Source organism: Mycolicibacterium aurum (genome assembly GCF_900637195.1).
Lineage (GTDB): Bacteria > Actinomycetota > Actinomycetes > Mycobacteriales > Mycobacteriaceae > Mycobacterium > Mycobacterium aurum.
The window spans coordinates 57,672-115,342 of record NZ_LR134356.1 but is presented as its reverse complement, the minus strand read 5'-3'; the positions used below and the strand labels follow the sequence as shown (position 1 = coordinate 115,342).

Genomic DNA, 57,671 nt, shown 5'->3' with positions numbered 1-57,671 from the left:
ACCAGCGCCTCGTTGTCACCGGCGACGTCCAGGACGAACGCGACCTGATAAGGGATGTTCAGCGGCTCGGAGAGCCCGCGGGCGACAGGGCTCGAGCCGATCGCGCCGAAGTCGAGTTCCTTGGCGATGAACGCGGTGTTGATATCGGCGCCGGAGTCGAACTTGATCCACTTGATGTTGTAGTCCGGCAACGCCTCTTCGAGCCACTTGTTGTTCTTGACGATCAGGTCGCCGCTCGGGAACGTCTGGTAGGCGATACGGATCGTGGGCTTCTCTGGGTCATTGGTGGCCTGCCCTCCGTCCACCGCGCAGCCCGCCAGCGCGAGTATGGCCGCGACGAGCGCAACGAGAAGAGCCTTCAATTTCATATCTTTCCTCTCCAGGGAACAGCACGACGTTCGATTGACCTCAGTAGGCCGTCGATGACCAGGCCGGAGAATCCGATGGCGAAGATGCCGACCAGTACCACGGGGGTGTTGTTGTAATTGCTTGCGTCCTTGACCAATCCGCCGATTCCGGGGATCCCGTTGAACAGCTCCGCGGCGACCACCGACGAATACGCCATGCCGACGGCCAGCCGGATACCGGTGAACGTCTCCGGCAGTGCCGACGGGACGACGACGTCGCGGATGACGTCGCGCCGCGTCGCACCCAGCGCCCGTGCCGCTTCCTGCAGTCCCACCGGCGCGGCGACGACCGCCGCGGTGGTCGCGACGGCGGCCGGGGGCAGCGCGGCGAGCGCCAGCAGCGTGATCTTCGGCGCTTCGTCGATGCCGAGCCAGATGACCAACAGGAAGAAGTAGGCCAGCGGGGGAAGTGCGCGCAGGAAAGTCAGCCACGGTTCGAGCACGCTGCGCAACCAGCTGATCGACCCCATGGCCAGACCGAGCAGCACGCCGAACGTGACACCGATGACGACGCCGACCAGGACGCGGCGGAGCGTCATGTAGAGGTGCTCCCACAACAGGTACCCGGCGTAGCCACGGACCCCGTCGTGCGTGGTGGACACGTCGACAAAGGCGTGCCAGACCGTTGACGGAAACGGCACGAAGGTCTGGTTCCAGATGCCCGCCGATGCGGCCAGTTGCCAGACACCACCGAACACGACCACCGACAGCAGCGGCAGCGCGATCCGGGTCAGCGCTGCGCGCCAGCGACGACCGGCGCGTGGATCATCACCCGACGGCAGGCGGCCAGCGGTGCCAAGGTCGGGGTCGGGACTGATGTCGACGAAAACGGACACCGGCAGACATTGACGGATACGTCACGATCGGGGAATAGCTGCGCTCAGCACGAGCAAAAGTCCGGTCACCACGTCAGAACGGGTTTGACGACGTCACCGGCGTGCTGGGCCGAGACGGCGGCGTTGACGTCACCGTGTGGGAAAGCGGCGACCAGTCGCTCGATCGGGAATCGGCCCTGCGCATGCAGCTCGATGAGGTGCGGTATGAAGACCGTGGGAACCGAATCGCCTTCCAGGCAGCCGTGCACGCTCTTGCCTCGCATGACGAGGTCGCGCAGATCGATCTTGGGCACACCTGCTCCCAGACCGACAGCCACGGCGGCACCCCCGACGGCCAGCGCCGACACCGCATCGGCGAGCACGTCCGGCCGTCCGGTGGTGTCCAGCGCGTAGTCCGCTCCCCCTCCGGTCAGATCGCGAATGGCACGCACCGGGTCGTCGGCAGGATCCAGTGCGGCGCGCACGCCCAGGCTTTCGGCCAGTGCCCGGCGCTGCGGTGACGGTTCCACCACGATCACCGCCTCCACCTCGGCGGCCAAGGCCGCCAGCACGCCGGCCAATCCGACTGCGCCCGCTCCGAATACGGCGAGTGTGCGTCCGGGGCGGGGCCGCAGCAGATTGAGGACGGCACCGGCTCCGGTCTGGAAACCGCAGCCGAGCGGGGCGGCCAGCAGCGGATCGACGTCCGCTTCGACGACGACCGTGTTGTCCTCGGTGGTCAGCGCGTACCCGGCGAGGCTGGATTGACCGAAGAAGCCGTCCAGTACCGGCTGCCCGGCAACGACCCGGGGCGTGCCGTCGGCACGCGCACCGAACTGGTTGAGCCGCAACGCATCGCGGCAGTACGCGGGCCGCTGTGCGGTGCAGTTCACGCATCTGCCGCAGTGCCGGAAAGTCAGCACCACGCGGTCACCCGGCGTCACCGTGCCGACGCCGTCCCCCACTGCTTCGACCACCCCGGCGCCCTCGTGGCCGAGGAGCACCGGGCGATCCGAGGTCCCTGCAACGCGATTCACCAGGTCGGTGTGACAGATGCCGGCTGCCTCGATGCGCACCAGAATTTCACCGCCGCGCGGTTCGTCGACCTCGACGTCGGCAACGACGAACGGGTCCTCGTCGGCGTAGGACAGCGTCGCGGTGGTGGTCGGCATGCGCGTAACCGTAACCCGCACTTGACGCCCGTCAACCAGCACGCTGCGACCGACGGGTGGCCAACTCTTACACTGACCCTTTCCACCCGTCCCATGACGGCCAGAGGTGGGGATGTCCGAGCAGCAGGGCACCTCCGCCGCACCGTGAGCAAAGCCTAGATCGGATCGACATCGATGATCATCGGGATACCGCGAGAGTCCCAGCCCGGCGAGACACGCGTTGCCGCCACCCCGCAGACGGTCGGGCAGCTCATCAAGCTCGGTTACCAGGTACTCGTGGAGGCGGGTGCGGGTGCCGCGTCCAGCTTCTCCGATGACGCCTTCACCCAGGCCGGTGCCGGTATCGGCACGACCGAGCAGGTCTGGTCTGCCGACGTGGTGTTCAAGGTCAATGCCCCCGACAGCGCCGAGATCGCGGCGCTGCGCGACGGTGCCACGCTGATCGGCCTGATCTCTCCGGCGCTGAAACCCGAGCTCGTCGAGGAGCTGTCCTCGCGACGGATCACCGTGCTGGCCATGGACGCGGTGCCCCGCATCTCGCGGGCGCAGTCGATGGACGTGCTGTCGTCGATGGCGAACATCGCCGGCTACCGCGCCGTGGTCGAGGCCGCACACCGGTTCGGCCGGTTCTTCACCGGCCAGGTGACCGCCGCGGGCAAGGTGCCCCCGGCCAAGGTCCTGGTGGTCGGCGCGGGTGTCGCAGGGCTGGCCGCCATCGGCGCCGCGGGCAGCATGGGTGCCATCGTGCGCGCCACCGACCCGCGCCCCGAGGTCGCCGACCAGGTGAAGTCGCTCGGCGGCGAGTACCTGTATGTCGACAAGGAGGCCGCCGAGGTATCGGCCACGGGCTACGCCAAGGAGATGGGCGACGACTATAAGGCCCGTGAGGCGGCGCTGTACGCCGAGCAGGCAGGCGACGTCGACATCATCGTCACCACCGCGCTGATCCCGGGCCGGCCCGCGCCGCGCATCATCACCGCCGAGATGGTCGCGTCGATGAAGCCCGGCAGCGTGATCGTCGACATGGCCGCGGCCAACGGCGGCAACGTCGAGGGCACCGTCAAGGACCAGGCGATCGTCACCGACAACGGCGTGACGATCATCGGCTACACCGACCTTGCCGGCCGGTTGCCCGCCACCGCCTCACAGCTGTACGGCACCAACCTGGTCAACCTGCTCAAGCTGCTGACACCCGAGAAGGACGGCAATCTCACGCTGGACTTCGAGGACGTGGTGCAGCGCTCGGTGACGGTGGTCCGCGACGGTGAGGTGACCTGGCCGCCTCCACCGGTGCAGGTGTCCGCCGCTCCGGCGGCGGCCGCCGCGACCGCACCGGTCGAGGCGAAGCCCGTGAAGCCGCCGATGACCATGGCACGCCGCCTCGGGGTGACGTTTGGCATCGCGGCGGCACTGCTGGTGCTGATCGCGCTGTCGCCGGTCGCGCTGCAGGTCCACCTCACGGTGTTCGCGCTCGCGATCGTCATCGGCTACTACGTGATCGGCAATGTGCACCACGCTCTGCACACGCCGCTGATGTCGGTGACCAACGCGATCTCCGGGATCATCGTCGTCGGCGCACTGCTGCAGATCGGGCACGGGAACGTCCCCATCACCGTTCTGGCATTCCTGGCGATCCTGCTCGCCAGCATCAACATCTTCGGCGGCTTCGCGGTGACGCGTCGCATGCTCGCCATGTTCTCGAGGAGCTAGAAGCCATGTTCACTTTGGAAACCGCAGCGACTGCGGCCTACGTCGTCGCCGCCCTGCTGTTCATCCTCGCGCTCGCCGGGCTGTCCAAGCACGAAACATCCCGGGCCGGAAACAGTTACGGCATGGCCGGGATGGCCGTCGCGCTGATCGCGACCGTCGCGCTGGCCCTGGCCCGCCACATCGAGCCGCTGGGCCTGGTGCTGCTGGCCGTCGCCATGGTCATCGGCGCGGCAATCGGGTTGTGGCGCGCAAAGATCGTCGAGATGACGGGCATGCCCGAGCTGATCGCGCTGCTGCACAGCTTCGTCGGCCTGGCCGCGGTGCTCGTCGGCTGGAACGGCTACCTACACGTCGAAGGTGACGCCGCTGGTGCGGAGGCCGTGTATCTGGCAGGTGAGGGAATGCTCGGCATCCATTCGGCCGAGGTGGTGATCGGGGTCTTCATCGGCGCGGTGACGTTCACCGGTTCGATCGTGGCCAACCTCAAGCTGTCAGCGAAAATCAGCTCCTCGCCGATGATGCTGCCCGGCAAGAACTTCCTCAACATCGGGGCGCTGGTGGTGTTCTTCGCGCTGACCGTGTGGTTCGTCATCGACCCGCAGCTGTGGCTGTTGATCGTCGTCACGCTGCTCGCGCTGCTGCTGGGCTGGCACCTGGTGGCCTCGATCGGCGGCGGCGACATGCCGGTCGTGGTGTCCATGCTCAACAGCTACTCCGGCTGGGCCGCAGCAGCGTCGGGCTTCCTGCTGGGCAACGACCTGCTGATCATCACCGGCGCGCTGGTCGGCTCCTCCGGCGCCTACCTGTCCTACATCATGTGCAAGGCGATGAACCGCTCGTTCATCTCCGTCATCGCAGGCGGTTTCGGGATCGAGGCCGGCCCGGCCGAGGACAAGGACTACGGCGAGCACCGCGAGATCAACGCCGAGGGCGCTGCCGAGTTGCTCGCGTCGGCCAGTTCCGTGATCATCACCCCGGGCTACGGCATGGCCGTCGCCCAGGCGCAGTACGGCGTCGCGGACCTGACCCGCAAGCTGCGTGAACGCGGGGTCGAGGTCCGATTCGGCATCCATCCCGTCGCGGGACGACTGCCCGGCCACATGAACGTGCTGCTGGCCGAGGCCAAGGTGCCCTACGACATCGTCCTGGAGATGGACGAGATCAACGACGACTTCGCAGGCACCTCCGTCGTCCTGGTCATCGGCGCCAACGACACCGTCAACCCGGCCGCATCCGAGGACCCCGGCAGCCCGATCGCCGGGATGCCGGTGCTGACGGTGTGGAACGCCGACAACGTCATCGTGTTCAAGCGGTCCATGGCCTCGGGCTACGCCGGCGTGCAGAATCCGCTGTTCTTCCGGGAGAACACCCAGATGCTGTTCGGCGATGCCAAAGATCGGGTGGACGCGATCAACGCGGCGCTGTCGGTGGGCGAGAAGGTCTAGCGCACACGCCGCGGCTCACCGCGGCGAGGTGACGGTCACCTGGGTCCCACGGCCGGGGTCCGAGTCGATGCGCATGGAGCCACCCATCGCGTCGAATCGCGCCAGCAGGGATCCCAGCCCGATGTGGCCCTGCTCGAGTGCGGCCCCGACGATGTCGGGATCGAACCCCGAGCCGTCGTCAAAGATCGTCAGGATCACGTCCTCGCCGCGCTCGACCAGGCCCACCCGCACCGTGGTCGCGCCGGCGTGCTTGCCGACGTTGGTGAGCAGTTCCCGGGCAGCCCGGTACACCAGCGCCTGCGTCTGCGGCGTGCCGACGTCCTCCAGATCGGCGACGACGTCGACGTCGTAGCGGCACTGGAACTGCCGCAACAACTCCCGGATCCCCGCGGTGAGGCCGAGTTGCGCCAGCACCTGCGGGTGCAGTTCGGTGACCGTCGAGCGCAGCCCCGACGCGGTCTCCTGCAATGCCGCGTAGACCGCGTCGAGGGACGGATCCGGGTTGCGTTCACGGGCCTCATCGAGTTCCAGTCGCGCCGCCAGCAGGGTCTGCAGCGCACCGTCATGCAGGTGCTCGGCCACGGCACGGTTGTGCCGCTCGTCGGATTGCATTGCCTCCGAGACCAATTGCCGCCGAATAGCCTGGAGCGCGGTGAGGCGGGCGGCGCGGCGGGCCAGCACGAAGCTCAACGCCGTCGTCGCCACGGCCATCCACACCAGAAACCCGAAGTGGGTGTAGACCATGTTCGGCAAGCCCACCGTGTCGTCGCGTTTCGAGTAGAAGATCCACACCCCGAGATAGCCGAGCGCCGTGATGGCCCCGATGATCGCGGTCAGGCCCGGCCGGTCCTGGAACGCGACCGAGATCGGCAGCAGGAAGAACACCGGCAGCAGCGCCGAGGTGGCGCCGCCGGACACCAGGCACAGCGACACGATGACCGCCAGATCCACTGCGGTGGAGGCCCAGTCGGCCCAGCCGGGCACCGGGCCGCGCAGGACGGCCACCAGCCAGGCCACCGCCGCGACGGCGTACGCGCCGAGGATCCCTGCGTACAGCATGGGCAGCCAGTGCTGCACCTCCCAGATCCACACCAGCACCGCGATCAGTGCGATCAGCGGCAGGCGGAGAATCGCCGACACCCGCACCGGCTCGCTGACCAGGAAGTCGCGCACGGCACTCAGACGTTGCACCAGACCGGACACGCTAATCCAGCAGCTTGCGCCGCATCGCCTCGGCGACGGCGGCGCCCCGGTCACTGACTCCGAGCTTCTCGTACAGGCGTTGCACGTGCGTCTTGACCGTCGACGGTGCCAGGAACAGTTGCTTGGCCATCGCCGGTATGGTGCTGCCGGCCGCGATCATGACCAGTACCTCGCGCTCCCGTGGACTCAGCACAGGCCCCTCGGGTTCGGCTCGCCTGCGGATCTCACCGACCAGCCCCGCCGCCAGGCTCGGGGCCACGACGTCTCGGCCGCGCGCACAGTCCAGCACCGCGCTGACGAGTTCGCTGCGCGACGACTCCTTGGACAGGAAACCCGCGGCGCCCTCCTGGAGTGCGCGGTAGACGATCGCGGATTCGTCGTGCGCCGAGATCAACAGAACCCGGGTGGGTAGCTCCTCGCGCTGCACGGCGGCCGCCACCTGCGCACCGTCCATGCCCGGCATCCGGTAGTCCAGCAGCGCCACCCGGGGACGGTGCTCACGGATGGCCGCCAGCGCCGTCGTCCCGTCGTCGGCTTCGGCCACCACATCGATGGATCCATTCGACTGCAGAGCCCGCACCACACCATCGCGGAACATCGGATGGTCGTCTCCCACCACCACCCGTACCCGCTCGTCACCGGTCATCGGCCCACCATGCGGTCAGCTTCCCACAGCGATGACGTCGTCATCCTCAGATTGTGGCGCGGACCGCCTGCCGGTAGGCCGACTCCACATCCACGGCGATCTGGTCCCACGAGTACCGGGAGCGGGCACGGGTGCGGCCGGCCGCGCCCATCCCCTCCCGCCGGAAGGTCTCGGACTGAAGCCTTTTCAGCGCCACGGTCAGCTCACGGACATCGTGGGGCGGCACCAGAAAGCCGGTGACGTCGTGGATGACCACATCGGCCAGGGCGTCGACGTCGTGAGCGACGACCGCGACGCCGCCGGCCATCGCCGCCAGGACGACGCCCGGATCCGGCGCCGCCGTCGGGGTGCTGACGAGCACGTCGACGCCGCGCAGCGCCTTCGCAACGTCGTCGGTACGCAGATGCCCGAGGCAGGTCACCCGGTGGGCCACACCGAGTTCGGCGGCCAACTGCTGCAACGCCTTCCGGTCCGCACCGTCCGGGCGACCGGCGGGGCCGGTCGTTCCGACCACCAGCCGGCTGTCGCCGAGAGCGGGCAGCACCCGGAGCACGCGGGAGACATCCTCGTACAGCCGGTCATTCGGCGCCAGGCACCCGATACGACAGTGCGGGTCGACGGCGCGTTCCGCGGTGGCGGCGAAGCGCTCGGCATCCACTCCCGCGGGCACCAGCGAGACGCTCGACCGGTTGTGCCGCACCCGGGACAGCACCTCAAGGTCGGCGGAGCTGGCCACGGTCACCCACGCCGCGCCGCGAGCCAGCGCTGTCTCCAGCCGAGCGCGGTCCGCGGTCGGACCGGCCGGGGCCGCGACGCCGTGAAAGCTCTGTACCGTCGGCAGCCGGTGTCGGCGTGCCGCCAGCTGAGCCGCCACGCCGGGCAGCCACCCGTAGGCGTGCACGACATCGGGGACCGCGTGGCGCCAGGCATCCTCCAGCGCTGCGGCGAGTTCGCCCGACGCCGCGAGGGCGTCCCCGGCCGGAACCGGGGCCGCCCGGCCCAGGCCGATCGCGTGCACCTGATAGCCGGCTGCGCTCAGCGTCTGCTCACCCTGGTGCCGGATGTAGGCGGTCACCGCGTGCCCACGCTTGCCGAGTGCGGCGGCGAGTGCGCCCAGATCGTCGGCCTGGTGCGCGTCGTCGACGCAGCCTACGAGCGCGACACTCAACGGCGCCTCGGTGTCGAGCGGCGATCCCGCGTAGCGAACTGATGTCATCGTCCGGGCGCGATACCCGGGCCCGGACGGGGCTTAACGGCTCAGTGCAGGGCCCTTCGCGTGCTGGCCCGCCCGATTCGCCTCCCGGACAGATGCCCGCCGCGGCCTCCGGTCGCACACCTGCGGAGCAGTACTTCTTTACACGTGTCATATCGTGACGGTCATGGACTTCGCGATGTCAGCCAAGGGGCAGGATTACCACAAGCGGTTGACCGATTTCATGATCGAGTACGTCTTCCCCGCCGAAGAGTCCTACGAGGCGTACCGCCACGAGAAGGGACCGAACGATCACACGGTGCCGCCGGTGGTCGAGGAGCTCAAAAAGAAGGCCAAGGAGCAGGGATTGTGGAACCTGTTCCTGCCGTCGGAGTCCGGGTTGACCAACCTGGAGTACGCACCGCTGGCCGAGCTCAGCGGCTGGAGCATGGAGATCGGTCCGGAGGTCCTCAATTGCGCGGCTCCCGACACCGGCAACATGGAGACGCTGCATCTGTTCGCCAACGAGGAGCAGAGCAAGCAGTGGCTGGAACCGCTGCTCAACGGTGAGATCCGCAGTGCGTTCGCGATGACCGAGCCCGCGGTGGCCTCCAGCGACGCCCGCAACATCGAGACGACGATGCTGCGCGACGGCGACGACTACGTCATCAACGGCCGCAAGTGGTGGATCTCCGGGGCGGCCGATCCGCGCTGCAAGCTTCTGATCGTCATGGGCCGCACCAACCCGGATGCGGCCAGCCATCAGCAGCAGTCGATGATCCTGGTTCCCGTCGACACACCCGGCGTCTCGATCGAGCGCTCGCTGCCGGTGTTCGGGTACCAGGATCAGCACGGCCACTGCGAGATCTCGTTCGACAACGTGCGGGTGCCGGTGGCCAACCTGCTCGACGAGGAGGGCAGCGGTTTCGCGATCGCTCAGGCCCGCCTCGGGCCGGGCCGCATCCACCACTGCATGCGCGCGATCGGCGTGGCCGAGCGGGCGATGGCGTTGATGATCGACCGGGTGCAGACGCGCATCGCGTTCGGCAAGCCGCTGGCCGAGCAGGGTGTGGTGCAGCAGCAGATCGCGTTGTCGCGCAACGAGATCGACCAGACCCGGCTGCTGTGCCACAAGGCTGCCTGGACCATCGACCAGCACGGCAACAAGAGCAAGGAAGCCCGGTTGCAGGTGGCGCAGATCAAGGCCGTGGCACCGCAGATGGCGTGCAACGTGCTCGATCGGGCGATCCAGGTGCACGGCGCGGCGGGCATCTGCGATGACGTGCCGCTGGCCCGGCTGTACGGCTGGCACCGGGCGATGCGGTTGTTCGACGGGCCCGACGAGGTGCACATGCGCACCATCGCGCGTGCCGAGCTCGGCGCGGAGAAGTCGGCGTTCGCGGCGGCGGTGACGAAGTAGTGGTTGCCGTCGGCACCTCACGCGGCGGAGAGCTGTCGGGGGCATGGAACTTTCGTGACGTCTCCGAACAGACCGGTATCGCACCGGGCCGGTTCTACCGGGCCAGCGAACTGTCGAAGCTCGACGACGCGGGGCGCCAGACGCTGGCCGGCTACGGCGTCACCGACGTCGCCGACCTGCGCACCCTGCGCGAACTCGAGCGCCACGGGCCGGGGCTGGTGCCCACAGGCGTGGACATCCACCACCTGCCGTTCATCGAGACCACCGCCTCCGACGACGAAGCGCCGCACGAGCAGGCGTTCCAGCGGATGATGACCGACAAGCCCGACGGGGAGTCCGTCTCCGACGCCGCCGCGCGGTACATGACCGAGGAGTACCAGCGGATCGCCGCCGCCCCACTGGCACGCCAGGCGGTGAACCGGGTGGTGACGCTACTCGGATCGGACCGCACGGTACTGGCGCACTGCTTCGCCGGCAAGGACCGCACCGGCTTCACCATCGCCGTCGTTTTGGAAGCCGCCGGGGTCGATCGGGACGCGATCATGGCCGACTATCTGCGCAGCAACGTCGCCGTACCGCAGCTGCGCGAGACCATCCTGACCACGATCCGGGACCGGGCCGCGGAGATGCCCGAGGTGATGGAGATGGCGGAGGCGCGGCTGACCGATGCGGTGCTGGGGGTGCGTGAGGAGTACCTCGACACTGCGCGCCGGACCGTGGACTCCGAGTTCGGTTCGCTGACCGGTTATCTGGAGGCCGCCGGGCTCACCGACGACGACATCGGCAGGCTGCGCACGGCACTCAACGGCTGAGCTGCGTCGAATGCTTCCAACAGCTGAACTTGCGTAACGCCACGGCGACCGTGGGGCCCGAATTCCGCCGTGGCGTTACGCAAGTTCTGATGTCGGTACGGTCGCGCAGACTGCCGACATGCGGAGCCCTTTCTCGGCAGCGCCGCCCTTGCCGCGGGCGTGGTCACCCGCCATGCCCTGCGTTCGCAGTTTGTCGCACTCCACCGCGATGTCTACCTCCCCCGGGATGTCGAGCCGACCGCTCTCATCAGGGCCAAGGCATGCTGGCTACGTTCCCGGGGGCACGGTGTCCTGGCAGGCTTCTCGGCTGCGGCAGTGCATCGCTCGAAGTGGATCGACCCCAAGCTGCCGGCAACGGTGATCGACGACAACCGCCGGCGGACACCTGGGGTCGTCGTGTGGGCCGGCGTCCTCGACGCAGGCGAGATCTGCACAGTCGACGGGATGCGCGTGACGACACCGGTGCGCACTGCCATCGATCTTGCTCGCAAGTACCCGCTGGATACGGCTATCGCAGCGGTGGACGCCCTTGCGCGCGCGACTCGACTGAAGGTCGACACCATTGAGGACGCGGTTCGTCGATATCCCGGACGCCACGGTCGAAGCCGAGTCCTGGAGGTACTGTCCCTCGTCGACGCGGGAGCTGAGTCGCCGCAGGAGACGAAACTGCGGCTGACCGTCGTTCGCGCCGGGTACCCGCGACCCGAGACTCAGATCCCGGTCTACAACGAGTACGGGGCGCTCATCGGCAACGTCGATCTCGGATGGTCTGAGCACAAGATCGCGCTCGAATACGAAGGGCGGCATCATCGGTTGAGCCGCTACCAGTTCGACAAAGACATCCGCCGATTCGACGAAATGATCGAGCAGCGATGGATCATCATGCGGGTGACCGCAGCCGATAACGAACGCACCATCTTGCTCAGGCTCGCCGAGGCGTGGGCACGCCGAGTCAGAGAGGCACGCTAGACCGTCAAGGCGACGCCGACCGCCCAGGCCAGGGTCGCCAGCAGTGCGCCGGTGAGCTCGATGCCCACCGACAACGCGACCCCTTTGAGGGCGTGCACCGTGGACGCCCACGCGCGCGTCGTGTCCCGGCGGATGCCCAGCTCGGCGACGAAGACGCCCAGCACGAACCCGATGAGCAGGCCGACAACGGGGATGACGAAGAAGCCGACCACACCGGCGACACCGCCGACCACCAGCACCGATGTGCGGACCTCGGCCTGACGCATCCGCTTGACCGGCCACGTGTACTTGATCACCTGGAAGACTACGAACAGCGCCGCCGCGATACCGAACACCACCCACGAGACGAGTGTGTTCTCGACGTAGGCCCAGACGCCGATGGCTCCGATCACCAGGATGCCGCCCGGCAGCACCGGCACGATGATGCCGACGAGGCCGACGGCGATCGCCAGCGCAACGAGGACGAGGCCGGCGGTGCTCACGACCGCGACACTACGGGGTCACGCCTTCTTGCCGCGCACCCACTGGATGGTGCCGATGCTCTTGGTCCGGACGCTCACCAGGCCGAGACGCTCGAACGCATCACCGAGTTCGTCGTCGTCGAAGACGTGGGCACCGGCGTTCGGCAGGTAGCGCAACGGAGCCGCCACCGGTCCGGCGGTCGGCACCATGACCGCGATGCGCCGACCGGGCCGCAGTACCCGCACCATCTCCGCCACTGCCACCGACGGGTCCGGGATCAGCTGCAGCATCGCGATCGAGACCACCGCATCGAACGATTCGTCGCGGAACGGCAGGCGCTGCGCATCGGCCCGAAGGAAACCCACATTGGGACCGCCCTCGGCGTGCACGGCGCGCGCCAGCATGGGCTCGGAGATGTCCACTCCCAGCGCAAGGCCGGCCGGACCGACGGCACGGCCGAGCGCGGCGGTGACGTTGCCGGGCCCGCTGCCGACGTCGAGGGCGGTACCGCCGACCGGCAGGTTGAGCCATTCGGTGGGCTCCTGCCACGCCGTCAGCAGGCGACGGGCGACGGTCTGCGCGTTGTCGTAGAACAGCGAACCCAGCCGCGACGCCCACAGCGCCTGGATCGCGCCGGTGTTGCGGGCGTCGGCGCCGGCGGGCCGGTCACCCAGCAGGTCGAGGTATCCCCTGCTGACATCGGGATTCGCCGGCGGGTCGACGAGCAACTTCTCCGCCATCCGGAGCGCAGGTGACAGTGTCGTGGTGGTACTCATGCCGTCCACGGTACGCCGACGTTCACGCACCCAACTGGTCGGCGAGATCGAGGAAATCGTTTGCGATGAACTCGAATTCGCCATCGGCGGGTCTGTTCAGTGTGCGATCGGGGCCATACTCGGCAGGCCGGAAGACGAACGCCGTGCGTAGCCCTGCCTCTCGCGCCGCGCGCAGATCGGAGGGGTGCGCGGCCACCATCATCAACTCTTCGGGTGCCACGTCGAGGATGTCCGCGGTGCCGAGATAGGTCTCGCGGTCGGGTTTGTAGTGGTGGAAGATCTCTGCCGAGAGCACGCAGTCCCACGGCAGTCCGGCACGCTTGGCCATGTTGGTCAGCAGCGAGACGTTGCCGTTGGACAGCGTGGTGATGGTGAACCGGCGCTTGAGCCGGGTGAGTCCCTCGACGCTGTCGGGCCAGGGGTCCAGCCGGTGCCAGGCGCGGTTCAGGTGGTCGATCTCGGGGTCGGCGGCGGTGACACCGGCGCCGGCGAGCAACTCGACGAGGCGAGCGCGATGCAGGTCGTCCAGGCGCGTCCACGGCAGCTCGCCGCTGCGTACCCGCTCCATCGACGGGACGTAGCCGGCGCGCCAGTCGTCGGCCATGCGTGCCCAGTCTGCTGTGACGTTGCTGATGCGGCCGAACGCTTCCAGTTGCGCGATGACGCTGGCGCGCCAATCAACGACGGTGCCGAACACGTCGAAGGCCAGCGCGCGGATGCTCATCTACTGCTCTCTGTTCTTCGCGCGAGCGCTCATCTACGGCTCTCTGTTCTTCGCGCGAGCGCTCATCTACGGCTCCAGCACGAGCTTGCCGTTGATCTCGCCATCGGCGAACCTCTGCAACGCAGCCACCCCGTCCGAGAGCGGGAAGCGTACCGGCGCAGGCGGTCTGAGGCCGCCGTCGACGAGGGTGGCCAGCGCGGCGCCGACTTGGGCCTGCGCGCCTGGGGTGCGGTTGACGAACTCCCCCCACCCCACACCGACGACACTGACGTTGCGGAGCAGCAGCCGATTCACCTTTACGGTGGGAATGCCACCCGCGGCGAAGCCGATGACCAGCAGCCTGCCCTCGGTGGCCATGGCGCGGATCGCGTCGTCGAAGGCGGACCCGCCGATCGGGTCCACCACGAGGTCGACTCCACGGCCGCCGGTGTGCTCCTTGACCGCGTCCAGCCAACCGTCTGTCAGTGGCAACACCACGTCGGCGCCGAGGGACTGGACGAACTCGACAGCCGACCGGCGGTGGACCATCGCGATGACCCTGGCGCCCAGTGCTTTCGCGATCTGGACCGCAGCGGTGCCGACCCCGCCACCGGACCCGAGCACCAGCACCGTCTCGCCGGCCTGGAGCGCCCCGCGGTGCTGCAGCGCGAAGTACATCGTGTAGTAGTTGCCCAGCAGGCAGACCGCCGAGCCGTCATCGAGCCCGTCGTGCGTCGGGACCACGCTGTCGACCGGCACCGCGACCCGCTCAGCCCAGGCTCCCAGCAGGCTGAAGCCCGAAACCCGCTGCCCGGCAACAAAGCCGGAACCATCGGGGGCGGACCGAACGGTGCCAGCCACCTCGAGGCCGGGGATGAACGGCGCGGGCATCTTCATCTGATACTCGCCGCGCAGCATCAGCAGATCGGGAAAGCAGACACCGGCCGCACCGACGTCGATGACGACGCTGTCGTTGCCGACAGGGTCATCGACGTCGGTGTAGACCAGCCCGGCAGGTCCGGATAGCTCTTGCGCGACAAGCGCTTTCATGTCAGCCGAGGCTGAAGGTGGCCCGCTCGGCCGCCGACAGGTCGGTGATCTCGCCCCATTTGCCCGCGATGTCGTCGACCGAGGGCACCTCGGTGAACGTCACGCCGCTGTTCTGGAACAGCGCCACCCGCTGCACCTTGCCGCCACCGACGATGAACACCGATGCGGTGTCCGGGTTCTCCTCGGTGCACAGGTACGCCACCACCGGCGCCACGTATTCGGGGGTCAGCTTCTCGAAGACCTCGGGCGGCAGGATGTCCTGCGTCATCCGGGTGGCGGCGATCGGCGCGACGGCGTTGGCCTTGATGTTGTACTTCGCGCCCTCCTGGGACAGCGTGTTGATCAACCCGACGAGGCCGAGCTTGGCCGCTCCGTAGTTGGCCTGGCCGAAGTTGCCGAACAGACCGCTGGTCGACGTGGCGACCACGACGCGGCCGAAGCCGTTCTCGCGGAAGTGCGGCCACGCGGCGCGGATCACGTTGTACCCGCCGTAGAGGTGCACCTTGAGCACGGCGTCCCAGTTGCCGAACTCCATCTTGTGGAAGGTGCCGTCGCGCAGGATGCCAGCGTTGCTGACGACGCCGTCGACCTTACCGAACTCGTCGACGGCGGTCTTGATGATGTTGGCAGCGCCCTCGGGCTCGGCGACGGAATCGTAGTTGGCGACGGCGCGGCCGCCGGCGTCCTTGATCTCCTTGACCACGTCGTCGGCCATGGCAGACCCGGCACCGGTACCGTCGCGCGCTCCGCCGAGGTCGTTGACGACGACGCTGGCACCCTCCCGGGCAAGCGTCAGCGCGTACTCGCGCCCAAGTCCGCCTCCGGCGCCCGTGACGACGATGACACGATCCTGCACTCCTGGCACTGGTGTTCCTCTCTCGATCGGATGGGGTGTGGGCCGGCTAGAACAGCTTGCGGGCCAGCTTCCACGCCTTCTCTGTATACGGCGGGTAGATCAGGGCCGTGAGGTCGGGTCGGGTTGGCTTGGCCATCACCGACTTGCGGTGGCTGAATGTCTCGAAGCCGAACTTGCCGTGGTACGCCCCCATGCCGGACGGCCCGACGCCGCCGAAGGGCAGCTTGTGCGTGGCGAAGTGGAACAGCAGGTGGTTGATGAGCATGCCGCCCGCGGGCACTTCCTTGACAACCCGTTCCTGCACCGCCTTGGCCTTGGCGAACAGGTAGGCAGCCAGCGGCTTGGGCCGCGAGTTGACGAAAGTGATTGCCTCATCCAGGTTTTGGACGGTGACGACGGGCAGGATGGGCCCGAAGATCTCGTCGGTCATCAGCGGCTCGGCCGGGTCGGGATCCACGACGACCGTCGGCTGGATCTTGAGGCTCACCGCGTCGGTGCCGCCACCCACGGCGACGGTGCCCTTGGTGGCGGCCAGCGCATTGGCCAGCCGGTTGAAGTGGCGTTCGTTGACGATCTGCTTGCCGCCGGAATTCCCGGCCTCGAACGTGTCGATGGTCTTGCGCAGTTCGTCGACGAGCCGGTCGCGGATGGACGCGTCGGCGAGCACGTAGTCCGGGGCGATGCAGATCTGGCCGGAGTTGATCAGCTTGGTCCAGGCGATGCGCTTCGCGGCCACCTCGACATCGGCGTCGGCGGCGACGATCACCGGGCTCTTGCCGCCCAGCTCGAGGGTCACCGGGGTCAGGTGCGCCGCGGCGCCTTCGTAGACGCGGCGGCCGATCTCGGTTCCACCGGTGAAGATCAGGTGGTCGAAGCCCTGGGCGATGAGCTCCTGGCTGACCGCGCCGTCGCCTTCGATGACGGCGATGGCATCGTTGTCCAAGTAGCGCGGAACCAGCTCGGCCATCAGGGCCGAGGACGCGGGGGCGACTTCAGAAGGCTTGAGCACCACGGTGTTTCCCGCGGCGATGGCGCCGACGGCAGGCCCGAGAGTCAGCGCGAACGGGAAGTTCCACGCGCCGATCACCAGCACCGTGCCGAAGGGCTCGTACTCCACCCACCCGCGGCCGGGCAGCTGCGACATCTCCAGCAGACGGTGGCGGCGCTTCATCCACTTGCCGACGTTCTTCGCCGCGAACGCGGCCTCTCCGGCGGTGCTGGCGACGTCGGCCAACCACGCCTCGAACGGCGACCGGCCCAGATCTTTCTCCAGCGCATCGGCGATGGCGCCTTCGTTCTCGGACATCAGCCGCTCGAGCGCGTGCAGTTGCTGCTTGCGCCATTCGACGCTGCGGGTGCGGCCGGTGGCAAAGGTGTCCCGGAGCTTGCGGACGACGGCGGGAATGTCGGCGCCGCCGGCGCTGCTGTCGGCGTGGAGGCCTACGACGGATTCGGTGGTCATGATGGGGTCCCTTCTGACCTTGGCGTGCCCCGAATCCTAACCAACCACCCGGTTGGTGCATAGGCGCCTGTCAGCTCAGAGCTTCACACCCGTGGTGAAGGTGGAGAACGACGGCTCGTCGCTGTCGGTGATCTCGACGAAACGGCCCAACCGGTCCATCTCCTCCTGCGAGTCGACAGCCGCGGCGCGCCACCCGTTGGCGGTCAACCAGTCGGCGACTTCGGCCCGGTCGGGATCCTCATAGGTCAGCTCGGTGATGTCCATGGGCTCCACCCCGGCCTTGTCGGCGATCGATGCGAGCCGTTCCCGCATGCGTTCACGGCGGTCCGGCGCATGCACGCCCATCGACTCGGCTGCGAGCCGGCTTTCGGGTGCGCTCAGCTCGGTGATCTGGGTGAACAGCCGGTCCTGGGCGTCGGCTGGCAGGTACATCAGCAGGCCCTCGGCGAGCCACGCCGTAGGGCGGGAGGCGTCGAACCCGGCGGCCGTGAGCGCGGCAGGCCAGTCCTGTCGCAGGTCGATCGCCACCTCGCGGCGCTCGGCGGTCGGCTGCACTCCGTGCTCGGCCAACGTCGCCGACTTGTACTCGAGCACCTTGGGCTGGTCGATCTCGAACACCGTGGTGCCTGCGGGCCAGGGCAACCGAAACGCGCGGGAATCGAGGCCGGAAGCGAGGATGACGACCTGGCGGATGCCTGCGTCCACCGCCGCGGCGAAGAACGCATCGAAGAAGTGGGTGCGCACGGCCTGGTAGTTGCCCATGTGCTCGAACAACTTGCCGGCCTCGGGATCGGACTCGGTCACCTGCGCCACGAACGCCTCGTCGGCGATGTAGTCCCAGCTGCCCGCGCCGGCACCTTCCACGAGGATCCTGGCGTAGGGGTCGTTGATCAGTCGGTCCGCGCGCCCGGTTTCCGCAGCGCGCGCCGCTGCGACCATGACGGCGGTGGCCCCGACGCTGGACGCGATGTCCCAGGTGTCGTCGTGGGTGCGAAGTGAACTCATGACCGGCTCCGTATGTCGGCGAGGACGCAATTACTTCGCCAGGCTATCTATAACGAGGGGCGCACTGCCGTTGCTGTGGGCCAGGACACAGGCCTGAGGCCCAAACTCACAGAAAACGCGCAGCTAGCGGTGCCGGCCGACCTTATTCGCTCAGGTTCCAGAGTTTGTTGGCCAGCAACAGCTCAAGCTTGTGCACCACCGCGCCGAGATCGGTGCGGTCCGAGACGAATCCCGAGTAGAAGCCCATGCCCCAGACGACCGCGACCAGCATCTCCACCAGGTGGTCGATATCGGTGTCGGTACTCAGTTCACCGCGGGTGATGGCGTCGTTGACCGCCCAGGAGACGAACGCCCGCGAGTTCTTCAGGGAGTCGTGTGCGTCGTTGTTGAGTTCGGGATGCCGCTGCGACTCGAGCACCGACGTCACCAGAAAGGCGGCCGCCGAGCGGTCCTCGGAGTCCGCCTGCGTCGCCACCGACAGGAAGGCCGACAACCGATCGATCAGCGTCGTCTGCTCCTGCGCCCTGGCGATGCCCGCGCTAACAATCGTGGTGTTGGTCTGCTCGACCACCTCAGCCCACAGAACGCGTTTGCTGGCGAAGTAGTGATTGATGGCGGGACGGGTCAGATCTGCACGAATGGCGATTGCCTGAAACGTCGCGGCATCGTATCCGAGTTCGCTGAACACCTCGCGAGCGGCATGCAGAATGCGCTCCCGTGTTTCAGCTGCCTTCGCTGCGGGAGGACGTCCTGGACCTCGACTAGCCGTATACGGCACGGTCAAATTGTGCCACAGCTCACCTGGCACTTGTTCACGCGGCATCGACCCGTTACCCGAGAGAGACCGTGCAGCAAACACAGTTGCGCCAGCGGCGGGCTCGGCGCAGCGCCGGCCCCGAGATAGCTCACGTCCCATCGGGCGCTCGCGAACTAGGGTTTTGTCGTATGGGGGCGGTTGAATCGCGGGAGGCGTTCTTCGACGCGGGCCTCGAAGTCCTCTCCGACCTGGGGTACGGCGGCCTGAAGCTGGCCGAGGTATGTCACCGGCTCGGCGTCACCACCGGCTCGTTCTACCACTACTTCACCAACTGGTCGGCGTACACACGGCAGCTGGTGGCGCACTGGCAGCAGGGCATGACGGTGCGGGTGGTCGACGCGGTCCAGGACGAGCCCGACCCCCGCCGACGGATCGGCAGGTTCCTCGAGGCCGGGCTGACGCTGCCCCACGGCGCGGAGGCCGCTATCCGGGTGTGGGGCGCCATCGACCCCGAGGTCCGCGCCGTGCAGGCCGCGGTCGACCGACAACGCTTCGACGCGATGCACGACTCGGCACTGCATATCCTGCAGAACAATCGTCAGGCGGACCTGTTCGCGGCGTGGGCGGTATACCTGCTGGTCGGCTACGAACAGGCGATCCTGCCGTCGGATACGCCGGGATTGCGCTGGCTCGCCGAACAGCTGCTGGAGGCACTCGACTCCGGCCGCTTCAGCACGGTGCCCGACGATGAGTGAGACCACCGAGGCCGAGGCCTCCACCGAGCACGTCGTCGCGATGCTGCGCGAGCGCCTCTACGGCGCGATCTCCTGTCTGGCGACCCTCGTGGTCCTGACGCGCTACACCGGCGACGACACCAGCGCCTGGGCCCGGGTGCTCGACGTCGCAGTCACCATGGGCGGGCTCTGGGCGGCCAGCCTGCTCGCCGACTGGGTTGCCCACACGGCCGTGCACGAGCGGGCGCCACGGGGTCTCGAGGCGTTGCGCATGCTGCAAGCGTCCGGCCAGATCCTGCTGGCGGGTGTGCTCCCGCTGCTGGCACTCGGCGCGGCGGGCATCGGCCTGCTCCAGACTCATTCGGCGATGTGGGTCGCCAAGTGGATCCTGGTCGGCGAACTCGCGCTGATAGCCCTGCTGGCCGTCCGCCGGACGCGACTGCGGTGGTGGCAGCAAATTGTGACGGTTCTCTTACTCACGGGCGTGGGACTTCTCGTGATCGGTATCAAGGTGCTCGCACACTGATGCCCAAATGGCTGCATGAGCTGCGTTTTCGCGTGATACGCCGCGTCGCGCAACGCGATCCGGACAACGACGCGCTGCGTCGCGCGGTGCGCGCCGCGACGGTGGTGCCCCTGGCCGCCGCGGTGAGCTTCGCCGTCGCCGGTGGCAACGCCCAGACACCGCTGTTCACGATCTTCGGGTCGGTGGCGCTGCTCGTCTTCTCCGATTTCCCTGGCAACCGGCAGAACCGGGCGGTCGCCTACGCCGGGCTCGGTATCAACGGGTCCATCCTGATCACCCTCGGAACGCTCGTCGCCCCCCTTCCGTGGGCCGCGGTGCTGGGCATGTTCGTGATCGGGGTGGCGGTGACCTTCTCCGGTGTGCTCAGCGAGACGATCGCCGCCGGCCAGCGCGCCACGCTGCTGACATTCGTGCTGCCCGCCTGCACACCACCCGGTCCGATCGGGGAGCGGCTCCTCGGGTGGGCGATCGCCCTGGCGGTCTGCGTTCCCGCCGCGCTGTTCGTGCTGGCACCTCGCCACCACGGCCAGTTGCGCCGCCGGGCGGCGCGGGCCTGCAGCACCCTCGCCGACCGGCTGGACGGCGAGGCGACGGCCGCCGACGTGGGCCGGGCGATGGACGCACTGCGAGAGACGTTCCTGGGCGCCGACTTCCGGCCGGTCGGGCTGACGGCGGGCAGCCGGGCCCTGGTTCGCGTGGTCGACGATCTGGAGTGGGTGGCCGACAGAACGGGTCAACCCGGCGGTGTGACGCTGCGCGACAAGCCTGCCGTGGTGCGGGTGCTCCGCTGCTCCGCGGCCGTGCTGCGCATTGCCAAGGGTGCCGACCGCGACCTTGCCAGGGCCGACCTGGAGGCGGCGCTGATGACGCTGCGCACGCTGGCTCGCGGACGGTGGCGTGAGGACCTCGACGCGATCCTCGGGGTCGCCGATGACGACGACGCCGTCGAGCTGGGGCGCGATCTGTTGCGGCGGCGAACCATCGCGGCAACCGTCAGCGCCACCGGGCGCGTCATCGCGGCGGCAGCCGCTGCAGACGCTCGACCCGTGTGGGCGCGCGCCCTGGGACGCCGGCTCCCGCCGACCGGCGCATCGGACCGCCTACTGCCCGAAACCGTTGCGGCCGCCCAGATCACGTCGGGTTTCGTCGAGAATCGATCGGTGGCGGTCCGGAACAGCCTGCGCACCGGCCTCGGCCTCGCGCTGGCCGTGGCGGTCACGCACCTGTTCCCCGTCGAGCACGGCTTCTGGGTGGTTCTCGGGGCACTGTCGGTGCTGCGCAGCAGCGCGCTGACCACAGGTACCCGGGTGTGGCGCGCGGTGATCGGCACCGGCATCGGCTTCCTGCTCGGCGCGGTGCTGATCAGCCTGGTGGGCGTCGACCCGGTCGTGTTGTGGATGCTGATGCCGCTGGTGGTCTTCGGGTCGGCGTACGTGCCGGAGATCGCGTCGTTCACCGCGGCCCAGGCCGCGTTCACGATGATGGTGCTGATCTTCTTCAACCTGATCGTGCCCACCGGATGGGCGGTCGGGCTGATCCGCGTGGAGGACGTCCTTGTGGGAGCCGCTGTGGGCGTGGTGGTTTCACTGCTGTTGTGGCCGCGCGGCGCGACCGCCTCGGTGACACGAGCGATCGATTCGTCCCGCGCGCTGTCCGCCAGGTACCTGCGCGCCGCGGTCCTGCGGATCACCCGGGGCGCCTACGAGGAGCGCAACGACGAGGTCTGGACGTTGAGCCACGATGCGTTGGCGGCTTCGCGTGTCGCTGATGACGCTGTGCGGCAATATCTTTCAGAGAGCAGCGGGGAGACGGACTTCCGCGCCCCCATCGTGCGCTCGTTCAACCGGGCGATCCGGTTGCGCATGGCGGCCGATCTGATCGCCGACATCCCCACTCCCCCACCTCTCGGCGCGTATCCGGGGGTGCGCGCCGTGGTGGAGGAGCACGTCGAGGCGATCTACGAACGGGTCACCGGCACCTTCGATCCCGCCGACCCGGTGGCGCCGATCAGCGAGGACTTCGTGCGGGCGTTGCGGTCCGAGGCTCGCGTCGACGACCTGGGGGTGTCGGCGGCCCTGCCTTTGCTGACGGCGGCGGCGGCGATCGGCGAGCTGGAGCTGATCTATCCGCTCCAGCCCGCGACCTCCTGACCCGTCAGCGCAGCGGCCGGTGCGGCATCAGCGCGTTCGGCGGAATGGTGCCGAACTTGCCTGCATTGAAGTCCTCCATCGCCTGGACGAGTTCGGACTTCGAGTTCATCACGAACGGTCCGTACTGGAAGACAGGCTCGCGAATCGGCCTGCCGCCCAACAGGAGAACCTCAAGAGCAGGACGATTCGAGTCCTGCGCACCATCGGCGGCCACCGTGATGCGGTCGCCCGGGCCGAACACCGCGAGCTGACCCTGCTGGATCGGGTGACCGATGGGGCCGACAGCCCCTCGGCCCGACAGCACGTACACCAGCGCATTGAAATCGCGGTTCCACGGCAGATTCAGTCGCGCGCCCGGCTCGACGGTGGCGTGCGCCAGCGTGATCGGTGTGTGCGTGTCTCCGGGCCCGCCCCTGCCGTCGATCTCACCGGCGATGACGCGCACCAGCGCGCCCCCGTCATCGGATGCCAGCAGCGTGACCTGGTTGCCTTCGATGGACTGATACCGCGGCGCGGCGAATTTGTCCTTCTTGGGCAGATTCACCCACAGCTGGATCCCGTGGAACAAGCCGCCGCTCTCCACGAGTTCGGCGGGCGGGGTCTCGATGTGCAGGATTCCCGAGCCGGCGGTCATCCACTGGGTGGCGCCGTCGGCGATCAGTCCGCCGCCGCCATGGGAGTCCTGGTGTGCGAAGCGGCCGTCGATCATGTACGTGACCGTCTCGAAGCCGCGATGCGGATGCCAGTCGGTGCCGCGGGGTTCGCCCGGTTGGTACTCGACCTCCCCCATCTGGTCCATGTGCACGAACGGGTCCAGGTCACGTGCGCTGACGCCCGCGAAGGCACGGACGACGGGAAAACCCTCGCCCTCGTACCCCCGCGGACCGCTGGTGACCGACCGCACGGGGCGTTCGGTATCGGTGGGAGCCGACCCGGAAATGCGCGGCAGGGTCAGCGTATCGGCTGTGATTGCAGGCATGGTCGAAGTAACCGGACTATAGTCCGATTAATTCCCGGGCTTCAGCCACCGCCACTGCGCGGTCAGCCAGCCGTGCGCATCGGGCATCCTGTCCCGCACCGCGCCGACGACACCGGGCCACAATCGGTCGTCGTAGTCGTCGCCGGAGAGCCAGCCGCCCGGCATCACCTTCGGCGCCCACGCGTCGATGTCGGCGGCGACGCTGTCGTAGTCGTGTCGGGCGTCCAGGTGTACCCATGCCAGCGAACCGTCGCTGAAGAAGTCGGCCGCCCGGGGCGAGGAGCTGATCAACACGTCCACGGTGTCGGCGAACCCACAGGCGATGATGTTGCGGTGCAACAGGCCTGCGAACGTTCCGCCACCGAACTCGACCGCGGGACCGTGCGCATTCTTGTTGGCCGGACCCTCGTGCCCGCTGCCGCGGCAGGTGTCGACGCCGACCACCGTGTAGTCGCGGCCCGAGCTGCGTACGACGTCGGCCAGCGAGCACAGACTGCGGCCGAGGTAGGACCCGACTTCCAGGAACGTGCTTCCTTCCGGGAAGGTGGCAACGGCTTCCTCCTGACCTTCGCGCCAGTGGAACCAGCCGGGTATGTCCCACCACTCGGTGACCTCGGACGCGAACTCGTCCTGCGACGGATATCTCACGGCCCGTGGATTCACCGGCGGACGGGATCGGAAACCACCGGCCGGCTGCCGGCGCCGTTGTCTCCGAGGAAGTCCAGGAGCACGCGGGTCAGTTCCTCCGGATGCTCTTCGTAGATCCAGTGTCCGGAACCGGCGACGACGACGGCGGTGACATCGTCGGCGTACTTCTCGGCGTTGGTGGCGACGAAATCACCGAGGCTGCCGTCGGCGCCGATGGCCAGGACCGGCATGGCGAGCCTGGTCTGCCGCCGAGTGGCGTTGTCGACCATGTCGGCCGGCCACGCGCGAAACCACTCGATCGTGGCCGCGAGGTGTCCGGGACCGCGCAGGAAGCTTGCGTAGACCTCGATCTCCTCAGGCGTGATCGAGCCCTTCACCACCATCAAGCTGTCAATGAACCTGTCGACCCACACGGTCTCGTTGCCTGCGATCAGCTGTTCGGGAAATCCGTTGGTCAACAGGAAGAAACCGAAGTGCCACGGCCCGGGCCCGTCGGCAGACAGCGCCGGGAATTCGTAGATACTCGGATGGGGGATGAACGCCTCACTGAGAACGAGTTTGACGACATCATCGGGATGTTCGGCTGCGTAGGCGTACGCGACCATCAAGCCGATGTCATGGCCGACGAGTCGTATATCGCGATGTCGATCGATCGCGACGAGTAGCGCGTGGATGTCCGCGGCCATCGTCGTCTTGTCGTAGCCGCTCCCCGGTGCGTCACTGAGCCCTGCGCCACGCAGACTCGGAGCAATGACGGTGTAGTGCTCGGCCAGCGCGGGCATGACGTGTCGCCATTCGTACCACGACTGCGGATAGCCATGGAGCAGAACAAGAGTCGGTCCATGCCCACCGATCACGTAATCGATGGTGACCGAGTTGGCCGTCTCGGTGTGCCGGGTGAAGCCGGGCGGCACCTCGTCCGCGATCGGGGCGCTGGGAAGCGTTGTCATGGCGGCTCCAGACGGACGTGCACCCCGTGACGGGAGGCGGAGGAATGGGCGACTACACGCAGAAGCTGGTCTCTGGCTGGGGGACCACTCGTCGGGACGCTACGCCCACCGCACCCGGTGCGCGACCTATTGCGTGTTCACGGCGGCTCAGCCGAGCGCTGACATGGCCGCGGCGCGCGCGTCGGCGGCAGTGGAGGTGGTCAAGACCGCCTCGGCCGCGTCGCGGCACTGCTGCAGCGTGACCTGGGCCAGCTTGGCACCCACACCCTGCACCGCCGCAGCGGCCGCCGACAGCGACGTCACGCCGAAGCCGGTCAGCACGCACGCCAGCACCGGGTCGGCCGCGGCCTCACCACAGACACCGACCGGCTTACCCACGGCGACACCGGCTTTCACCGTCATCGCGACGAGTGCCAGCACGGCGGGTTGCCACGGATCGGTGAGGGTGGCCAGATCGGCCGACATGCGGTCGGCGGCCATCGTGTACTGCGCCAGGTCGTTGGTGCCGATCGACAGGAAGTCGACGTGCTCCAGGATCCGGTCGGCCAACAGCGCCGCGGCGGGCACCTCGATCATCACGCCCGGGGTGAGACCGTACGAACGAGCTTTGTCGGCAAAGTTTTTCGCTTCCTCGGCGGTCGCGATCATCGGCGCCATCACCCACGGCGGGTTGCCGGAGCGCTCGGCCGCCTTGGCGATCCCTTCGAGCTGGTGGTCCAGGATCGCCGGGTTGTTGAACGAGATCCGGATGCCACGCACGCCCAACGCAGGGTTCGCCTCGTCGGGATGGCCTGCGAATTTCAACGGCTTGTCGGAACCGGCGTCGAGCGTGCGGACGACGACCTTCTTGCCGGCGAACGCTTCGAGCACCTCGGTGTAGATGGTGGCCTGCTCGTCGACCGTCGGCTCGGTCTCGGTGTTGAGGAAACACAATTCGGTGCGGAACAGCCCGATACCCTCGGCCGGGGTCTGACTGGCCGAGCGGGCTGCAGCCCCGTCCTGGACGTTGGCGAGGACGGCGACGGCGTGCCCATCGGCAGTGGCACCCGGGCCGGACCAGTTCGCCGCCGACGCCGCGGCACGTTGCGCTTCGGCGACGGCGTCACGGGCGGCGGCTTCATCGGGCCCGATCGTGATGGTGCCCAGCGTTCCGTCGACCAGCGCCATCGCGCCCGCAGGCACGTCGTCGAGTCCGGTCACCGCGACGATGCACGGTATGCCCAACTGCCGGGCGATGATCGCGGTGTGGCTGGTCGGACCGCCGAGCGTGGTGGCGAGCGCCACGATGAGCGTCGGGTCGAGGCCCGCGGTGTCGGCGGGCGCGAGATCCTCGGCGCACAGGATCGACGGCTCGTCGGGCACGGGCACACCGGGCTCCGGCAGCCCCTTCAACTCGGCGACCACGCGGTTGCGGATGTCGCGCAGATCGGTGACACGTTCGGCCATCAGCCCACCCAGCTTGGTGAACATCTCGACGAACTGCTCGATCGCGGCGTTGACCGCGCGGACCGCAGGCGCGCCGTCTTTGATGCGCTTTTCGGCGACGCCGAGCCAGCCCCGGTCCTGAGCCAGCGTCGCGGTGGCCGCCAGCACCTCCGACGCCGAACCGGTGGCGTGCGCGGCGCGCTCGCGTAGCCGCTCCGCGACCGTGGCCGCCGCGGCGCTGAACCGTTCACCTTCGGCTGCCCTGTCGGCCTCGTCGAGATCGGCGTCGGCACCGGGATCGATCTGGGGTGGCTTCCCGGGACGGATGACGGGCGCGTATTGGACGCCGGCCACGACGGGCACACCATGCAGAACGGTGCCGATCGCCGGGGGTGAGGTAAGCGAGGACGAGGCGGTCATGTGAACTAGGTTACAAGAAACCGTTGACAAGTCAACACGTTCAGGGGTAAAACCAAACATATCAACATTGAATTGGGTCCAACCCCACATAAGTCCTCATCCTCACGGAGTCCCATGTACCCGGAAGAACGGCAGCAAGCCATCGCGTCGCTGGTGATGACACGGGGCAGGGCGTCGGTGGCCGAACTGGCGCAGGCCTACGACGTCACCACCGAGACCGTGCGGCGCGACCTGGCCGTGCTGGACAAGGCGGGCATCGTCCGACGCGTCCACGGCGGGGCGGTGCCCGTACGGGCTCTGCACCTCGTCGAACCGGGCGTCGGCGAACGGGACGTGACCCGCACCGAACACAAGGACGCGATCGCCGCCGCGGCCGCGGAGTTCTTTCCTCTCAGCGGGGCCAGCGTGCTGCTGGACGCCGGCACCACCACGATGCGGATCGCCTCGCAGATCCCAACGGACCGCGAGCTCGTCGTCGTGACCAACTCGGTGCCGATCGCCGCCCGACTCGCCACGATGCCGTCGGTCTCACTGCAGCTGCTGGGTGGACGGGTGCGCGGAATCACCCAGGCCGCCGTCGGCGAGCAGGCGCTGCGGGTACTGGACACCTTGCGCGTGGACATCGCCTTCATCGGCACCAACGCGATCAGCGTGCGCCATGGGCTGTCGACCCCCGACAGCGAAGAGGCGGCAGTCAAGCGGGCGATGGTCCGGTCCGCCAATTACGTTGTCGTCGCCGCTGATTCGTCGAAGGTCGGCCGCGAGGACTTCGTCAGCTTCGCCCCCATCTCCAGTGTCGACACCCTCATCACCGACCCCGAGATCTCCGCCGCCGACAGCGCCGTACTGGGCGAGAACGGCGTCGAGGTCATCTGCGCAGGAGGCCAACCGTGATCGTCACCGTCACCCCCAACCCGAGCATCGACCGCACCGTCACGCTGTCCTCACCGCTGACGCGAGGCGCGGTGCACCGAGTCACCTCGGTCACCAGCCAGGCCGGCGGCAAGGGCGTCAACGTGGCGAAGGTACTGACGATGGCCGGCGTCGACGCGCTCGCCGTGCTTCCCGCGGCCACCAACGATCCGCTGGTGAGCGCACTGCAGGCGGCCGCGGTGCCCTACCGGGTGGTGCCCACCCACGAGGCGGCCCGGACCAACCTGACCATCACCGAGCAGGACGGCACCACCACCAAGATCAACGAGCCGGGCGCCGTACTGGACGAGTCGGCACTGCGGGCGTTCACCGATGCGGTGCTGGATGCGGCGAGGGACGCCGCGTGGGTGGTGATGTCCGGTTCGCTGCCGCCGGGAGTTCCCGCCTCCTGGTACGCGGACGTCGTCGCACTGCTCGCGTCACATCCCTGCCGCATCGCCGTCGACACGTCCGACGCGCCGCTGGCCGCCCTGATCGGCTCGCTCGACCGCGGCGCTCCCGATCTGATCAAGCCGAACGCCGAGGAGCTCGCCGGCGTCCTCGGCTACTCCCCGCAGGCTCTGGAAGCGGCCGTCGTCCAGGGAGATCCGGCACCCGTCGTCGCGGCGGCGAGGCAACTGATCGACAGGGGAATCGGTGCCGTGCTGGCCACGCTCGGTGCGGCCGGTGCCGTGCTGGTCGACCAGAACGGCGCCTGGATGGCGACACCCCCACCGATCGTGCCCCGCAGCACCGTCGGCGCCGGCGACTCGTCGCTGGCCGGGTACGTGCGCGCCGAAGTCGGGGGCGCCGAGCCACCCCAGCGACTCCAGATGGCCGTCGCCTACGGCAGCGCCGCCGCCGCCCTGCCCGGAACGACACTGCCCGCACCGTCCGAGATCGACCTGAACGCGGTTCAGGTTTCGCCGATCTCACCCATTCCCGCCAACCAGTAAGACCGAGAGACGAAGGTAGTCCCATGACCAGCTCCACCAGCTCCCCGCCGATCATCTCGCGTGACCTCGTGCTGCTCGACGCCGCCGTGGACGGCGGCAAGCAGGCCGTCATCGCCCGCCTGGTCGACGTCCTCGCCCAGGCGGGACGCACCACCGACCCCCAGGGACTCGTCAGCGCCGCGATGGCGCGCGAAGAACAGTCCGCCACCGGTCTTCCCGGCGGGATCGCGATCCCGCACTGCCGCTCGCCCTACGTCGACACCCCGACCATCGGATTCGCCCGGCTCAAGCCCGGCGTCGACTTCGGTGCGCCCGACGGCCCGGCCGACCTGGCATTCCTGATCGCCGCACCCGACTCCGGCGGCCAGGAGCACATGAAGCTGCTGTCCAGCCTGGCAAGGGCGTTGGTACGCAAGGATTTCGTCGAGTCGCTGCGCAATGCCGCCACCGTCGACGAGGTGGTCTCTCTCGTCGACGGGGTGGTGAACCCCGCACCGGCCGCACCGGCCGCCGCCCCGACGCCCGCCGCTCCCGCGGCTGCCGCGGCTACCGCGGAGAAGCCCACCGCCAGGTCCATCGTCGCCATCACCGCCTGCCCGACCGGCATCGCCCACACCTATATGGCCGCCGACTCGCTGACCGCCGCAGCCAAGGAGGCCGGCGTCACTCTCGTCGTCGAGACGCAGGGTTCCTCGGGCAGCACACCGCTACCGCCGGAGACGATCGCCAAGGCGGACGCGGTCATCTTCGCCACCGACGTCGGGGTGAAGGACAAGGGCCGCTTCGCGGGCAAGCCCGTCGTGGCCTCCGGAGTCAAACGCGCGATCAACGAACCCGGCAAGATGATCGCCGAAGCCCTTGCCGCAGCAGACAATCCGAACGCGGCGCGGGTGGAGGGCTCCGGCGCCGACGCGAGCTCGTCCGGCGCACCGTCCGGCAATGTCGGCTGGGGGACGCGCACCCGGCAGATCCTGCTGACCGGCGTGAGCTACATGATCCCGTTCGTCGCTGCCGGCGGCCTGCTGATCGCGCTGGGCTTCCTGTTCGGTGGCTACGAGATCGCCGACACCGGTAACGACATCGCGCTGAACAACTCGCTGCAGAACCTGCCGCCCGGCGGATTCCTCGAATACCTCGGCGCGATCCTGTTCACCCTCGGCGGCCTGGCATTCGGCTTCCTGGTACCGGCCCTCGCCGGCTACATCTCCTTCGCGATCGCCGACCGGCCGGGTATCGCGCCGGGCTTCACCGCGGGTGCGTTGGCCGTCTTCGTCGGCGGCGGCTTCATCGGCGGCATCGCCGGCGGCGTGATCGCCGGCTTCACCGCGCTGTGGATCAGCAAAATCGATGTGCCGCGATGGTTGCGCGGCCTCATGCCGGTGGTCATCATCCCGCTGGTCGCGTCCCTGGCCGTCGGTCTGATCATGTTCTTCCTGATCGGCCGCCCCTTGGCGTGGGTCAACACCAGCCTCACCGAATGGCTGACCGGGATGTCCGGTACCTCGGCGGTCTTCCTCGGGATCATCCTGGGCCTGATGATGTGCTTCGACCTCGGCGGTCCGGTCAACAAGGCGGCCTACGCATTCGCCACCGCCGGACTGGCCGCGGCCACCACCGCGTCGTTCGAGATCATGGCGACAGTGATGGCGGCAGGCATGGTGCCGCCGCTGGCCATGGCGCTGGCGACCACGATCCGGCCGGGCCTGTTCAGCGAGCCCGAACGGGAGAACGGCCGCGCCGCATGGCTTCTCGGGGCCTCGTTCATCTCGGAAGGCGCGATCCCGTTCGCGGCCGCCGATCCACTGCGTGTCATCCCGTCGATGATGGCCGGTGGCGCCGTCACCGGGGCTCTGTGCATGGCGTTCGGCGTGACCCTGCGGGCACCGCACGGTGGCATCTTCGTGTTCTTCGCGATCGGCAACCTGGCGATGTTCCTCGTCGCTCTCGTGGTCGGAACAGTCATCTCCGCGCTCGCGGTCGTCGCCGCCAAGCAGTTCATCAAGCCCGGCGCCAAGGCCGAGCCTGAGCTCGTCACCGCCTGATCGTCCATCCCCCACCAACAAAAGGAGAACTCCATGCCCAGCAAGACCGTCATCGTCGGCTCGTCCATCGGACTGCACGCACGGCCCGCGGCCATCATCGCCGAGGCCGCCGTCAACGCCGGTGTCCCTGTCACGCTCTCGGTCGACGGCGGTGAGCCCGTCGATGCCGGCTCGGCGCTGATGATCATGACCCTGGGTGCAGGCAACGGCGCCGAGGTCACCGTCGCCTCCGACGACGAGGCAGCGCTGGCCACCATCGCCGAGCTGGTGCAGAAGGACCTCGACGCCTGAGATTCCCGTCGGGAAAGAAAGCGGAACGACCCCTCACTGAACCCCCTTAGCATTGCCGTGTGCCTTCCACGCGTAGCCTGGACCCGACTATTTGTGCCACGCCGACGCGGTCGGTGGGTTTGCTGTCGGGTTACCAGCACACTGTGCGCTGGTCGGGGTTCTCGGGGGGTGACATCGCGTGCGCCGCATTGGTGCGCTGATTGCCGCACTGTTCCTGGTGCTGCTGACTGCTCCTCCCGTCGGAGCGATAGAGCCGCCGATCATTGATCCGGCCGCCATTCCCCCTGATGAGACCGGTCCGGACCAGCCGATGGAACAGCGGCGCATCTGCGCCACGCCGACGGCGTTCCCGAACGCGAACTTCGCGGACCGCCCGTGGGCCAGTGATTATCTGCGGCTGGCAGAGGCGCAGAAGTTCGCAACGGGTGCGGGCGTAACTGTGGCGGTCATCGACACGGGCGTCAACGGGTCACCCCGGGTACCGGCCGAGCCCGGCGGCGACTTCGTCGATCAGGCCGGCAACGGCATGTCGGACTGCGATGCGCACGGCACCCTGACCGCTGCCGTCATCGCGGGCCGTCCCGCACCCACCGACGCCTTCGTCGGCGTCGCGCCGGAGGCTCGGATTCTGTCGCTGCGCCAGACCTCGGACAGCTTCTCCCCGGTCGGCGCCCGCACCGACCCCAACGATCCCAACGCCACCCAGACCGCAGGCTCGCTGCGGAGCCTGGCGCGCGCCATCGTGCACGCCGCCAACATCGGAGCGCAGATCATCAACATCAGCGAGGCCGCCTGCTACAAGGTGACCCGCCCCATCAACGAAGCCGTGGTCGGTGCCGCGATCAACTACGCCGTCAACGTCAAGGGGGTGGTGATCGTCGTCGCGGCGGGCAACACCGGCGAGAACTGCAACCAGAATCCGCCGCCCGACGCCGCCCTGCCCGCCGACCCGCGGGGATGGCAGCAGGTGCAGACCATCGTCTCGCCGGCCTGGTATTCGCCGCTGGTCCTGACGGTCGGCAGCATCGCACCGAACGGCCAGCCCAGCGGATTCTCGATGCAGGGGCCGTGGGTCGGCGCCGCCGCACCCGGCGAGAATCTGGTGGCGCTCGGTTATGACGGCAACCCCGTCAACGCGCTGCAGGGCGAGGACGGCCCGATTCCGATCAGCGGCACATCGTTCTCGGCGGCGTATGTGTCGGGGTTGGCGGCGCTGATCAAACAGCGCTTCCCCGCGCTGACACCGGCGCAGATCATCAACCGGATCACCGCCACCGCGCGGCATCCCGGCGGTGGTGTGGACAACGTCGTCGGCGCCGGGGTGATCGATCCGGTCGCCGCGTTGACGTGGGAGGTTCCCCCCGGTCCCGCCGAGATCCCCTACAACGTCAAGGAGATCCCGCCGCCGGTCTACGTGCCGCCACCGGATCGCGCCCCGATGACGGGCGTCGTGATCGTCGCAGTCAGCGTCGCGGCGCTGCTCGGTATCGGAGCGTTGGCGCGCCGCGCCATGAGGCGCCGATGAGCAGGTTCCTGTCGATCTTCGGGCTGCGCTTCAGCACCGGTCACGCACTGGTGGCGGCGGCGCTGATCCCCGCGTGCATCCTGCTGCTCGCCCCGCTGGACCTGATGTGGCTGGGCATCACGCTGGGAGTGCTGATCGCGCTGTCGGCGCTGGTGACGTTCCGCGGACGACGCGTCACCGGCTGGGGGGCGGCGCTGTTCGCCTGGCGCCGGCGGCACCGGCAACCGCCGACCGCGCCGTCCGCGCCCGCGGTGGGTGCCACCGTCCTGCCCGGCGACCATGTCGCGCTGCGCTGGCAGGACAACTACCTGGTGTCAGTGATCGAGCTGATCCCAAGGCCTTTCACCCCGACGGTGATCGTCAACGGCGCAGCCTTCACCGACGACGTCATCGACACCAAGATCGTCGACGACCTGCTGACCGCGTACTGCCCCGATCTGGAAGCCGACATCGTCTCGGCGGGTTACCGGGTGGGCAAGACGGCACCGGCCGCACTCGTCGGACTCTACGAGCAGGTCGTGGGCCCGTACCCGGCACCGGCCAGCAGGCGCACCTGGGTCGTGCTGCGGGCCGATCCGGACAAGACCCGCAAGTCGGCGCTGCGCCGCGATGCCGGAGTCGCCGGTCTGGCGCAGTACCTGGTGGCCTCGACCACCCGGATCGCCGACCACATGGCCAGCAAGGGAATCGACGCACAGCCGGCCCGTAGCTTCGACGACTTCGACACGGCCACCGAGATCAGCTTCGAGCACGAGACCTGGTCGATGATCAAGGGCCGCAGCACATTCACCGCCGCCTACAGCGCGCCAGGTGGCCCCGACGTGTGGTGGTCGGCGCGCGCCGACCACACCCTGACCCGGGTGCGAATCGTCCCCGGGTCCGCACCGACGAGCACCGTGCTGCTGACCACACTGGCCAATCCGTCGACCCCGCGCGGGTTTTCGTGCCTGTACGGCGGTCAGCGGGCCGCGCTGTTCGGCGAAACCCCGGTGACAGACCGGCACTACGAACTACCCATCGGGTCCGCGGGCGTGCTGGTCGGCGAGACCGCCGACCGCTACCCGGTGTACATGCCGTTCGACGACGTCGATGTCAGCATCAACCTGGGCAATGCGCGGCTGTTCACGCAGTTCGTCGTGCGGTCCGCGGCGGCGGGGGCGGTCGTCACTCTGCAGCCACAGTTCCGCGAGTTCGCCGGCTTCGTCAACGCAAGGACCGGCGAGGTGGCGAAGGTGGCGTGGCCCAATGCGACGACCTATCTGCGGCCCCACCCTGGCGTCGGCCAAGTCATGTTGCGGGACAACTACATCGCGACTCCACGGCACAAGCAACTCCCGATCAGGCTGATCAACCCGCGCGAAGAGAGCCGCTACCAGATGGTGCTGGAGCCATGATCGGTCCTACACACGGTGGGGAGAGGTAGATGGCGGGCGACGAACTCAAGGTCGATCCGAGCGACCTCGAAACCAAGGCCGGCACGATCGAGGCAATCCCGTGGGGAGCCAACCCCGCATCGGCGACCCTCGCTGATCCCGACAAGCTCACCGCCACCACAGCCGCGGTCCGCAATCTCGGCAAGAACGCCGAAGCCCTTGGCGCTGAGCAGCAATGGGGCATGGCCGAGAGCCGGCGGTTGGCCGAGACCCTGCGCCTCGTGGGCCGCGCCTATCAAGCGGTGGACGAGGCGTCGGCGACCACCATCGACAGCACGATCCCTGGCGGCAGCGGTGGTGCGCCAGCACCCGCGCCGGTACCGATCGGGGCCAACACCCTGCCCGCGCCTCCGCCGCCGCCCGCGATGCCCGGGTTCGAGAACGTCGCCTCCGACGGCGACATCCTCGATCCGATCGAGACGGACAACAAGCTGGCCGAGGGCGACCACGCGGCGGCGCTGCGGACCGCCGCGGCGGAGTGGACCGCCAACGCCGCCCGGCTCACCGAAGCAGCCATCCCGTTCGAGGTGAAGATCCAGAACTGGGAAGGCGTGGCAGCAGAAGCCGCGTACGTGAAGTTCAAGTCGTTCGGGGGCTGGCTGCAGGCGCTCGCCGGCAAGTGGACGCAACTGGCGGCAGAGGCCGAGAAGCTGGCGATCGCGCACGACCAGGCCGCTGCGGCCAACGCGCCGGTGCGTGCTCAATACGAGGCGCTCAGAACACAATTGATGTCCACGCCGATGGACGGCGGCGCGCGGCGAGCCCTTCAGCTGCGGATGGAGCAGCTGTACCAGGAGTCCGAAACGATCCGCGAAGGCTATGCCAACGCGGCGCGGCCGACGCCGGTGCAACCTCCGCAGCCACGTCCTGACTCCGCGGCGCCGACGTCACCGGTGACAGGCAACGGTGATCCCCGGGCGCGAGGCGTTCCGGCACAGGCCGAGGGCGAACGGCAGGCCGCTGCCGGAGGAGGCGGATCTCAGCCGCAGGCGGGTGGCGGCGGCGGACAGGGCGGGCAGCCGCCTCTACCGCAGGAGGCGCCGGTGTCGCCGATGTCAGCGGCCGACCAGGCACAGCAGGCCGCTCAGCAGGGATCGCAGCAGGGGGGGGCACCGGGCGGTGGATCGCCGGGCGGAGGATCCGAAGGTGGCGGGTCGAAAGGCGGCGGCGCGCCCGGTGGTGGCATGCCCAGTCCCACCAAGGGCGAGCCGCAGCTGCCGAAGCTTCCCACGGATCCGAGCCTGAGGCCCGCAGCCGCCGGGGGTGGCGGCGGCGGCTCGGGAGGCGGGGGCGGCGGCGGTGTTCCGGCGTCGCCGCTTCAACCTGCGGTCGGCGCCGAGACGGTGGCGCCCGCACCTGTGGTGGGACCCGCCGTCCCGGTTGCCGCAGCGGGTGCCACCTCCGGTTCCGGCGGCGCCATGGGTGGCGGCATGGGCGGCGGTATGGCCCCGATGATGCACGGGGCGCAGGGGGGCAGCGGTGAGAAGAAGCGCAACCCGCAGTTGTCCGAAGATGTGCCGCTCTACGTCGAGGATCGGCCGCACACTGAGCAGGTGATCGGAGTTCGGCCGCGACGACGGGGTGGGCCGGACGACGCGAAGAAGGGGGAGACGCAGTGACCGACGATATGCATCCCGAGGTGGCCGCGGTCCTCAAGCAGGCGCGGCGGCTGCAGTCGTTGATGGATGAGCAGCTGGACAAAATGGCGACCGAATCGTTCACCGGCTCCGACGAGGGCGAGACGGTCGAGGTGACGCTCAACGGGCACCACTGGCTCAAGGACGTCTACATCCAGGACGGCTTGTTGCGGTTGGGCGCCGAGGCGGTCGAGCAGCGGGTCAACGAGGCGCTGCAGAACGCCAGTGCCGAAGCCAGCGCGTCGATCGACGCCGATCGGGAGCGACTGGATGCCGTGGTCGCGGAGATCACGGCGGAAGTCTCGGACAAGCAGGACGAATAAATCAGCGACATGGCGTCCTATCAACATCTCCTAAACTGATTGAGCTGACGGATCCAAGCGAAGGGTTGCCGTTTAACCCGGGAGGGATTGGAGATGATCAGGCATGAACGGGGGCGGCGCGCATGAATATTCCGCCGCACGGACAGCGGCCTCCGCCTCCGTTGCCCCCACCGCCTGGCGAGCCACCTTGGCCGGCGCAACAGCCATCGGGTGAGCCACCACAGCACTCGCGGAAGAGCGGTGTCAGCGCCAAATGGATCCTCGGCGGTCTGGGGCTACTCACTGTCATTGTGGTCACGGTCGTTGCGACCTTGCTGGTGACGCGGGACGGCGGGTACGCACTCAGTCCCCCGCCTGATGCTGATTCTGACCAAACGACCACCGGCATCGCGCCCAACAACGCGGTATCGGTCGGAATCATCACCAACGAACCCACGTGCAGCGCATGGGGCCCTATCAACGATGCGCTAGCTGCAGCTCAAGAAAACGGTTGGCAATTAAGGGACCCCGCTCTACCAGCCAGCGCATGGACCGCTGCGCAACGCCAACAACACCGTCAGGTCGCGGACGCCATGCGCGGAGCGGCTGACCAAACAGAGCACTTAGCAAGCGCTACTAAGAACACAGTCGTCCGCGATATCTACCAGCAGTTCATTGCCTATGCCCGCGAATATGCCGACAAGGTTCCTCTCTACCAACCGCCAGATGACCATCTAGCGCGTGTAACAGTAGGGACTTCGCTGGCTTTGACGTCAATCTGCGCTGCGATAAAGACTGGTGCAGCCTCATCCAGCGCTCCGTTTGTCGAACCTTCCACGCTCCCAAATCGGGGTGACGGTGCTGCGCCGTTTTTGGAGCAGCCGGCCCCCGTCTGCCCGCGATGGGAGGAACACGTCCTTCGATACTCGATGGACACGAGCGCCTGGCGTCAAATTGATCCAAACCTTGCGGCACAACAATGGAGCCCAGAGCAGAAGTCAATCAACGAAGCCGTCGTCCCATTGATGCTCGCCAGCGCTGATCGAATTGAAGACTTAGCTGAAGAAAGCCAGAACATCGTGATTGAGCGGTTCGGCGCTTTAGCGACTGAGTATCAGCGAGCATTCGCTGCGACACTGCCAAACTATGTCCCGGAGAATAACTATCTAAATGAGGTTGTCACGGGTCTCATCGGTTCGGTCAGCGACGCCTGCCGGGCAGTCGACGGTAGTTGAGAGATGGGAATCCCAAAGCCAACCGGGGAGCATGTAGCTCCTATGGTCGCGTTTCCTGCGTGGCCGGAAATTGACGAGAATTCATTGTATTCTCGCAGCGAAGAATTAACAGGGGTTCTTCAGCAGCTCCATACGATTCTGACAGGGTGGATTACACACAAGTCGGCGATCTTTGACGAGCAATTATGGACTGGGGCTGCCGCCGACGCTGGAAATGGCGCGATATCGAGCCGTATTTCGAGCATGGATTCATTGCAGACAGATCTTGTCTCTGCGATCACCTGGCACGCTAATGCCGCGGGAATCGTAGAATCCGCGAAGAGCGAGATCATAGGGATTGTCGATGCAGCGAAGGCCGCGATAGACATCATCAACAGTGTCCCCTTCACCACCGAGGCCGATCGCAAGCAGGCGATCGATGACGTCGTCCAAGCCGCGTATGAAGCGAATGTGGCTGTCGTTAGCAGCCACCAAACTGCGGTGACAGCATTCAACCTTTGGACGGCTCCACCGAACGCCCTAAACAACCTCCTCGAGAAACAGCTTCCCCACCTGCCCACTGGGACAGACACTCCGCCGCCGCCCGTCAACACTCGTGTTGACCCGTCCTCGATTCCAAGCTCCGCTTCCAGAGCTCCGTTCGCCACAGCCGTAAACCAGAGTCGCGCACCAAGCCCGCAGCAGCCGTCTGCACCGTTGCCAGGACGAGCCGATCCCGCCAAACTTGCGGGGAGCACCCAGCCGACGGATGTTACGGGTCCTGCTCCCCCAGCTGCCAGCGCGGGTCCAGGTGGTTCGGGCGGTTCGGCTGGCCTGGGATCAACGAGCCCTTCCTCACCATCCAGCCCAATGAGCGCCTCAAGTACATCCGGTCCCTCTTCGGGCGGCGCCAGTTCACCGTCAGCCTCCTCGGCATCCGGCACCTCCTCGCCGGCGAGCGGCACAGGGTCACCCGGCACGCCTGCTACCGGCGCAGCCACCGGACAGCCCGCCTCTGCAGCAAGCCCAGCGGATGCGGCCAAGTCCGCCAAACCCACTCCGCTGCAACAGTTTGCAAATCAAGCGCCGCCGCCGCTGGCATCGTCGGCGCCCGCTTCATCACCAACACCACCGCCCAGCAGCCAAGCTGCGGCGACGTCTCCGGCCGCCGGGAGCGCGTCCTCCGGCGGCGCCGGCATGGGCAGTGGCGGTGGCGTCGCCGGCGGCGGCGCTGCCGGACCCGCCCCCCTGGGCGCACCCACCACCGCAGGCGCACCGGCGTCCCCTCCGCCGGTACCGCTCGGCCCGCCCACCACGCCCGCTCCACCGGGCCCCCCACCCCCGACCGGCGCACCCGGTGCCGCCGCATCCGCCGTCGGCCCCGGCGTGGCACCGATGTCGACCGCCAACTCCAGCGGCGCGGCGGCCGCACCCGTCCCGGTGTCGGCGGCCCGCGCTGAGCGCGACGCCATCGTGTCCGCAGCGACCGCCGGCGCGCTGCGCCGCAAGACCAACGGCAACGATCCGATGCAGCGTGCTCGCCACATCGCCGCCGCCCTCAACGTCGGCGTCATGGACTTCGGCTTCTTCTGGGTCACCGGTGTCACGGCCGACGGCGCGATAGTGGTCGCCAACAGCTTCGGCCTCGCCTACATCCCCGAGGGCGTCCATCTTCCCGACCATGTCCATATGGCCTCCGCCGACGAGTCCATCCCGGCCGGTGAGCGGGCCAAGTGGGCCACCTATCCGATCCTGGCCGTGCAGGGTTGGGCGCAGCACCACAACCATCAGCTGCGTGCCGTCGTGGCCACCGAGGACCAGTTCGCCAGTTTCGATCCAGGCGTCCCGAAAATCATTCTGACCGAAGAGGACATTCCCGAGAACGGCACGATGCAGGGTCGCACCCGACTCGAAGTCATCGCTCCCGCTGCCGCCCAACAGCTTTCGGCTGTCAGCGACTTCGGTCTCAACGAGTTGCTCCCGCCGGCACCCGCGGCCCTCGAGCCGCCCGCAGACGAAACCGCCGCGCTGTGGTTCGACGTGGCCAAGCCGCTGATGAGCACCAACCCTCAGCGTTCCGGCCCCCATCTGGCGGCATTCATCAAGTACGCCGAGCACGCGCAGGGCCTGGCCCTGCATCGCGCGCAGACGGCTCTCGAACCCGGCGACCAGCGCCGCGCGATCGCCGACTGGGTGTACTGGCAGCACGTCGCGGTGCTCATCACCGATGCCACCAACGCTGAGGCCTCCGTCTAGACTTCGGTTTCTTCTATGACAACACCACCCGACGGACTCCGGCCCCCGGCGGTGTCGTCTCCGCTCACGCACCGCCAGGAACGTCGCCGGTGGATTCTTGGCACTCTCGCCGTGCTGGCGGTCGTCGTAGTCGGACTGGCAACCCTGCTGGTCACAGACAGCGACCCACAATCGGCGTCGCCGTCTACCGCCGCGGCACCACCACCCGCCGGTCCGCCCGTTGACCTCACCGCCATTGCCAGTGCCGAGGACATGGGTCCGGTCCGGTTCATCACCGACGACGCCACCTGCACCGACTGGGCCTCGATCAACAGCACACTCGCGGCGACGCAGCGCAACGGCTGGGACCGGCGCAACGCTGACCTGCCTGCCGACCGATGGACTCCGCAGCAGCGCGATCAGCATCGCGCGGTGGCTGCAGCAATGCTGGTCGCGGCGGACGACACCGTCGCACTGGCCAAGGCCACACCTCACCGTGTGATGCGCGAACTCTACGAGCAGGCCATCGCCTACTGGCGTGCCTACGCCGACGCCGTCCCGCGCTATCTGCCTGCCGACAACAAGCTCGCCACCGTTGGCGGGAGCGCCGCCGGAGCAATCGTGTCCATTTGTGACTCAATCGATTTCGGGGCCGCGTCAGGTCGCAGCCCGATCATCGTCCCCGGGTCACCGCCGGCGCCGCTACCGCCGGTCGGCGACCCGGCCCGGCCCGAGCGGTTCATCACCGCGCCGTCGCCGTTCTGCCAGGAGTGGATCTCGATGGTGTCCCGTTTCGAGGACGAGATCCGCCCATGGCGCGAGCAAGCCGATCCGACGGTGCCGGCAGTCGGATGGTCTCCCCAGCAGCGCACGTTGTTCAACGACGTGATTCCCGCCATGGGGCGCAACGCCGACCAGGCGCAGTTGCTCGGACTGGTCAGCGGCAACGTCGTCGCGGCCGACTTCGCCGCGCTCTCAGCGCAATACCGCAGGGCATACCTCGACGCACTCGCGACCTACGGTCCGTCCGATGCGTATCTCGACGCTGCCGCGTCTCGGCTGCTTGCGGTCGTCGACCAGGCCTGTCGAGCTGCGGCCACCTGACCCCTAGGATCCCGGGGCCGGAATGTCGACAGCAGCGACCCGTCCCCCGGACGCCTGATCGGTCGAATCATAGTTGTCGGCAGCACTTCTGAGGTTTGACCCGTACGTTCGAGCGGCGTCGGCGATGGTCGTCATCTCCGTCGCCACCGTACTTTGCGCGGAGCGGCACGCGCCGGCCGTCTGCAGCTGCGGTACCGCGGATGCTGCGTCTCCGAGCGGGGCCTCGGCCCGTAACCCGGCCAGCCTGTCGCCGGCAGCAGTGAAGTTGGACCCCGCCCTGCGCAACTCGTCGGTGTCGACCTGCAACGGCCCGGTCACAGGTTGGTCTCCGCATCAGAATAGTCAGCGCGATGCCGCCCCGGAGCTGTTGCAGACGAGCCGGTTTCGTCGCTGTCGCCTTTCGCGTCCGGCGCGCGCTCTTCCTCCGGTCGACCGGCGGCGGCCCCGTCGTCCTCCCCCGGGGCGTCCGAGCTCTGTGCCTGCGGCACCTCGACCGCAGGTACCGCCGCGCCGTCGGCGCCACTTCCCTGGCTCCCCGTCCCGCCCTGGCCGATCTGCCCCACCATCTGCTGAACCTGCTGCCCAGCCTGTTGGGCGCCCTGCATGACGCCTTGCGGCACAGCGGCCATGGCGCCCATCACCTGCATCGGCATCTGCGTCATCTGGCCGGCCATCTGCGCGGGCATGCTCATCATCTGGCCCATCGAGGCCGCACCACCGCCCCCCGCCGACGATGGGGGTCCGCCTGATCCCGGGCTGCCCGGCACAGTGGGCGGGGTCTGCAACATCTCGTTGATGGCCGCGCCGCTGCGCTGATCGGTGGCCTGGTACGCCATCGCGGAGTCGATGACATTCTGCGCGGTGGTGGTCGCCTGAGTCTGGATCAGCGGCAATTGCGTCATCACCGGCGTCTCGACGGCGGGGATCTGCCCGATGATCGCCGCCGACAGGGGGTCCGCCCCGACCGGCAGGAAGGGCGGGGGCGGCTCCGGCAGATTCTCTGCCGAACTCCGTAACGCTCCGCCGGCAGCGCTCAGCTGTTCGGGGTCGACTGTCAGCGGACGCGGGTTGCCGGTCACCATCGGAGCCTCCTAGAACCGGATGTTGCGCAGGACGTCGTATACGCCGGATATCCACAGCAGCAACGGGATCACCGCGGCGATCGCCGCGCCGTCGAACAGCTCGAGGATCCGCTTGGTGACGGGCGAGATCCGCCGCACTCCCTCCGACGCACCGATGATGATCACCGCGATCAACGCCAACGCCGTATAGATGGCCAGCACCAGCCATGCCCGCTCCGGGAACCACAGGCACAGCCGCACCATGATCCCCGTCGGTATCGCCACAGCCGCCGCCATCAGCGCCCACGCACACCACCGCTCGGCGTACAGCCGCGATCGGAAGCCACACACGACCGTCACCAGGCCGGCGACGATCATGCTGTGCACGAAGAAGTGCCCCTGCACCACCACGGAAATCGAGCCGACAGCCAGGATCGTCGAACCCGCCGTCAGGAACCCGATCAGCAGCCGCTTGGCGAGCCGGCTGCGCTCGGTCAGCCTGGCCGCAGAATCCGGCACCGACGCGATGATCGCCTGCCAGGTCTCGGATTCCTCCGACGTGTCCGTCGTGGTCACGGGGTCGAGTAGCTCGTCGTTGGAGACCGTCTCGCCCGGTGCCGGAATCGGGGGCAACGCGATCCGGGCCACGGCGACAGTGAGTTTCGCGGCATTGGTGACGACGAACAGCCCGAAGGCGATGGCGCCGGCCGGCACCCACTGATGCCATCCATACCCGTACGCGACGGCGGCGATGGTCAACGCCAGTGCCATCACCGCGAGGAAGGCGGCGATCTCCGCGCGACGACGTGGCCCGCCGCGCGTCGCCAACACCATCAGCAGCACCAACGCTCCGGCACCCGCGATCTGCGGGGCGCCCAGGGAGTCCACGCCTTCCGGCAGCGGCACCGCCAGGATGACTGCGCCGGTCAGGGCCACCGCCGATGACACCACCAGGCTTTCAGCCATCTGCAGGTTGTGGAACCTGTTCTGGGCCAGCATGCTGCCGCCCACCAGTCCGATCCCCAACACGCCCAGGGCGACAGCCCACCACCAGTCGCGCCCGGTCGACCCCCAGGACAACACCGCGACGGTGGTGATCAACAAGGCAGCCAGCGGCAAAACGAGTCCGACGAACCGGTACAGCGCCCTGCGGTCGAACTCCGGCGTCTCGTCGAGCACCGCGATGGCGTCGATCACGTCCTCGACCAGTGGGCGGTACCGTTCGGTCCGGCTCACCGACACCACGGTCAACAGCGAGCCGTCCACCACACCGGCGTCGTCGAGCGAATCGCTCAGCTTGATCGGTGGTGCTCCGGGCCGGGCGAACGCCCACACTCCCTGCGCCTTGAAATCAAAGCCGGCCAACACATCTGCGGGTGTGTCGGCGAGGATGTCGCCCAGTACCGACACCGTCTCGTCGACGTAGGTCTCGATGGGCGCCGCCGAGGGCAGCACGAGATCGGTCATGCGCCGACCGGTGAGGATGGTGACCCGCGTGGTCGCGGGGCGACCACCTGGTGCGACGCCCGACGACGAAGGGGGTGCGGCCGTCGCGGTCAACGACGCTCAAGCCTGTCGAAGTCGTCGGACAGCGCCGCGGCGAGCTCGACGATCCTGCGCTCGAAAGTCCTTCCCAGCAGGTCGAGTTGAATATCGGTGCCCGCGGCGATGTGCTTGTCCCACGGCAGCACGATCACACGCCCGGGCGACACGTGCCGCTCGAACTGCTGCACCAGATCCTCGACGTCGATGTTCGGCTTGCCCGGGGTCACATGGTTGATCACCACGCACGAGCGTCCCAGCAGGTCCTGATAGCCGTTCTGCCGCAGCCAATCCATCGTGACCGCGGCCTGTCGCGCGCCGTCGATCGACGCACTCGCAACGATCACCAGGCCCGACACGGTCGAGAGCACACCGCGGGCTCCGGGCTGGAACAGACCCGCGCCGCAGTCGGCGAGTACCAGGTTGTAGTACCTCGACACGATCTCGGTCGCAGACCGCCAGTCGTCGTCGTTGAACTCCCGCCGCGCTGCGCTGTACTCCTCCGAGGACAGCACCTCCAGGTTGGAGGAGTTCATGCTTGTGTAGGCGCGGATGTCGTTGTAGCGGTGGAGCTCTTTGTCGGTCAGCAGATCGGCAATGGTGGCCGCTGATTGCCGTCCGGCACGGTCGGCGAGGTTGCCGCCGTCGGGATCCGCGTCGATCGCCAGGATCCGATCGCCGCGGACGTTGGACAGTGCCGACCCCAGGGCCACCGTGACCGCTGTCTTGCCGACGCCGCCCTTCAGACCCAACACGCCGATGTGATAGGAGTCGCGGGCATTTCGGCGGATGCGACCGTGCAGATCCAGCTCATAGAGCTCATCGGGCGACAGCCCGAGGTTGATCCGGGTCATCACGTAGAGCCAATGCCGCCAGCCACGCTGCGGCGGCATCTTCACCGCGGACCGGACGCCCACATGGGACAGCGCGTCGATGGCGCGGTGGTTGCCCATCGTGGCCGCCGACGTGGGCGGGGCCGCCTGCCGTTGATCGGTGTTCTCGCCGTAGTACTGCGACGGCGGCGGCGGAGGTACGGGGCGGGGCGCTGGGGCCGGAGCGGGACGCGGTTGCTCGTGGCGGGCGCCCACTGACGGTGCCGACTGCGGCGTCCGCATCATCCCGTTGTTGGGAAGTCGCTGGTGCATCGGCTGGTGCGCAGGCGCATTGGTGACCTGGCTCATGACCTCGGTCTGCCAGGACTGTGGTGCTTGCGCGGCGGTCTGAGTGCGCGGCGGCGCCGCCGGCATCGGCGGCGGCGTGGCGTCATTGGTCGGCGGGACCGTGGCGTCCCGGTCGGTGGAGGGCGGTGCGTCGCGCTCCGGCTCCTCGTCGGCCGTCCGGACGGCGTCCGGGGAGTGGAAGAGCCGGTCATAGTCGGCCGACATGATTACCTCTCAGATGTGTGCGGAACGAATGATGCACACCGTGGGCGACTCTCGCATGGTGTATCGCCCACGGTGTGCTTGGTGAGTCAGGCGAACTTTCCCTGGTTCCTCAGTTCGGTCGAGCCCATGTCCTGGCCGGCCTGGCTGATCGCGTTGGCCAGGCTCTTCAGTGCCATGTTCAGCTCCGCAGAGCTGTTGTCCCAACGGTTCTGGACCTGCATGTAGGCGTCCGAGGCGCCGCCGCCCCACACAGCTGCCAGCCGCGCGAGCGAGCCTTTGCCTTCTTCGAGCAGTCCCTCGGTGCGGCCGACCGCACCCATGATCTCGCCGGCACCGGCCTCGATACCGCCGAAGTTGTATACAAGTGGCATTTCTGTCTCAGCTTTCTCGTGGAGGTTTGTTGGTGCGTATCAGAGGTTTTGGATCATGTTGGCGGCCATGCCGACAGCATCGGCGTTCTGCGCATCGGCGGAGTCGTAGTCGATACCGCTGGAGTGGATGTTCTCCGAGATCTGGTCGAGCAGCGTGATCTGCTGGCGCGACGCTTCGGAGAAGCGCTGCAGCGCCGCCTGCACCGCGGGCCCGGCGGCTTCGCCCTGCAGGTCCATCGACAAGGCCGAAGCCGTTCCTTCGACCGCTCCGAGGATGGAGGTCAAATCGCCGGAGATCCGGTCGAAGTTACCTGCCTCGACGGCCAACTGCGGGGTATCCGCTTCCATACCACCTGGTGAACCCATGTTTTCGACCTTTCGTTCGATAAATCTGTGCTTCGGTTACCTGTGCTCTCGCGCTCAGCGCGAGTCCTCCCGACCCAGGTGGCCGGCAAGTCTGTTGTGGATCATCACCATTCGTCGTCCTCGTCTTCGCTGAGGTCGTGCTCCAGCGGCGCCGGCACATTCAGTCCCTGCTTGTTGCCGCCGCTCTTCCCCCGCGCGCCGTGCATGCCCATCGGCCCCCCGGCGCCTGTGCCACTGCCGGATCCGACCGGTGCCAGGCCGGCTCCGGCGCCCGGGCCTGCTCCGGCACCGACGGCCACCGGGCTGGTGGGCTGCAGTCCGGAGCCCACCAAGTTGGACATCAACGGTGTCCGTGCCGCCGAACCACCGGCACCGGGTAGCGACGCCGCGCGGACCAGTCCCGAACCGGTGGCCGCGCCCGTCCCGCCGATGGCGGGGTGGTTGGAAAACGGTGTGGCACCGAGCATTCCCACCTGAGCACCCTTGTCGCCGCCCATCATCTGCCCGAACAGCGACGACACCTGCTGCAGTGGCTGGGTGAGCTGTTGGAACGGCTGGGTGACCCCCTGCATCATCTGCTGTGGCAGCTGACCCAGGGTGGAGCCCAGCTGAGAAGCCATCTGCATGCCCATTTGCATGCCCTGCTGGGGCGCCTGCTGCATCATCTGGCCGTTGTCGGCCTGGGAACGACCCTGATCGGCGGCTCCCCGCGCCATCCCCTCCAGCTGGCCGGCCGCTTGATTCGCGCTCTCCAGTTTTCCGGTGGTGCTCACCTTCGTGATGATGGCGTTGCGGATCAGTGCCTCACCCATCCCGGGGCCCTTGCCCGCCATGGCTGCCGCAAGCGCCGCCTCCGACCCGGCAGGTACGGTGATCGGTTTCGGCGGCGCGACAGGCTCGAACGTGGTGTTCAAGACTGTCTCGGTCTCGTAGGCGGTCATCACGGCGGCCGCCTGGTTCCACATCCGGACGTAGTCAGCCTCGTTGATGGCGATCGGAACGCCGTTGACACCAAGGAAATTGGTCGCGTTGAGCACCGCGTTGGTGACGTGGTTGAGTTCGATCTCGGGCAGCTGCGGGGTGCCGGTGGCCGCGGTGGCCCACGAGCTGGCCTGCGCTGAGGCTTGCAGTGCTCGCTTGTGCGCCTGCAGCGACAGCATGCGCAGCCACAGAACCATCGGCATCGCCGCCATGACGGCCCGCTCGCTGGCCGTGCCCTGCCATGTCTGAGCGAGCGAGGCCAGGCTGGACGCCAGCTCGTCGGCCTGCGTCTCCAACGAGATGGCAAACGCTTCCCAACCGGCTGCGGCCTGCAGCATCGGCACCGCCCCCGCGCCTGCCTGCAGGCGCGAGGTGTTGATCTCGGGCGGTAACGCCACCCAGGACGGTGGTACCGGGATACCGATGTTGGCCATGGTTCACCCGACTCGAATCAGGTCTGTCCGACCTAGATGAGGGTGGCGGCGTTCGCGGCGTCGGTGGCCTCGTAGGCGACCGCAGCTTCGATGACCGTCGCGCCGGCGCGGGCGATCTCCTGCTGCGCCAGGGCGTTGATACCGAGGGTCTGCACGCCCTCCGAAATGAAGCTCACCGCGGCGATCGCCGACACCTCGTCGACGCCCGCCGGGGCCAGTGCGCTGACCTCGGCCGTGGCTGCCGTGCCTGTCGCCAGGCCGCGTGCTCCGTTGGCCGTGACCTGACCACCGATTCCGGCGGCTGCGGGGTTATGGCTCAGTGGTTGCATTTGCTGACTCCTGTTCGCCCGAAATACATGAGTGTCTTTTATCGTTGCCCGTAGGACACCAATACCCGGTGGGACCTGCTTTTAACCCCCGCGGCAATTTTGGCTCCTGCGCCATTCCTCCATTTGCTGGAGGAGTACGGATTCAATATTAACCGGCGTTTGGGGGTGGTCCGAACACTTCTTCTGCGGGTGGGTCCACATACGCCGCTTGGATCACTTCTTTACCATCGGGCGTCACGTAAAAGGCCTGTCCAGGTGGCCTTTTCTTGACGATGATCTCCCGCGACGGAAAGTCCTGCTTCTCCCCGGACAGGAACATCGTCGGACTACCGGAGCCGTAGGCGGCGCCGACGAATTTGTCCATCGTGGCGCGGCTCGCCTGGCTCATCTGACACGTCACCACCAGGTGCAGGCCGATGTCGGCAGCTGCGGGCAGGAGGGGCGCGAGCGGAGCCATCGGCGGGAGCAGTCCGCCTGCTGCGGTGATCATGTGCCAGTCGTCGACCAGCAGCACGATGTCGGGGCCCTCCCACCACGACCGTGCGCGCAATTGGGCGGGCGTCAGGTCAGCGGGCGGCAACCGTTTGGACAGCACGATCACCAGCGCCTTGATCGCTTCCTCAAGCGCGCCTTGGTTGCGGTTGATGGCCCCCGCCGGGAGGAGATGCGACTCCGGGACGGCCTCGAGCAGACCGGACCGATAGTCGGCGATCATGAAGCGCACCTGTTTTGGGCTGTTGCGGGCGCAGATTGCCCGCGCCACCGCGTGCGCGATCGTCGTTTTGCCCGACTTCGGCGCACCGAAGATCAGCTGGTGCGGAGTGCTGTACATGTGGTTGTGCGCGACCGTCAGATCGGATTCGCGCACGCCCACCGGAATCGTCCACCGTGTGCGGTAATCCGAGTCCACACTCGGCGGCGTCGGATCCAGCTCGTGCAGGTGGATCCGGCTGGGCAGCACGCGCACCGGCGGTGCCTCGTCGGTGTGCCGCGCCGAAATCTCTTGGACCGCGGCCGCCATGGCAGGCACCAGCCCTGCGGCACTGTGCACCCCGTCCAGCCGCGGCACACCGATCATCAGATGGTGCTTCTCGGTGGACACCGCGCGACCGGGACGGTTGATCGGTATCTCACGGGTGATCCGGTCGATCTGGGTTTCGTTGACGTCGCCCAGCCGGAACTCGATCTTGGTCCCGAGGTAGTCCCGGATACGGGCGCGCAGCTCTGTCCACCTCGGCGTCGAGATCATGGTGTGCACGCCGTAGGCGAGGCCCTGCCCGGCGATGTCCTGCACGATCGGCTCCAGGTCGGGAAACTCCGCCGCGAAGGCGGGCCAACCGTCGATCACCAGGAAGACATCGCCGAACGGATCGGCAGACGCCGGATGGCCGGGGTCCTCGCGCATCTGCCGATAGTCGGCAACGGACCCGACGCGATACTGCTTGAACACCTGCTCCCGTTGCCGCAGAACAGCTTTGACCTCGGCGACCACCCTGTTCACCCGGTCGGGTTCAGCCCGGGTCGCGACGCCGCCGACGTGCGGCAGATCTTCCACGTACATCAAACCGCCGCCGCCCATGTCGACGCAGTAGAACTGGATCTGCCGCGGCGTGTGCGATGCCGCCGCCGAGAGCATGAACGTCTGCAGCAGAGTCGACTTCCCGGTCTGGGGGGCCCCACCGATCGCGATGTTGCCCGCCGCGGTGGTGAGGTCGATACCCCACACCTCTTGGCGATGCCTGCGCGGCTCGTCCATGATGCCCAGCCCGATCCGCAGAGGGCGGCGGTCGTAGTCGCGTGCCACCAGCTCGTTGACGGGCGTCGGATCGGCCAACGGCGGCAACCACATCCGGTATGCATGGTTCTCACCGGTGGCCAGTTGCTCGAGGACGACCTCGCGCAGCACCTTCTGTCCCGAGTCGATGGTCATCAGCCCACCCTCGCGTCCAGGATCGGTGCCGCCGTGAACTTGTGGATCCGGATGCTCTTATCGGCGTGTGTCCGGGGCGTCTCGTCGTCACCAGCGCTGGTCACCGTGGGCACGTAGGGATTTCCGGTGTAGACACTCTGGAACTTCACCGGATCCTCCATCCCCACCCGGAGGAAGCCGACGCCGCTCTCCTTGTTGGTGATGTACTGCGCCTCGGGCGTGCCGATCACTGCTTTCGACTCCGCAGAGCTGGTGGTCCGCAACGCGATCCGGTACGTGAGGTTGGGTTCCAGTTTGTCGATGCGGGTACCGCCGGTGTTGAGCGACTGGGTGGCCAGTAGCAGGTGCACGCGCAGCGACCGCCCGACCCGGCAGATCCGGTCGAACAGCTGGATGAAGTCGGGGTGATTCTGCAGAAGCTCTGCGAACTCGTCGACGACGACGAAGAGGGTGGGTAGCGGCGGTAGATCAGCCCCGCGCTCGCGGTGCTTCTCGTATTCGGCGACGCCGGACAGTGCGCCCGCCGCGCCGACCTGGATGCCTGCCTGGCGCAGGATCGACTGTCGGCGGTCGAGTTCACCGGTGAGCACCTCACCCATCCGGCTGACCAGCTCGGCCTCCTCTTCCATGTTCGTGACGACGGCGGCGGTGTGCGGCAACTTCTCCATGCCGAGAAACGTCGAACCACCCTTGAAGTCGGTGAGGAGGAGGTTGATCTGGTCGGGATGGTGGGTGGCGGCCAGCGACAGGATCAGGGTGCGTAGGAACTCCGACTTGCCCGACCCGGTGGTGCCGATGAGCATGCCGTGCGGGCCGGCGCCGAACTCCGCACCCTCCTTGATGTCGAGATGCATGATGTCGCCGGTCTTGAGTTCATGGCCGAATGGAATTCGGAGCCGGTCGCGGTCGGTGTCGGTGAACATCCGCCAGCGGGCGGGAGTCACCTCCTCCACGGTCTGCGCTCCGACGATCTCGTGCCACTCGGTGGCGACCTTCTTCTGGACGCGGGTGCCCTTGTCGATGATCGTTCCGGTGATCGACCAGCCCGCCAGCTTGCGTGCCACCCGCTCGGCTTGGCGGGGCGTCATCCTGTCCACCTGACTGGCGACGAGGCGGAACGACTGGTTGGGCAGCTTGTCGTCAGCGGTCCCGTCGCCGGCATCGACCCGGATCCGGTATGCCGACCGGTGGTTGCCCAGCGTGATGACGGTGACCCCGGCCCGGCCATCCATCGGGAAACCTGCTCTGCCACCGGTCAAGTCGATGACGACGACGTACGCTCCGGTGGGCGCCGCGTCGGCGGTGTGCGGGCCGCGGGCGGCCAGGTCGCTGAGCGCGTCGGGACGGGTGAACACCAGCCGCGTCGCGCCGGCGGCGTCGGAGTCCGATTGATGCTGCACATGCGGCAACCATTTGAGCCACGCCCAGGTGGGGTCCTCGGGGTCATCGGTGAGGACGCGGATCTGCAGCATGTCCGGCGGGTGGAACACCGCGAGGTGGCAGATCATCGCCGTCAGCAATTCGGCCGCCCCGGCGGTGTCACCGCCGACCGCGATCGTCGGAAAAGTCTTCAGCTGGACCAGCTTCGGACAGTCATGGATCAGCCCGTGGGTGCGCAGGAACTTCGTCACCCACATGTGGCTGACGGGTTCCAGGTGCGGCTGCGGAGCACCCGCGGGACCGACCAGTTCGCTACCGACGGCCGGTTTGAGCAATCGGTCGACGGCGGGCTCAGATCCGAGTCCGATCCGCGTCGCCGCGTAGAAGTCGTGGTTGGCGGGTCGCGACCACTGCCGATGCGTGCCGATGATCGAGAGCAGATCGTCGGGGTGCGGTGCGTGGTAGTTGAAGAACGTCACCTGGGCGGCCGCCGACGACGTGACCCGCGTGCGCAGGCCGGCCAGATAGCGTAGGTACTCCTTGCGGTCGGCGTTGATCTCGGGCACCTTCTTGCCGCCGCTGCCACCGCTGGCCATCATGCCGACCGCACCCATCACGACCATCATCGGCATCATCAGCATGTACGGCGAGAAGTTCCGCATGCCGCCGAAGATCAGGATGGCGACCATGCCGAGCATGCAGCCGCCCATCACCCACGGCAGCGCCTTCTGCATGCCGGAGGGCGGAATGTCGATGCCGAGGTCCTCGGGTGGGGTCACGTTGATCTCGCCGGGGGTCAGCCGCGGCCCCCGCTTGATGATCGGCGTGAACTTCCGTGTCGTCATCCTCCGCCTCCGTTACCCGCTACCGCTGGAGCCGCCGCAGCGCCACCGACCCTGCGGGGGTTCGGATTCGGCGGCAAGGTGTCGTGCTCCACGAGCGCCGCCTGCTGTGACAGCACCGGGCCGTCGACCAGGAGGCTGACCACCTGCCACGGGGCGGTCCGCGGCGACGAGAGCCCCAGTTTGGCCGCCGTCTCCTCGTCCGGCAGGCCGTAGCGCACCCCCTGCGGGTCGATGTAGTACAGGCTCTCCCCGTAGCGCGGATCCGGCGACTGCAGCCGAATGTATTGTCCGCCACTGATGTACACGGTGGCATCGCCGGTGATCTGGTCGATTCCCGTGGTCAGCGATGTAGCGGACAGCGGCAGCCGCCGTCCCGCGATCACCGTCATCTTCGGAGCCTGGTCACCGGCCAGACGCTGCCACGACCAGCACAGGGTCGGGATTTCCTGACGCAGAAGCACATCCATCGGGACATCCGGCAGCGGCGAGTCGTACACCTGCTCGGGCACCCGCGCCACCGCGCTCGATTCCATCGACGGCGGCTCGATGAGGCCGTAGGAGTTGGTTGCACGCAATGCAGCGGCGGTGGTGCCGTTGACCTTCGCGACGCCGTTCGGCAGCACCACGAAGTACTGTTCCTCGGAATCGGTGACGGTCATGAACACCGAACCGACGACCAGCTCCGGTGGCAGGCCCACCGTGTTGGGGGTTCCTCCGGCCGGGATGTCCGCGAGCCGCCACTGGCCCGCGTTCGGCAGTGCGTTGAACAGCCCCTCCGAGATCGGCGTCGACCGGGCGGTCACGGGTATCCCCACGGCGGACGTGACCGCGCGGTCGGACAGGTCGATGAGGTGCCGGCCGCTGGCGGTGATGAGCCAGTCCTGGTCCTTGAAGGAGACCAGCATGCCCTGCTCCGGACGCATGCCGCCCACCGAAAGGTCCACGGCCAGTGGCGTGATCAGCACCGACGATTCGACCTCGGGGGCCACGCTGTCCGGCTTGATGACGGTGTCGCACAGCGTCCACTGCGAGTCGGGCGACGTCGACACCGGAGTGGCATAGGGCGCTCCCGGGATGCCCACCGTCTGCCCTTTCGGCATCCGGTCGAGCTCCTCGGATTTGACCGCGACCGGGGTCTTGCCGTTTCCGAGAATCAGCCGGGCGGACGTCAAGTTGTACACCGGACGCAGCTGGCCGCTGTCGGGAAGGACCACGTAGAGCTGGTTGGTGGTGCGATCCACCAAAAGGGAGTCGCCGCCGCGCTTTCCGAGCGGCTTGAAGTAGGCGAGCAGCACGGCCCCCACGCAGATCAGGACCGCGATCACCAGCCCCGCCGTCACCGCTCGGCTGTAGAACTGCAGCGGGTCGTCGAACATCCGGGTGTCACGGCGGACGATCGCGTGCTCGACGCGGCGCAGCAGAAAGCGCCAGCCGCTGACCTGCACCTTGGTGGTGAGCCGGAATCCTGCCATCAGGACCCGCTGATGTTCATGCGGCCGTGCACTGATGCGATCGCGGCGGCCATGTCCTCACCGCTGATGGCACTGAGCTGTTCGACGTCGAGCTGGTCGAAATCCAGCGACCGGGCCAGGCGCATGTCCCGGGTCTGTTCACCGGCTTCGACGAGCTGGCGCGCGTACCGGCCGTTGCCCGCGACATCGAGCGCCGGCTTTCCGCCCGATGTGCTCTGGGTCAGCAGGGTGGCCGCTTCCAGGACCAGCTTGGCGGCGTCATCCGCGAGACTCGAATCATTGCCGGCAGCAATCACTCTCGCGATGTCGACAATCTCCTCCGGAGAGTACGAGTCGAACTCGATGCGGGTGGAGAACCGGGAGCGCAGGCCGTCGTTGGTTTCCAGCAGACGGTCGATGTCGTTGCTGTAGCCGGCGATGATGACGACCAGCCGGTCGCGGTCGTTCTCCATGCGTGCCAGCAGTGTGTCCAGGGCTTCGGTGCCGAATGGGTCGGCACGCCCGTCACGTTCCTGTACCAGCGTGTACGCCTCGTCGATGAACAGCACGCCGTCCATCGCGCGGTCGATGGTGCGAGCGGTCTTGACCGCGGACTGCCCCTCGTACTCGGCGACGAAGTCTTTACGGGACGTCTCGATGAGCTTGGGTTCCGCGATCACGCCCAGCCCGGCGAGAATGTTGGCGACCACACGCGCAATGGTCGTCTTGCCCGTGCCGGGCGGACCGGTGAAGATCATGTGTTTGGAGGCCTGGGCGACCTTCATGCCGCGGGCGGCGCGCACCTTCGCCATCTGGGTCGCGGCCCGGTAGCGCTCGATCTGCTCCTTGACCCTGGTCAGTCCGATCTGGCGATCGAGTTCGGCCTGCGCCTCGGCGAGCAGCGTCTCGCGGCCCGAATTGTCCGCCTCGGCGCTGTCGGCGTCCCACGGATCCCGGCGGGACGCGATTTTCTCCGCCGTCGTGGTCTGCATCCGGTAGCCCGGATCCTTGAGTGCCGCAGCGACATCCGGGTTCGGGTGGGACGCCTGCAACCATTCGAGCAGTCGGACGGCCGCTTCCTCGTTGCCGAGTGACCGATAGGCCATGGCCGAGTACCACGCGATGACGCGGTTGCAGGCCTGGCCCGCCGGTGCCGAATTGGCTTCCACCAGGCGGCGTTCCGCCTCGGTGAACAGGCCCAGATTCGCGGCCGCCACACCGTGCGCCACCAGGGCGGCGCCGGCCAGGAACTTGTCCGGCCACGCCGTGCCCGCGGTGCGCACCTGGTCGATCACGTCGGTCCAGCGCTGAGCTGCCGCGTAGATGACCGCCTTGACCCAGGCCACCAGATACTCGCCACCGGCGGCCGGGACATCGTCGAGGGCCTCCATCGCATCGGCGTAGTTGCCGACAGCCGCCTCGCTGACGGCGAAACCCAAGGTGATGGCGAGCGGCGAATTCACCGGGTACGTGATGTCGCCGAACATCCCACCGATCGGCACCCGCGCACCGAGGCTGTTCATCGAGATCTCGGCGGTGCCCGCCAGCTGGCCGAAGTTGTTCCGCGAGTACCACGCACGGAACATCGTCACCCGGTCGGTGTCGCCGCACCGGATCCGTCCGACCCAGGCGTCGCACGCGGTTTCGTCGAGCGTGGTGATCTCGGTGAACAGCTCCAGTGACCGCGCGGGCGACGTGGGCAGCATGCCCACCGCGGTCCCGAAGACGCCTGCCAGATGTTCTGTCATTCCTCACCTGCGTAGCGGGTTGTGAACAGCTCGGCGCGCGCCGCCTGAGCCTGTTCCGGGGTGGGCAGGTCGAGATCACGACGCAGAAAATCTCGGGTCGCCACAGTGTCGTGACCGTGTTCCCGCATGCCTTCCAACATGAAGGTGTACTGAGCCGACCTGGCGTCCTGGGTGGCCAGCCCGGCGATGACGACGATCTCGTCGGCGAGCACGGCCTCGGTGAGCGCCGCTGCCCCAGGCGACAGATCCACATCGCGCACCCGACCGTCCATGTAGGTCGTCACGGTCACGGTGCCCGGCGGATTGGTCACGGTGAACATCGGCATCGCGTGGTCGTCTTCGCCGTCGAGGGACGTTCCCAGCGGATCGGGGCGCACGGGATCGTCGGCGGCCCCGTAGTTGCCGAGGAGCGTTCCGAGGTCTGTCTCGCCCTCGGCGTCACCCGCAGCGCTGTAGTCCAGCGCCGCGAGGTCGTCGTGGTCCTCATCGTCATGAGGGCCGTGGGGAGGGTTGGCCACCTTACGTTTTCGCCTTTCTCAATCCGCGTAGGAGTTGTTGTCGACCGCGTCCCGCTGCTCGAACCAGGCCTTGGACGGGAGGAATTCCATCAACCCGTCCAGTGCGCGCTGAAGGTTCTCCTGGGTGCCGGGAAGGAAACTGCCGTACAACTCCCCGCTCACCCGCCGCGGAATGGACACGATCCTGCCGTGGCTGGAATCGAGGACGCCGGCACCGACCCCGGCCTGGGACTGGGTACCGCCCGGATGGCGCTCGGCGGCGGTGATCTCCACCCAGCTGTCCGGGTTCGCGGTGGCCTCGGCGTAGATCTTGGCCGACGACGGCGGCTGGCCGTAGGCACTGAGTTGCTCGGCGGTTCGCGTTTCGGCCAGCTTGGACGCGATGCCGGTGAGCGGCTCCACGTTGGCGGGGTCGGCGCTACCGATGACGACGTTCACCATGGCCGCGAGGCCGATCTGCGGCGCCACCCGTTGCAGCACCAGCATGTCTTCATCACGCGCGGCGACGACATGACGCTCCCCCTTGCGGCACACCACGAAGCGGACCATTTTGCCACCGATGTCGCGGCGCCACCAGCGACAGTCGAGGGTGCGGTCGGGCCTGCTCAGCGTGTCGACCATCGCGGCAACCTCGGGGTGCGGGTCGCCGAAGGCGGTGAGGATGCCCTGCGCGGTGAGGTCGCGCGTCACCTGGTCCCAGACGATCTTGCGTTGGTCCTCGTAGGGAATGTTCGGCCGGATCGCCAGCGACAGCGGGAAGTCGACGAGGTGCAGCAGGTCGGCGATGACCAGCATGCCGTCGATGGTCACCTCCGCACCGACGACGTCGTCGTAGTGGGTGGGTTCGCGGTCGTTGAGAAAAGGGCTGGCCATCAGCTGCGCCGCCCGCCGGCCGTGCCGATCACTGCGGGGGTCTTGACGAGCACGGCCGCGCCTGCACGGGTCAGACCGGCGGTAACTTTGCCAAGCCCTTGACACCTACCCAACCGGGCCATGCTGTTCACCCCTTCCTGACGGCAGCGTACCAGCGCCGATACCCCGACCATGACACCAATTCCCCCGCACCTCGTTCACATCCCCGGCAGCGCCTCGCGTCCCGCAGCTACCGTAATCAACGTCTCTATGTGACCACTCTCGACTATGGCAAACCAATATCGGCGCCGTGGATCTGCCGTGCCCCCTCACCGCGGGCGGCCGGCGGACACCCTGGTAGCGGGCGTGCACGGGGCCTGCAACAACGACCAGTGAGGTGCTCACAGAGTTTGCTGGGGTCGTGCTACCGCTAGCCTGGCGGAGGCGGCCTGCCACAGTGCGGCCAACCGACGACACCGGTGCAACAGAGGAGACGTGTGGTGAGCGACCGCGACGAGGCGCTGCGGAGAGACCCGGGATGGCCGGGCGGCGCGGCTTCCGACCTCGAGCCGGCAACGGAGCGGGCTGCGGCGGTGTCGCCGGAGCCGTCGAGGCCCGGTCCGCCCGGCTCTGCACCCGATCCGGCACGGCCCGATGGCATGTTCCGTCAGCCGCCTCCCTACCCGCGGCCCGCCGACGGCCGGGGGCATCCGCCGCCACCGCCGTGGAACCCGCCGGGCCACCCGGCGCCGGCTCCCGGTCAGCCACCCTGGCAGGGACAGCAGCCCACGACCTACACCGAGCGCATCCGCCAGGATGCGCTGATCCCGCCCCGCAAGGTCATTCCCGGCCGGGGCTGGCGGCTGGCGCTGTACAAGGCGACGTTCGGTCTGGTCAATCTCGGCCCCACGCCCGAAGAACGGCGCCTCGCCGACCTCGAGGCCAAGATCCGCGTCCCGCTGCGCGGCCATTTCAAGGTCGGTGTGATGGGCAAGGGCGGCGTCGGCAAGACGACGGTGTCGGCCAGCATCGGCTCGGTGTTCGCCGAGTTGCGCCAGGAAGACCGCGTTGTCGCCGTCGATGCCGACACCGCCTTCGGCAAGCTCGGCAGCCGGGTCGACCCGAGGGCCCAGGGTTCGTTCTGGGAACTCGCCGCCGATCAGCACCTGGAGACGTTCGCCGACATCCGCAATCGCGTGGGCAGCAACGCGGCGGGGTTGTTCGTCCTGGCCGGCGAAGCGACTCCGGCCCGTCGCCGGGTGCTCGATCCTGCCATCTACAGAGAGGCGACCGCGCGACTCGACCGGCACTTCACCATCTCGGTCATCGACTGCAGTTCCACGATGGACTCCCCCGTCACCCACGAGGCACTGCGCGATCTGGACGCCCTCGTGGTCGTGTCATCGCCGTGGGTCGACGGCGCCGCCGCTGCCGGTCAAACTCTGGACTGGCTGGCCGCCAGGGGGTTGACCACCCTGCTCCAACGGACTGTGGTCGTTCTCAACGACTCCGACGGGCACGCCGATAAGCGCACGAGAAGCATTCTGGCCCAACAGTTCTCGGGGCAGGGCCAGCTCGTCATCGAGGTTCCGTTCGACGGGCACCTGCGTCCCGGCGGCGTGATCGACGGGACAGCTCAGATGTCGCCGGGCGCCCGCCGCAAGTTCATCGAGGTGTGCGCCGCGCTGGCCCAGTTCTTCCCCAACCGCGACGAGCGCGCGCGCGAACGGCGCTGAGTACCGCCCGCAGTCAGGCGATCTGACCGACCAGCGTGTCGATGGCCTCGGCCTCGTCGGGTGAGAGCGGCTCGCCGGCCTCGGCCGCCTGGATGACCTGCTCGGAAACCCCTGCGGCTTGGGCAGTTTCGAGGGCGGTGAGATTTGCGCTGCGGCGCGCTGCATAGAGCCGGTGCCCAAGGGTGGCCTGCGGGGCGCGCGCAGCCCGCATCATCAGGTCGTCGTAGAGACTGCGGACGGCGCTGAGCGCCTTGATCAGGGTGGGCGTCACCCTGATGCGAGCCGCCCGGGATGCGACCGCCTCAAGCTGACGCAGGTCGGCGAGGATCGCCGTCACTCGCGGGATGAACGTGGCCTCGGTGTCGGATGGGAGCGAGGCCACGGAGGAGTCGAAGGC

General features: G+C 67.9%; 55 protein-coding genes (2 of these 55 cut by a window edge). 20 read left to right on the top strand and 35 right to left on the bottom strand.

The annotated features are described in order from the left end of the window. The 3 genes from EL337_RS00585 to EL337_RS00575 form a co-directional block, all read right to left on the bottom strand. Positions 1-368 carry the 5' portion of a taurine ABC transporter substrate-binding protein gene (locus EL337_RS00585; protein ID WP_048634911.1) on the bottom strand. It extends 667 nt beyond the left edge of the window, so only the first 368 of its 1,035 coding nucleotides appear in the window; the start codon lies at positions 366-368; its stop codon lies off the left edge, out of view. Next, positions 365-1,243, bottom strand: a complete 879-nt coding sequence (locus EL337_RS00580) for an ABC transporter permease (protein ID WP_048634912.1) — start codon at positions 1,241-1,243, stop codon at positions 365-367. The genes EL337_RS00585 and EL337_RS00580 overlap by 4 nt, the downstream gene beginning before the upstream one ends. A gap of 65 nt (positions 1,244-1,308) precedes the next feature. Continuing rightward, complete coding sequence (locus EL337_RS00575) at positions 1,309-2,394, bottom strand: NAD(P)-dependent alcohol dehydrogenase (RefSeq protein WP_048634913.1); 1,086 nt, start codon at positions 2,392-2,394, stop codon at positions 1,309-1,311. A gap of 174 nt (positions 2,395-2,568) precedes the next feature. Here EL337_RS00575 and EL337_RS00570 point away from each other — a divergent pair, with 174 nt between their 5' ends. Together EL337_RS00570 and pntB are read left to right on the top strand one after the other, a co-directional pair. Next, positions 2,569-4,104, top strand: coding sequence for a Re/Si-specific NAD(P)(+) transhydrogenase subunit alpha (locus EL337_RS00570; RefSeq protein WP_048634914.1), 1,536 nt, complete (start codon positions 2,569-2,571; stop codon positions 4,102-4,104). Between the two features lie 5 nt (positions 4,105-4,109). Further along, entirely contained in the window at positions 4,110-5,549 is a 1,440-nt protein-coding gene (gene pntB, locus EL337_RS00565; RefSeq protein ID WP_048634915.1) for a Re/Si-specific NAD(P)(+) transhydrogenase subunit beta, read from the top strand. 15 nt (positions 5,550-5,564) lie between these two features. Here pntB and EL337_RS00560 read toward each other — a convergent pair whose 3' ends face one another. Genes EL337_RS00560 through EL337_RS00550 form a run of 3 tightly spaced genes read right to left on the bottom strand, consistent with a single transcriptional unit; the run spans position 5,565 to position 8,614 of the window. Beyond that, positions 5,565-6,752, bottom strand: a complete 1,188-nt coding sequence (locus tag EL337_RS00560; RefSeq protein ID WP_083443258.1) for a sensor histidine kinase — start codon at positions 6,750-6,752, stop codon at positions 5,565-5,567. A 1-nt stretch (position 6,753) separates the two neighbouring features. Next, on the bottom strand, positions 6,754-7,398 hold the full coding sequence (locus tag EL337_RS00555) for a response regulator transcription factor (RefSeq protein WP_048634916.1): 645 nt from the start codon (positions 7,396-7,398) through the stop codon (positions 6,754-6,756). 46 nt (positions 7,399-7,444) lie between these two features. Then, positions 7,445-8,614, bottom strand: a complete 1,170-nt coding sequence (locus EL337_RS00550) for a glycosyltransferase (protein WP_048634917.1) — start codon at positions 8,612-8,614, stop codon at positions 7,445-7,447. 163 nt (positions 8,615-8,777) lie between these two features. Here EL337_RS00550 and EL337_RS00545 point away from each other — a divergent pair, with 163 nt between their 5' ends. The 3 genes from EL337_RS00545 to EL337_RS00535 all read left to right on the top strand — a co-directional run bounded on the left by EL337_RS00545 (position 8,778) and on the right by EL337_RS00535 (position 11,791). Then, positions 8,778-10,010: an acyl-CoA dehydrogenase family protein gene (locus EL337_RS00545; RefSeq protein ID WP_048634918.1), complete on the top strand. Its 1,233-nt coding sequence runs from the start codon at positions 8,778-8,780 to the stop codon at positions 10,008-10,010. After that, entirely contained in the window at positions 10,010-10,822 is an 813-nt protein-coding gene (locus tag EL337_RS00540) for a tyrosine-protein phosphatase (RefSeq protein WP_048634919.1), read from the top strand. Before EL337_RS00545 ends, EL337_RS00540 begins: the two co-directional genes overlap by 1 nt. Before the next feature lie 159 nt (positions 10,823-10,981). Continuing rightward, positions 10,982-11,791, top strand: coding sequence for a type IV toxin-antitoxin system AbiEi family antitoxin (locus EL337_RS00535; protein WP_048634920.1), 810 nt, complete (start codon positions 10,982-10,984; stop codon positions 11,789-11,791). On the opposite strand, the gene EL337_RS00530 is transcribed toward EL337_RS00535, so the two are convergent. The 8 genes from EL337_RS00530 to EL337_RS00495 all read right to left on the bottom strand — a co-directional run bounded on the left by EL337_RS00530 (position 11,788) and on the right by EL337_RS00495 (position 18,883). Next, complete coding sequence (locus EL337_RS00530; RefSeq protein ID WP_048634921.1) at positions 11,788-12,273, bottom strand: DUF456 domain-containing protein; 486 nt, start codon at positions 12,271-12,273, stop codon at positions 11,788-11,790. The two genes, EL337_RS00535 and EL337_RS00530, sit on opposite strands and share 4 nt — an antisense overlap. An 18-nt stretch (positions 12,274-12,291) precedes the next feature. Then, positions 12,292-13,029 carry a methyltransferase domain-containing protein gene (locus EL337_RS00525; RefSeq protein WP_048634950.1) on the bottom strand — a complete coding sequence of 246 codons (738 nt, stop codon included), beginning with the start codon at positions 13,027-13,029 and terminating at the stop codon, positions 12,292-12,294. Between the two features lie 22 nt (positions 13,030-13,051). Beyond that, positions 13,052-13,753, bottom strand: coding sequence for a haloacid dehalogenase type II (locus EL337_RS00520; protein WP_048634922.1), 702 nt, complete (start codon positions 13,751-13,753; stop codon positions 13,052-13,054). 66 nt (positions 13,754-13,819) lie between these two features. After that, entirely contained in the window at positions 13,820-14,782 is a 963-nt protein-coding gene (locus tag EL337_RS00515) for an NADPH:quinone oxidoreductase family protein (RefSeq protein ID WP_048634923.1), read from the bottom strand. Position 14,783: 1 nt separating this feature from the next. Further along, positions 14,784-15,647 carry an SDR family oxidoreductase gene (locus tag EL337_RS00510; RefSeq protein WP_048634924.1) on the bottom strand — a complete coding sequence of 288 codons (864 nt, stop codon included), beginning with the start codon at positions 15,645-15,647 and terminating at the stop codon, positions 14,784-14,786. Between the two features lie 37 nt (positions 15,648-15,684). Further along, complete coding sequence (locus EL337_RS00505) at positions 15,685-17,100, bottom strand: aldehyde dehydrogenase family protein (RefSeq protein WP_048634925.1); 1,416 nt, start codon at positions 17,098-17,100, stop codon at positions 15,685-15,687. Between the two features lie 75 nt (positions 17,101-17,175). Beyond that, entirely contained in the window at positions 17,176-18,105 is a 930-nt protein-coding gene (locus EL337_RS00500; protein WP_048634926.1) for an SAM-dependent methyltransferase, read from the bottom strand. A 142-nt stretch (positions 18,106-18,247) separates the two neighbouring features. Beyond that, positions 18,248-18,883, bottom strand: coding sequence for a TetR/AcrR family transcriptional regulator (locus EL337_RS00495; protein WP_197724163.1), 636 nt, complete (start codon positions 18,881-18,883; stop codon positions 18,248-18,250). 167 nt (positions 18,884-19,050) lie between these two features. Between EL337_RS00495 and EL337_RS00490 the strand changes: the two genes are divergently transcribed. From EL337_RS00490 to EL337_RS00480, 3 genes are read left to right on the top strand one after another with little or no spacing between them, the layout of a single operon-like run. After that, complete coding sequence (locus tag EL337_RS00490; protein WP_048634927.1) at positions 19,051-19,617, top strand: TetR/AcrR family transcriptional regulator; 567 nt, start codon at positions 19,051-19,053, stop codon at positions 19,615-19,617. Beyond that, positions 19,610-20,122 (top strand): hypothetical protein, encoded by a 513-nt coding sequence (locus tag EL337_RS00485; RefSeq protein ID WP_048634928.1) that lies wholly within the window; start codon positions 19,610-19,612, stop codon positions 20,120-20,122. The genes EL337_RS00490 and EL337_RS00485 overlap by 8 nt, the downstream gene beginning before the upstream one ends. Further along, on the top strand, positions 20,122-22,272 hold the full coding sequence (locus EL337_RS00480; RefSeq protein ID WP_048634929.1) for an FUSC family protein: 2,151 nt from the start codon (positions 20,122-20,124) through the stop codon (positions 22,270-22,272). The genes EL337_RS00485 and EL337_RS00480 overlap by 1 nt, the downstream gene beginning before the upstream one ends. 4 nt (positions 22,273-22,276) lie before the next feature. Here the strand turns inward: EL337_RS00480 and EL337_RS00475 are convergent, their stop codons facing one another. The 4 genes from EL337_RS00475 to ptsP form a co-directional block, all read right to left on the bottom strand. Further along, positions 22,277-23,251, bottom strand: a complete 975-nt coding sequence (locus tag EL337_RS00475; RefSeq protein WP_048634930.1) for a pirin family protein — start codon at positions 23,249-23,251, stop codon at positions 22,277-22,279. A gap of 27 nt (positions 23,252-23,278) precedes the next feature. Next, positions 23,279-23,899: a class I SAM-dependent methyltransferase gene (locus tag EL337_RS00470; RefSeq protein ID WP_048634931.1), complete on the bottom strand. Its 621-nt coding sequence runs from the start codon at positions 23,897-23,899 to the stop codon at positions 23,279-23,281. A gap of 11 nt (positions 23,900-23,910) precedes the next feature. Then, positions 23,911-24,849 carry an alpha/beta fold hydrolase gene (locus EL337_RS00465; RefSeq protein WP_083443259.1) on the bottom strand — a complete coding sequence of 313 codons (939 nt, stop codon included), beginning with the start codon at positions 24,847-24,849 and terminating at the stop codon, positions 23,911-23,913. Between the two features lie 147 nt (positions 24,850-24,996). Then, positions 24,997-26,754 carry a phosphoenolpyruvate--protein phosphotransferase gene (gene ptsP / locus EL337_RS00460; protein ID WP_048634932.1) on the bottom strand — a complete coding sequence of 586 codons (1,758 nt, stop codon included), beginning with the start codon at positions 26,752-26,754 and terminating at the stop codon, positions 24,997-24,999. Positions 26,755-26,808: 54 nt separating this feature from the next. Here ptsP and EL337_RS00455 point away from each other — a divergent pair, with 54 nt between their 5' ends. The 9 genes from EL337_RS00455 (at position 26,809) to EL337_RS00415 (ending at position 37,027) form a co-directional block, all read left to right on the top strand. Next, a complete protein-coding gene (locus EL337_RS00455; RefSeq protein ID WP_048634933.1) occupies positions 26,809-27,588 on the top strand; it encodes a DeoR/GlpR family DNA-binding transcription regulator in 780 nt (259 codons plus the stop codon). Further along, positions 27,585-28,562 (top strand): 1-phosphofructokinase, encoded by a 978-nt coding sequence (pfkB, locus tag EL337_RS00450; RefSeq protein WP_048634934.1) that lies wholly within the window; start codon positions 27,585-27,587, stop codon positions 28,560-28,562. Before EL337_RS00455 ends, pfkB begins: the two co-directional genes overlap by 4 nt. 23 nt (positions 28,563-28,585) lie before the next feature. Next, complete coding sequence (locus EL337_RS00445) at positions 28,586-30,604, top strand: PTS fructose transporter subunit IIABC (RefSeq protein WP_048634935.1); 2,019 nt, start codon at positions 28,586-28,588, stop codon at positions 30,602-30,604. Between the two features lie 33 nt (positions 30,605-30,637). Continuing rightward, positions 30,638-30,895 (top strand): HPr family phosphocarrier protein, encoded by a 258-nt coding sequence (locus tag EL337_RS00440; RefSeq protein WP_048634936.1) that lies wholly within the window; start codon positions 30,638-30,640, stop codon positions 30,893-30,895. A gap of 178 nt (positions 30,896-31,073) precedes the next feature. Continuing rightward, positions 31,074-32,420: a type VII secretion-associated serine protease mycosin gene (gene mycP / locus EL337_RS00435; RefSeq protein ID WP_048634937.1), complete on the top strand. Its 1,347-nt coding sequence runs from the start codon at positions 31,074-31,076 to the stop codon at positions 32,418-32,420. Then, positions 32,417-33,814, top strand: coding sequence for a type VII secretion protein EccE (gene eccE, locus EL337_RS00430; protein ID WP_048634938.1), 1,398 nt, complete (start codon positions 32,417-32,419; stop codon positions 33,812-33,814). Before mycP ends, eccE begins: the two co-directional genes overlap by 4 nt. Positions 33,815-33,843: 29 nt before the next feature. Further along, positions 33,844-35,472: a PPE domain-containing protein gene (locus EL337_RS00425; RefSeq protein WP_048634939.1), complete on the top strand. Its 1,629-nt coding sequence runs from the start codon at positions 33,844-33,846 to the stop codon at positions 35,470-35,472. Further along, complete coding sequence (locus EL337_RS00420) at positions 35,469-35,813, top strand: YbaB/EbfC family nucleoid-associated protein (RefSeq protein ID WP_109860236.1); 345 nt, start codon at positions 35,469-35,471, stop codon at positions 35,811-35,813. The genes EL337_RS00425 and EL337_RS00420 overlap by 4 nt, the downstream gene beginning before the upstream one ends. A gap of 290 nt (positions 35,814-36,103) precedes the next feature. After that, positions 36,104-37,027, top strand: coding sequence for an ESX-1 system-associated protein (locus EL337_RS00415; RefSeq protein WP_126316466.1), 924 nt, complete (start codon positions 36,104-36,106; stop codon positions 37,025-37,027). Between the two features lie 249 nt (positions 37,028-37,276). Here EL337_RS00415 and EL337_RS28965 read toward each other — a convergent pair whose 3' ends face one another. Further along, positions 37,277-37,498, bottom strand: a complete 222-nt coding sequence (locus EL337_RS28965; RefSeq protein ID WP_157866348.1) for a hypothetical protein — start codon at positions 37,496-37,498, stop codon at positions 37,277-37,279. A 587-nt stretch (positions 37,499-38,085) separates the two neighbouring features. Then, complete coding sequence (locus EL337_RS28960) at positions 38,086-38,478, bottom strand: hypothetical protein (protein WP_235666608.1); 393 nt, start codon at positions 38,476-38,478, stop codon at positions 38,086-38,088. A 1-nt stretch (position 38,479) separates the two neighbouring features. On the opposite strand from EL337_RS28960, the gene EL337_RS28955 reads away from it, so the two are divergent. Together EL337_RS28955 and EL337_RS00405 are read left to right on the top strand one after the other, a co-directional pair. Beyond that, positions 38,480-39,262, top strand: a complete 783-nt coding sequence (locus tag EL337_RS28955) for an EspK C-terminal domain-containing protein (RefSeq protein ID WP_235666607.1) — start codon at positions 38,480-38,482, stop codon at positions 39,260-39,262. Positions 39,263-39,277: 15 nt separating this feature from the next. Further along, positions 39,278-40,345, top strand: a complete 1,068-nt coding sequence (locus EL337_RS00405; RefSeq protein WP_232786929.1) for an ESX-1 system-associated protein — start codon at positions 39,278-39,280, stop codon at positions 40,343-40,345. A 3-nt stretch (positions 40,346-40,348) separates the two neighbouring features. Here EL337_RS00405 and EL337_RS00400 read toward each other — a convergent pair whose 3' ends face one another. The 14 genes from EL337_RS00400 to EL337_RS00335 all read right to left on the bottom strand — a co-directional run bounded on the left by EL337_RS00400 (position 40,349) and on the right by EL337_RS00335 (position 55,559). After that, entirely contained in the window at positions 40,349-40,663 is a 315-nt protein-coding gene (locus tag EL337_RS00400) for a type VII secretion target (RefSeq protein ID WP_048635419.1), read from the bottom strand. Next, positions 40,660-41,427 (bottom strand): hypothetical protein, encoded by a 768-nt coding sequence (locus tag EL337_RS00395; protein ID WP_048635418.1) that lies wholly within the window; start codon positions 41,425-41,427, stop codon positions 40,660-40,662. Before EL337_RS00395 ends, EL337_RS00400 begins: the two co-directional genes overlap by 4 nt. Positions 41,428-41,436: 9 nt before the next feature. Then, on the bottom strand, positions 41,437-42,966 hold the full coding sequence (gene eccD, locus EL337_RS00390; protein WP_048635417.1) for a type VII secretion integral membrane protein EccD: 1,530 nt from the start codon (positions 42,964-42,966) through the stop codon (positions 41,437-41,439). Further along, positions 42,963-44,333: a MinD/ParA family ATP-binding protein gene (locus EL337_RS00385; protein ID WP_048635416.1), complete on the bottom strand. Its 1,371-nt coding sequence runs from the start codon at positions 44,331-44,333 to the stop codon at positions 42,963-42,965. The genes eccD and EL337_RS00385 overlap by 4 nt, the downstream gene beginning before the upstream one ends. 86 nt (positions 44,334-44,419) lie before the next feature. Next, positions 44,420-44,704: a WXG100 family type VII secretion target gene (locus EL337_RS00380; RefSeq protein WP_048635415.1), complete on the bottom strand. Its 285-nt coding sequence runs from the start codon at positions 44,702-44,704 to the stop codon at positions 44,420-44,422. A gap of 39 nt (positions 44,705-44,743) precedes the next feature. After that, positions 44,744-45,070, bottom strand: a complete 327-nt coding sequence (locus EL337_RS00375) for a WXG100 family type VII secretion target (protein WP_048635414.1) — start codon at positions 45,068-45,070, stop codon at positions 44,744-44,746. A 104-nt stretch (positions 45,071-45,174) separates the two neighbouring features. After that, entirely contained in the window at positions 45,175-46,485 is a 1,311-nt protein-coding gene (locus EL337_RS00370; RefSeq protein ID WP_048635413.1) for a PPE family protein, read from the bottom strand. A gap of 32 nt (positions 46,486-46,517) precedes the next feature. Then, on the bottom strand, positions 46,518-46,814 hold the full coding sequence (locus EL337_RS00365) for a PE family protein (protein WP_048635412.1): 297 nt from the start codon (positions 46,812-46,814) through the stop codon (positions 46,518-46,520). Positions 46,815-46,962: 148 nt separating this feature from the next. Further along, positions 46,963-48,744 carry a type VII secretion protein EccCb gene (eccCb, locus tag EL337_RS00360; RefSeq protein WP_048635411.1) on the bottom strand — a complete coding sequence of 594 codons (1,782 nt, stop codon included), beginning with the start codon at positions 48,742-48,744 and terminating at the stop codon, positions 46,963-46,965. Next, positions 48,744-50,969, bottom strand: coding sequence for a type VII secretion protein EccCa (eccCa, locus tag EL337_RS00355; RefSeq protein WP_048635410.1), 2,226 nt, complete (start codon positions 50,967-50,969; stop codon positions 48,744-48,746). Before eccCa ends, eccCb begins: the two co-directional genes overlap by 1 nt. Further along, positions 50,966-52,441: a type VII secretion protein EccB gene (gene eccB / locus EL337_RS00350; RefSeq protein WP_048635409.1), complete on the bottom strand. Its 1,476-nt coding sequence runs from the start codon at positions 52,439-52,441 to the stop codon at positions 50,966-50,968. Before eccB ends, eccCa begins: the two co-directional genes overlap by 4 nt. Beyond that, on the bottom strand, positions 52,441-54,168 hold the full coding sequence (gene eccA, locus EL337_RS00345) for a type VII secretion AAA-ATPase EccA (RefSeq protein ID WP_048635408.1): 1,728 nt from the start codon (positions 54,166-54,168) through the stop codon (positions 52,441-52,443). Before eccA ends, eccB begins: the two co-directional genes overlap by 1 nt. Continuing rightward, positions 54,165-54,686 (bottom strand): hypothetical protein, encoded by a 522-nt coding sequence (locus EL337_RS00340; protein WP_048635407.1) that lies wholly within the window; start codon positions 54,684-54,686, stop codon positions 54,165-54,167. Before EL337_RS00340 ends, eccA begins: the two co-directional genes overlap by 4 nt. Positions 54,687-54,704: 18 nt before the next feature. Next, a complete protein-coding gene (locus EL337_RS00335) occupies positions 54,705-55,559 on the bottom strand; it encodes an ESX secretion-associated protein EspG (RefSeq protein WP_048635406.1) in 855 nt (284 codons plus the stop codon). A gap of 479 nt (positions 55,560-56,038) precedes the next feature. On the opposite strand from EL337_RS00335, the gene EL337_RS00330 reads away from it, so the two are divergent. After that, positions 56,039-57,274, top strand: a complete 1,236-nt coding sequence (locus tag EL337_RS00330; protein ID WP_048635424.1) for a MinD/ParA family ATP-binding protein — start codon at positions 56,039-56,041, stop codon at positions 57,272-57,274. 13 nt (positions 57,275-57,287) lie between these two features. Here EL337_RS00330 and EL337_RS00325 read toward each other — a convergent pair whose 3' ends face one another. After that, positions 57,288-57,671: the 3' portion of a helix-turn-helix domain-containing protein gene (locus EL337_RS00325; RefSeq protein ID WP_048635405.1), read on the bottom strand. The gene runs 354 nt beyond the window's last position; only the last 384 of its 738 coding nucleotides appear in the window; the start codon falls outside the window, past its right edge; it ends in the stop codon at positions 57,288-57,290.

Coding starts and splice junctions, on each gene's coding strand:
- EL337_RS00425 (WP_048634939.1), top strand. CDS start 33,844: ATGGCGGGCGACGAACTCAAGGTCGATCCGAGCGACCTCGAAACCAAG.
- EL337_RS00335 (WP_048635406.1), bottom strand. CDS start 55,559: ATGGCCAGCCCTTTTCTCAACGACCGCGAACCCACCCACTACGACGAC.
- EL337_RS00480 (WP_048634929.1), top strand. CDS start 20,122: ATGCCCAAATGGCTGCATGAGCTGCGTTTTCGCGTGATACGCCGCGTC.
- eccB (WP_048635409.1), bottom strand. CDS start 52,441: ATGGCAGGATTCCGGCTCACCACCAAGGTGCAGGTCAGCGGCTGGCGC.
- EL337_RS00455 (WP_048634933.1), top strand. CDS start 26,809: ATGTACCCGGAAGAACGGCAGCAAGCCATCGCGTCGCTGGTGATGACA.
- EL337_RS00525 (WP_048634950.1), bottom strand. CDS start 13,029: ATGAGTACCACCACGACACTGTCACCTGCGCTCCGGATGGCGGAGAAG.
- EL337_RS00395 (WP_048635418.1), bottom strand. CDS start 41,427: ATGGTGACCGGCAACCCGCGTCCGCTGACAGTCGACCCCGAACAGCTG.
- eccCb (WP_048635411.1), bottom strand. CDS start 48,744: ATGACCATCGACTCGGGACAGAAGGTGCTGCGCGAGGTCGTCCTCGAG.
- EL337_RS00365 (WP_048635412.1), bottom strand. CDS start 46,814: ATGCAACCACTGAGCCATAACCCCGCAGCCGCCGGAATCGGTGGTCAG.
- eccA (WP_048635408.1), bottom strand. CDS start 54,168: ATGACAGAACATCTGGCAGGCGTCTTCGGGACCGCGGTGGGCATGCTG.
- eccCa (WP_048635410.1), bottom strand. CDS start 50,969: ATGACGACACGGAAGTTCACGCCGATCATCAAGCGGGGGCCGCGGCTG.
- EL337_RS00405 (WP_232786929.1), top strand. CDS start 39,278: ATGACAACACCACCCGACGGACTCCGGCCCCCGGCGGTGTCGTCTCCG.
- EL337_RS00485 (WP_048634928.1), top strand. CDS start 19,610: ATGAGTGAGACCACCGAGGCCGAGGCCTCCACCGAGCACGTCGTCGCG.
- EL337_RS00520 (WP_048634922.1), bottom strand. CDS start 13,753: ATGAGCATCCGCGCGCTGGCCTTCGACGTGTTCGGCACCGTCGTTGAT.
- EL337_RS00370 (WP_048635413.1), bottom strand. CDS start 46,485: ATGGCCAACATCGGTATCCCGGTACCACCGTCCTGGGTGGCGTTACCG.
- EL337_RS00515 (WP_048634923.1), bottom strand. CDS start 14,782: ATGAAAGCGCTTGTCGCGCAAGAGCTATCCGGACCTGCCGGGCTGGTC.
- EL337_RS00385 (WP_048635416.1), bottom strand. CDS start 44,333: ATGTCGGCCGACTATGACCGGCTCTTCCACTCCCCGGACGCCGTCCGG.
- EL337_RS00575 (WP_048634913.1), bottom strand. CDS start 2,394: ATGCCGACCACCACCGCGACGCTGTCCTACGCCGACGAGGACCCGTTC.
- EL337_RS00475 (WP_048634930.1), bottom strand. CDS start 23,251: ATGCCTGCAATCACAGCCGATACGCTGACCCTGCCGCGCATTTCCGGG.
- EL337_RS28960 (WP_235666608.1), bottom strand. CDS start 38,478: ATGGCGTCGCGCTCAGCGCGGGCCGCCGACACCGGGACGGGTGCGGCC.
- EL337_RS00555 (WP_048634916.1), bottom strand. CDS start 7,398: ATGACCGGTGACGAGCGGGTACGGGTGGTGGTGGGAGACGACCATCCG.
- ptsP (WP_048634932.1), bottom strand. CDS start 26,754: ATGTTTGGTTTTACCCCTGAACGTGTTGACTTGTCAACGGTTTCTTGT.
- EL337_RS00445 (WP_048634935.1), top strand. CDS start 28,586: ATGACCAGCTCCACCAGCTCCCCGCCGATCATCTCGCGTGACCTCGTG.
- eccE (WP_048634938.1), top strand. CDS start 32,417: ATGAGCAGGTTCCTGTCGATCTTCGGGCTGCGCTTCAGCACCGGTCAC.
- EL337_RS00380 (WP_048635415.1), bottom strand. CDS start 44,704: ATGCCACTTGTATACAACTTCGGCGGTATCGAGGCCGGTGCCGGCGAG.
- EL337_RS00550 (WP_048634917.1), bottom strand. CDS start 8,614: ATGACATCAGTTCGCTACGCGGGATCGCCGCTCGACACCGAGGCGCCG.
- EL337_RS00490 (WP_048634927.1), top strand. CDS start 19,051: ATGGGGGCGGTTGAATCGCGGGAGGCGTTCTTCGACGCGGGCCTCGAA.
- EL337_RS00440 (WP_048634936.1), top strand. CDS start 30,638: ATGCCCAGCAAGACCGTCATCGTCGGCTCGTCCATCGGACTGCACGCA.
- pntB (WP_048634915.1), top strand. CDS start 4,110: ATGTTCACTTTGGAAACCGCAGCGACTGCGGCCTACGTCGTCGCCGCC.
- EL337_RS00375 (WP_048635414.1), bottom strand. CDS start 45,070: ATGGGTTCACCAGGTGGTATGGAAGCGGATACCCCGCAGTTGGCCGTC.
- EL337_RS00545 (WP_048634918.1), top strand. CDS start 8,778: ATGGACTTCGCGATGTCAGCCAAGGGGCAGGATTACCACAAGCGGTTG.
- EL337_RS00500 (WP_048634926.1), bottom strand. CDS start 18,105: ATGAGTTCACTTCGCACCCACGACGACACCTGGGACATCGCGTCCAGC.
- EL337_RS00570 (WP_048634914.1), top strand. CDS start 2,569: ATGATCATCGGGATACCGCGAGAGTCCCAGCCCGGCGAGACACGCGTT.
- EL337_RS00505 (WP_048634925.1), bottom strand. CDS start 17,100: ATGACCACCGAATCCGTCGTAGGCCTCCACGCCGACAGCAGCGCCGGC.
- EL337_RS00465 (WP_083443259.1), bottom strand. CDS start 24,849: ATGACAACGCTTCCCAGCGCCCCGATCGCGGACGAGGTGCCGCCCGGC.